Source organism: Kineosporia sp. R_H_3, assembly GCF_002198675.1.
Lineage (GTDB): Bacteria > Actinomycetota > Actinomycetes > Actinomycetales > Kineosporiaceae > R-H-3.
On the sequence record NZ_MWLL01000189.1, the window covers coordinates 114,556 to 168,560 of the forward strand.

The window sequence follows — 54,005 nt, forward strand, 5'->3', positions numbered from 1 at the left end:
CGACGAACCACGACCTCTCGGCGGTCACCGTGACGGCCGAGGAGGGCTCCGACCCGAGCCTGGAGGTGCCCTCGCCGTTCGCCGTCGACAAGACCGAGACGCGCGTCGTCGAGGAGGGCGACGGGGACACCGTCGGCCTCGGCCAGCAGGTGACGATCCGGTACACCGCCGTCAACGGGACCGACGGGCAGCCGCTCCTCGACAAGACGTGGGCGAGCGACCCGACGACGTTCGTCGTCGGCACCCAGAGCACGCTGCCCGGCTTCGACGACGGTCTGCGCGGCCTGCGCGTCGGGGCCAAGGCGCTCATCGCCATCCCGCCGGACGCCGGGTACGGCGTCCAGGGCAACACCTCGCTCGGCGTCGGCCCGACGGACACGATCGTCTGCCTCGTCGAGGTGCTCGACACCCAGACCCTGCTCACGAAGGCCGAGGGCAAGTCGGTCGCCGCGAAGAAGGGCCTGCCGACCGTCAAGCGCGACGCGAAGGGCGTGCCGACGGTCACCCTGCCCAAGGGGAAGGTGCCGACGTCGCTCGTCGTCCAGACCCTCATCGCCGGTGACGGCGCCAAGGTCGCCAAGGGCGACGACGTCACGGTCCAGTACGTCGGCGTGATCTGGCCCGGCGGGCGGGTGTTCGACTCCTCGTGGCGCAAGCCCGCGCCGGCCCGCTTCCAGATCGGCAACGCGAAGACGATCACCGGCTGGGACGGGATCATCGGCCAGAAGGTCGGCAGCCAGGTGCTCCTCGTCGTCCCGCCGGACAAGGCCTACGGCGCCGAGGGCCGCGACCAGTTCGGCATCAAGGGCACGGACACGCTCGTGTTCGTCGTCGACATCCTCGGCGCCCAGAAGACCGCCGCTGCCTGACCCGCCCCTGACCCGCCCCTGGTCGCGCCCGCGCGGCAGTGGTGGAGACTGGTCGGCGGCACCGGCCGGACGACCCGGCCGGCTCGACGAGCGCAAGGGAGAACAACGTGGCGGCATTCGACCGCGACCGGCCCGAGATCGACTTCCCGGAGGGCCAGCCGCCGGCGGACCTCGTCATCGTCGACGAGATCGAGGGCGACGGCACCGAGGCCGCCCCCGGCATGACGGTGCGCGCGCACTACGTCGGCGTCGCGTTCTCGACGGGCGAGGAGTTCGACGCGTCCTGGAACCGCGGCCAGCCGCTGGACTTCCGGCTCGGCGTCGGCCAGGTCATCTCCGGCTGGGACCAGGGCATCAGCGGCATGAAGGTCGGCGGCCGCCGCAAGCTGACGATCCCGCCGCACCTGGGCTACGGCGCCCGCGGCGCCGGCGGCGCCATCAAGCCGAACGAGACGCTGATCTTCGTCGTCGACCTCGTCGACGCGCGCTGACCCCGGCTCCTCCGCACCTCCCGCTCCACCGCTCAGAGGCGGCTCACCGTGCGATGCGCACGGTGACCCGCCTCTGAGCGCTTCGCGGGCGTCTCAGGGGACGTCGAGCAGGGTGGCCGCGTGCCGGCCCGCGGCGGCCGCGGCGAGGAACGCGGCCGGGTCGGCGTCGAGGCCGCGGCCCATCGTCGACAGCCCGACCGGGGAGGTCGCGAGCGCCTCGCGCAGGCCCTCGACGCCGACCTCGACGAGCCGGTGCCGGCCGTGCGGCGCGCCGAGCGCCGCGGCCTGCTCGCGGATCGTCGCCCCGAGGACCGCGAGGTCACCGGTGAGGACCGGGACGACGACGTCCGCGGGGGCGAGTGCGACCCGGCCGTAGGCCGTCAGGCTGTGGTGGGAGACCCCGAGGTGCCGCGCGCGGGCGTCGGCGCCGGAGACCCGCAGCGTCGCGACCGGCCGGCCGCGCAGCACCGCGGCCGCGTTGAGCGCCTCCCCGGCGGCGACGCCGGAGAAACCCCAGCGGGTGCCGGTGCCGAGGTTGCCCGGGCCCTGGACGACGACCGCGACGTCCGCGCGGACGACGTGCCGGGCGGCGAGCAGGGCCGTGTGGACCGTGACCGCCTCGTGGTCGCCGCCGAACGACTGCCCGGCGGTGACGACGCTCTCGAGCCAGCCCGCGGTCCGCAGCCCGTCGACGGCGCGGGAGAACCAGACCGGCAGCGCACCGCCGTCCGTCATGACGTACGCGACCCGGGCGTCCGGACGGCGCTCGCGCAGCCCGGCGAGGATCGCGGGGAGGGAGGAGTGCAGGTCCGCGACGACGACGGGCATCCCGTGCAGGTCGTCGGCGTCCCGGAGCACCTCGTGGTGCGGCGACTCCTGCTCGTCGACGCCGAGCACCATCGCCTGGAGCGGGGTGTAGCGGCCCTTGACCATGTGCCCTGGGCCCGCGGGCGGGGGTGCGGGCAGACGCTCGGGCACCGCGACGACGAGGGCGTAGCCGCCGGTGCCGAGACCGCGCTCGAGAGCGGTCGTGTTGAGCAGGACGAGGTCGCCGGCCGCCGGCGCGCCGACGAGCGCGGGGTAGGCCAGGGCCCGGCAGGTGCGCCACGGCGTGCCGTCCGCCTCGTGGACGTCGACCTCGACCTCGAGCGCGCCGTCCCACGACCTGACCTGCGCCGTCACCCGGCCCTCGCGCCAGCGGATCACCCGGGCACTCCCTCGTTCGCACGCATCTGTTCGCACACACTTTCGAAGCCACGTCCGTGACCTGCCGGTCAGCAGACGCTACCTCGGGTAGCGTGACCGCCGATGTCCTCGCTGCGCACCGAACGCCTGCTCAACCTCGTCATCGCGCTCCTCGCGACGCGCCGCTGGCTGACGAAGGAGCAGATCCGTCACGCCGTCCCGCAGTACGCGGAGTGCGAGTCGACCGAGGCGTTCGACCGGATGTTCGAGCGCGACAAGGAGGACCTGCGCGAGCTCGGCGTCCCCCTGGAGACCGGCACCGACAGCGCGTGGTTCGACGACGAGCAGGGCTACCGGATCGACCGCAACGCGTACGCGCTGCCCGAGGTCGAGCTCACCGCCGAGGAGCTCGCCGTCCTCGGGCTCGCGAGCCGGGTGTGGCAGCAGGCGAGCCTCGCCGGCCCCGCCGCCCGCGCCCTCGTCAAGCTCCGCGCCCTCGGCGTCGAGACCGACGAGGACTCCCTCGTCGGCGTCGAGCCGAGGATCCGCGCCGCCGAGCCGAGCTTCGACCCGCTCTACGCCGCGACCCGGGACCGGGTGCCGGTGTCGTTCAGGTACCGGCGCCCGGACGGCGCGACCGCCGAGCGGCACGTCCAGCCGTGGGCGGTGACGAGCCGGTCGGGGTGGTGGTACGTCGTCGGGTTCGACCGCGACCGCGGCGAGACCCGCGCGTTCAAGCTGTCCCGGATCGAGGGCGGCGTGAAGCGCATCGGCAAGCCCGGGTCCTACGAGGTGCCCGACGACATCGACGCCACCCAGCACGTCACGGGTGCGCCGTCGTCCGCGCGCGACGTCCGGGAGGCCTGGCTCGGGCTGCGGCCGGGGCGTGGTGCCGCGCTGCGGCTACGGGCCGTGCCGGAGCCGGCCGCGGCCGGGCCGGCGGACGGCGACCGGGCGGCCCCGCCCGAGGGCTGGGACGTCGTCCGGGTCACGGTGCAGGACCCGGAGTCCTTCGCCGAGGAGGTCGCGAGCAACGGCGCGGACGTCGTCGTGCTCGGCCCGCCGGACGTCCGGGAGGCCGTGGTCCGGCGGCTGCGCGGCGCCCTGGCGCGGCAGCAGGGCCACCTCGACCTGCCCGGCGGTGCCGCGGCGGCGGCCCGCGCAGGGCGTGCCCGGCGGCGGGAGGGCGTCCGATGAGCGTCGGCGCGACGACCCGGCTCTCCCGGCTGCTCGCCATGGTGCCGTGGCTGCTCCAGCGGCAGGGCGTGCCGCTCGAGGAGGCCGCCAAGCACTTCGGCATCACGGCCGACCAGCTCGTCAAGGACCTCGAGCTGCTCTTCGTCTGCGGCACCCCCGGCCACATGCCCGACGACCTCATCGAGGCCGACTGGGAGTCCGGGCGGGTCTACCTCGACAACGCCGAGGCGATCAGCCGGCCGCTGCGGCTCGGCGTCGACGAGGCCGTCGCGCTGCTCGTCGGGCTGCGCACGCTCGCCCAGGTGCCGGGCCTGCACGACCGGGACGCCGTCGAGTCCGCGCTCGCCAAGCTCTCCGCCGCGGCGGGGGAGGCGGCCGGGGTCGCCGACTCGCTCACCGTCGACCTGGCCCGCGGCACCCAGGAGGTCACCCTCGCGACCGTCCGCGACGGGCTCCGCCTGCACCGCAGGCTGCACCTCACCTACCTCGTGCCGAGCCGGGACGAGACGACCGAGCGCGACGTCGACCCGATGCGGATCGTCTCGGTCGCCGGCCGCTGGTACCTCGAGGCGTGGTGCCACCGCGCCGAGGGGGTCCGGCTGTTCCGGCTCGACCGGGTCGTCACGGTCGCCCTGCTCGACGTCGACGGGACGCCGCCGCCCGAGGCCGTCTCCCGGGACGCCGGCGAGAGCCTCTTCACGCCGTCCCCGGACGACCTCGTCGTCACCCTCGACCTCGCGCCCGGCTCCCGCTGGGTCGCCGAGTACTACCCGGTCGAGGACGTCGAGGAGCAGCCCGGGGGAGGTCTGCGGGTGAGGCTGCGGACGGCGAACCCGGACTGGGTGCCCCGGCTGTGCCTGCGCCTTGGGGGCGGGGCCCGGATCGTCACGCCGGACGACGTCGCGGACCGGCTCGTGGCCACGGCGACCGCCGCGCTGGCGCTCTACGACGCCGCGCCGGCGTGACGCTGTTCACGTTCCGGGCGGTCTGAGCCCGCACGGGCCGCTCGTGCCGTCGTCCGGACGCCCTCCGGGCGCGCTCCGCGCCGGAACGCTGCGTCGACCGCTGCGCCCGATGGCTGACAACGCTCTCACCCGTTCGTCCGATCCCCGCCGTGTCGCGTCGGGCAGAGCGTGTCCGGCGATGCCAGGATGGCCGCTGAGATAACCAAGGGTGCTCAAGTGACCACAGGGCGCTACCGAAGTTTTTCGTACAGGCACCCGGGGATCGACGGGGGCGGTAGACGCGCGTCCAGCGCGGACGGGAGGTGCTCGACGATGACGACCATCAAGGCGTCCTGCCCCGGTTGTGGTGATGTCGAGCTGACGCCCCAGCAGGTCCGGCTCGTGGTCTGCTCGGTGAAGAGCTGGTCGTACTACGCCTTCACGTGCCCGCAGTGCCTCGAGGAGGTGCGCAAGCCCGCCGGTCGCGACGTCGTCGCACTGCTCATCTCCGGCGGCGTCGTCGCCGAGCCGTGGGCCGTGCCGGCGGAGGCGCTCGAGGAGCACGAGGGCCCCGTGCTCTCGTACGACGACGTCCTCGACTTCGCGCTCTGGCTCGAGCAGGCCGACCTCGTCGCCGCCGCGGCCGCGGGCCCCGGCCCCGCCGGACCGCGCCGGACGGCGTCCGAACCGGCCGCCTGACCCACGACACCACGAGATCCCCGGTTCTCGACCGGATCCGGGGCGCGTGCCCCGGATCCGGTCGAGAACCGGGGATCTCCGGCTTTGGGTAGGGTCACCGCGTGAGCTGGTGGGGTTGGGTGCTGCTGTGGACGGCGATCCTCGCCGGCACGGGCTGGCTGTTCTTCGTGCTCGGCCGCCGGCTCTGGCGGCAGGCGTCGGCGCTGTTCGGGGAGCTGGGGACGGCGAGCGAGCGCCTCGGGGCCGTCATGGAGCAGGTCGACGCGCTCGGCGAGCAGGCCGCCGCCCGCAAGGACCTCGCCGTGTTCTCCGACCCGGTCGCGCTGCGCCGCGAACGCGAGGCGGCCGCCCGCCGCAAGACCCGCGCGAAGGAGAAGCGGCGGCGCGAGCTGCTCGCCGCCCGCCAGCGCGGCTGACCACCCGTCACCGGTCGTCACGCAGCGCTGAGCGAACAGCGCCGCACGAAGGACCGGCTGCGGCGAACGCAACCGGACGCGCGATCGTTGGGCCGACGGGCGTCCGTCGCTCTCGGCGCTGCACGTAGCATGTGTCCCAGCGCACGACCTTTCAGGAAGGACCACCATGGGCCGGATCCTCGACCACCCCGCGCAGCTGCTCATCATCGTGCTGCTCGTCGTCATCCTGTTCGGGGCCAAGCGGCTTCCGGACGCCGCACGCGGTCTCGGCAAGTCGCTGCGCATCTTCAAGACCGAGGTCGAGGAGATGAAGAAGGACGACGTCAAGAAGCCCGACACCCACACGTCGGAGGCCGCGCCGGCCGCCCCGCTCGAGGGCCGCGTCGTCGACGAGACCCGACCGCAGGGCACCGAGCAGCACCGCGACGCCTGACCGCGCGCACACCTCGAACCGATGGCGATCACCACCCCCAGGCGGCGCTCCCGGGATCCCGAGGGGCGCATGCCCCTGCGCGCCCACCTGTCCGAGCTGCGCAACCGGCTCGTCAAGGCCGGGATCGCCATCATCCTCGGCGCGATCCTCGGCTGGTTCCTCTACAAGTTCCTGTACGACGCGCTCCAGCACCCGCTCAAGGTCGCGTCGGCCGAGACCGGCACCGAGGTCAAGCTCAACTTCACCGACCCGACCGGTGCCTTCAACCTCCAGCTCAAGCTCGCGATGTACACGGGCATCGTCGTCGCGAGCCCGGTGTGGCTCTACCAGCTCTGGGCGTTCATCCTTCCCGGGCTGACGAAGAAGGAGCGCAACTACGCGCTCGGGTTCTCGTTCGCCGCTGTCGTCCTCTTCCTCGGCGGACTCGGCCTGGCGTGGATGGTCCTGCCGAACGCGATGGTGTTCTTCGCGGGCTTCGTCCCTGACGGCTCGGTCTCCTTCAACACCGTCGACGCCTACTTCTCGTTCGTGACGCGGCTGCTGCTCAGCTTCGGCATCTCCTTCGTCGTCCCGCTCGTGCTCGTCGGGATGAACATGATGGGGATGGTCAGCGCCGGGGCCCTCGCCAAGGGCTGGCGGGTCGCCGTCTTCACGTGCTTCCTCTTCGCGGCCATGGCGTCCCCCACGGCCGAGGTCTCGATGATGTTCCTCCTCGCGCTGCCGATGATCGGCCTCTACCTCGTCGCGCTGGGCGTCGCGTGGTTCGTCGACCGGCGCCGGGCCCGCCGCGCCGACGCCCTCGGCGAGGACGAGGCGAGCGAGATCGACGCCCCCGAGGCGATCGACGGTCCGGAGCGGCTGTGACCCGCACCGGGTCCTCGGCGAGGTGACCCGGCTCGGGGTCGCCGTCAACCCCACGTCCGGCCGGGGCCGCGGCGCCGCCCACGGTGCCGCCGTCGAGCGCGCCCTCACCGCGGCCGGGGCGGACGTCGTCCACCTCGTCGGCTCGGACGCCCTCGACCTCACCGCCCGGGTCGCCGCGGCGCTGCCCGACCTCGACGCCCTGGTCGTCGTCGGCGGGGACGGCATGGTCCACCTCGGGGCGAACGCGGTCGCCGGGACGACGACCCCGCTCGGCATCGTCGCCGCCGGCACCGGCAACGACACCGCGATCGGTCTCGGTCTGCCGGTGCACGCGCCGGACGACGCGGCCCGGGTGGTCCTCGACGCGCTCGACGCCGGGGCCTACCGCGACATCGACGCGGCCCGGGTCACCGGCGGCGGCAACGGCGGAGGAGCGGACGACGTCCGCTGGTTCGCCGGCGTGCTCGGCCTCGGCTTCGACGCGGTCGTCAACGAACGCGCCAACCGGATGCGCTGGCCGAAGGGGCGCCGCCGGTACGACGTCGCGATCGCCCTCGAGCTGCCGGTGTTCCGGCCGCGGGAGTACACGCTCCGCCTCGACGGCACCGACCACGACACCCGCGCCATGCTCGTCGCCGTCGCGAACGGCCGGTCCTACGGCGGCGGCATGAACGTCTGCCCGGACGCCCTCTTCGACGACGGGCTTCTCGACGTCCTCGTCGTCGAGCCGGTGTCCCGGCTGGAGTTCGTCCGGATCTTCCCGAAGGTGTTCTCCGGCACGCACGTCACGCACCCGAAGGTCCGGATCGAGCGTGCCGCCCGGGTCGAGATCGCCGCCGCGGGCATCGTCGGCTACGGCGACGGGGAGCGGATGCAGCCGCTGCCGGTGACCGTCGAGTGCGTCCGGTCGGCGCTGCGGCTGCTGGCCCCTGCCCCGCCTGGGTAGCGTGGGGGCATGAGCACGCCGGCGCACGACCCTTCGCACGACTCGCCGGCCGCTCGGTACGCGGCCTCGACGGAGCGCACCGAGCAGGGCAGCACGCCGCTCGCGGTCTTCCGCGGGGAGTACGAGTTCGACCTCGACCCCTTCCAGGTCGCCGCCTGCGAGGCGCTCCAGGACGGCCGCGGCGTGCTCGTCGCCGCACCGACCGGCTCGGGCAAGACCGTCGTCGGCGAGTTCGCCGTCCACCTCGCGCTCGCGACCGGCCGCAAGGCGTTCTACACGACGCCCATCAAGGCGCTGTCCAACCAGAAGTACGCCGACCTCGTGCACCGGCACGGCTCCGCGGCCGTCGGTCTGCTCACCGGGGACAACACGATCAACGGGGACGCCCCGATCGTCGTCATGACGACCGAGGTCCTGCGGAACATGCTCTACGCGGCGTCCTCGACGCTCGACGGCCTCGGCTACGTCGTCATGGACGAGGTGCACTACCTCGCCGACCGGTTCCGCGGCGCGGTCTGGGAGGAGGTCATCATCCACCTCCCGGACGACGTCCTCATCGTCAGCCTCTCCGCGACCGTGAGCAACGCCGAGGAGTTCGGCGCGTGGCTCGACACCGTCCGCGGGGACACCGAGATCGTCGTCTCCGAGCACCGACCGGTGCCGCTCTGGCAGCACGTCATGGTCGGGCAGCGGATGTTCGACCTCTTCGCCGACGACACCCCGGTCGTCACCGCACCGGACGGGACGCCGCTCACGACGTCCGGCCCGGCGAAGGTCAACCCGGAGCTGCGCCGGCTGGCCCGGGACGACGTCCGGTTCGAGCGCGGCCGGGCCAAGGGCCGCGGCGGGCACGGCGGCGGCCGCGGGCGCGGCCAGAGCAAGCTCACCCCGAGCCGGGCGGACGTCGTCCAGACCCTCGACCGGCAGGGCCTGCTGCCGGCGATCTCCTTCATCTTCAGCCGGGCCGGCTGCGACGCCGCCGTCGCGCAGTGCCTCGCGTGGGGCCTGCGCCTGACGACGTCGGACGAGAAGGAGGAGATCCGCCGCGTCGTCGACGCGCGCTGCGCGGACATCCCCGACGAGGACCTCGTCGTCCTCGGCTACTGGGAGTGGTCCGAGGCGCTCGAGCGCGGTATCGCCTCGCACCACGCCGGGCTGCTGCCGACCTTCAAGGAGGTCGTCGAGGAGCTGTTCACCCGGGGCCTCGTCAAGGTCGTCTTCGCGACAGAGACGCTCGCGCTCGGCATCAACATGCCCGCGCGCAGCGTCGTCCTCGACAAGCTCGTGAAGTGGAACGGCGAGACCCACGCCGACGTGACGCCGGGGGAGTACACCCAGCTCACCGGCCGGGCCGGGCGCCGCGGCATCGACGTCGAGGGGCACGCGGTCGTCCTGTGGCAGAACGGCCTCGACCCGGACGCCGTCGCCGGCCTGGCGTCGACCCGCACCTACCCGCTGCGCTCGAGCTTCCGCCCGACGTACAACATGGCCGTCAACCTCGTCGGCCAGGTCGGCCGGTCGCGGGCCCGGGAGATCCTCGAGACGTCGTTCGCGCAGTTCCAGGCCGACCGCGCGGTCGTCGGGCTCGCCCGCCAGGCCCGCCGCCAGGAGGAGGCGCTCGCCGGCTACGCCGAGGCGATGAAGTGCCACCTCGGCGACTTCACCGAGTACGCCCGGCTGCGCCGCCGGATCGCCGACCGCGAGACCGACCTGTCCCGCTCGGCGAGCCGCGACCGCCGCGCCGACGCGCTCGCGTCGCTCGAGCGGCTGCGCCGCGGCGACGTCATCCGGGTGCTCGCGGGCCGCCGCGCCGGCTGGGCCGTCGTCGTCGACCCGGGGACGGCGACCGGGGCCGACGGCCCGCGGCCGACGGTGCTCACCGCGGACCGGCAGGTCGTGCGCCTCTCGCTGGCCGACGTCCACTCGGCGATCGAGCCGCTGACCCGGGTGCCGGTGCCGAAGACGTTCAACTCCCGCAACCCGACGTCCCGGCGCGACCTCGCCTCGACGCTGCGCAACGCCCTCGGCAGCGCCGGCGACGACCAGCCGCTGCGCCCGAAGAAGGACCGCTCGCCCGCCGCCGACGACACAGAGCTCAACCGGCTCCGCGCCGCGATGCGCGCGCACCCGTGCCACGGCTGCAACGAGCGCGAGGACCACGCCCGCTGGGCCGAGCGCTGGCACCGGCTCTCAAGGGAGACCGACCAGCTGACCCGGCGGATCGAGGGCCGGACGAACACCATCGCCCGCGTCTTCGACCGGGTCTGCGACCTGCTCTCGGAGAAGGGCTACCTCGCCGGCGACACGGTGACGGCGGACGGCGAGCGGCTGCGCCGGATCTACGCCGAGTCCGACCTGCTCGTCTCGGAGTGCATCCGGGAGGGGGTCTGGACCGGGCTCGACGCCCCCGGGCTGGCCGCCTGCGTGAGCGCGGTCGTCTACGAGGCCCGCCGGGACGACGGCGTCGCGCCGAGGATGCCCTCGCCGGCCGTCCGGGAAGCGCTCACCGAGACGATCCGGATCTGGTCCGCGCTCGACGACCACGAGCGTGCGCACAAGCTCGACCCGACGCCGGAGCCCGACCTCGGCATCGTCTGGGCCGTGCACCGGTGGGCGAGCGGGCACCGGCTCGAGGCGGTCCTCAAGGACGCCGACCTCACGGCAGGCGACTTCGTCCGGTGGTGCAAGCAGGTCGTCGACCTGCTCGGCCAGGTCGAGCAGGGCGCGGCGGCGGCCGTCGCGCTCGGCGACTTCACCGCCGAGAAGCTGCGGAGCACGGCGCGGGACGCCGTCGAGGGCGTCCGGCGCGGGGTCGTCGCGTACTCGTCGGTGGTCTGACCCGGCCCGCGGCGACCGGGCTCAGAGCGACAGCGCGGTGACCAGCCGGGTGATGCTCGACCCGATGCCCCAGCGGTCGGCGAGCGCGACGACGGCCTCGTGGTCGACGGGGGTGCGCGGGACGGTGTCGTCGACGACCGGCAGGTCGGCGTCCCGGACGACCTGGACGACGCGCGGCGCGGCGGCCACGTAGTCCTTCGCCGCGAGCAGCTTCTTCGTCGCGCCGGGGGCGAGCTTCGGGTCACCGGCCTCCGCGGCGGCCATGAGCGCGTCGAGCGAGCCGTAGCGGGCGAGCATCGCGGCGGCGGTCTTCTCGCCGATGCCCGCGACGCCGGGCAGGCCGTCGCTCGGGTCGCCGCGCAGGACCGCGAGGTCGGCGTACCCGTCGCCGCCGGAGACGCCGTACTTCGCCTCGAGCCACTTCTCGTCGACGACCTCGAGGTTGCGGACACCGCGGCCGACGTAGAGCACCCGGACCTCCCGGGCGTCGTCCACGAGCTGGAAGAGGTCCCGGTCGCCGGTGACGACCTCGACCGGGCCGGCCCCGGCGTCCGCCGCACGGGTCGCGAGGGTGCCGATGACGTCGTCCGCCTCGAGCCCGGCGCCGCCGACGCGGGGGATGCCGAAGGCGGCGAGGACGTCGACGATGACGGGCACCTGGGGGAGCAGCCCCGGCGGGGTCTCCTCGATGTTCTTCGCGGGGTTGGCCACCCGGTGCGCCTTGTACGACGGGATCGCCTCGACCCGGAACGCCGGGCGCCAGTCGTCGTCCCAGCAGGCGACGAGCCGGTCCGGGCGGCGCTGGGTCACGAGCGTCGAGACCATGTCGAGGAACCCGCGGACGGCGTTGACCGGCGTCCCGTCCGGGGCCTTCATGCTGTCGGGCACGCCGAAGAAGGCACGGAAGTACAGGGACGCGGAGTCGACGAGCATGAGACCGGGCACGGGGCGATCCTGCCACCCGGCACCGACGACCCGCGGGCACCGCGCGGTCCGGCGGCCGGGTGCCGGTTCTGCCGACGGCCGGTGAAACGACAAGGACCCCGGTGACGCGCCGTCGGGACCTGTAGCCTTCGCCGGATGGAGGAGACAGACCTGCAGATCCTGCATCTGCTCGCGCGTGACGGGCGGATGAGCTTCACCGACCTGGGCAAGGCGACCGGCTTGTCGACCTCCGCCGTCCACCAGCGGGTGCGCCGGCTCGAGCAGCGCGGCGTCATCACCGGGTACGCGGCGGTCATCGACGCCGAGCTGCTCGGCCTGCCGCTCACGGCGTTCGTCTCGGTGACCCCGCTCGACCCGGCCGCGCCGGACGACGTCCCCGAGCACCTCGCGCCCCTGCCCGAGATCGAGGCCTGCCACTCGGTCGCCGGGGAGGAGAACTACATCCTCAAGGTCCGCGTCGCCACCCCCGGCGAGCTCGAGTCGCTGCTCGCCCGGATCCGCGCCGCGGCCAACGTCTCGACGCGCACGACCGTCGTCCTGTCGACGCCGTACGAGGCCCGGCCCTTCCCGGCCTGAGGCCGCCGCCGGACGTCACAGCGTCACGACGTCACGACGGCACCCCGGTCCGGCCCGCCAGCGCAGAGCGCAGCCGGTCGGCGACCTCCTCGTCGGTGACGGGCCGCAGCGGCAGGGCCAGCGTCGCCACCCGGTCGCCGGCCCGGGCGACCGCCCACCGCGCCGGGGCGTCGCCGTCCACGTACGCGTCCGCGCCGGCTCCGCCGAGCGGACGCCGCAGGGGCCTCGAGACGAGCAGCCGCCACGCGACCTCGCCGAGCGGTCCCTCCACGACCACCGTCCGGACGTCGTCCGCACCCGGCCGCGACGGGGCCGCCGTGTCGGGAGACGCGAGCACCTCGACGGCGAGCACCCGCCGGCTCCAGCGCCGGACCGTCAGGCGCACCCGGTCAGCGGGCGCCACACCGGCCCGGGCCCCTGGCAGCAGCGCCCATGCCCGCGTCCGGTCGGTCGTGCCGTCGTCGACGGCGAGGTGGTACATCTGCGGCGGCCCCTCGCGGCCCCGGTCGGCGGACTGCCGTCGGGCCACCGAGATCCAGAGCACCTCACCGACGACCACTCGCGGGCCGGCGAGGTCGAGGACAGCGGTGCCCAGCAGCCAGATGCTGCTCCCGACGAGTCCGAGGGCCCCCAGGGCAGCGACGTCGGAGAGCGCGAGGTAGCGCACCCGGTCGGCGGGGCCGGCGAACGCGGGCAGCTCGGCGGCCGCCGACAGCAGCACCGCGGCCCCGGGCACCTGGAAGAGCGCGCGGACGACGCGGGTCGGCGTCCCGGTCCCGAACAAGGACCCGCGCGGGTAGCGGACGCGGACGACGCGCCAGGTGCCGCCGTAGGCCGACCAGACGCGACGTCGGTCCGCGAGCCCGAAGTCGAGCACCGACCGCACCACGGTCGTCACCCCCAGGGCGTCGCCGTACGCGAGGTACCGGTCCCAGACGGCGACCGCTGCCGGCGGCTGCGCGGCGAAGGCGGAGTCCCCGCGGAGGAACGCCGCCAGCCCGAGCCAGGCACCCGCCTGCGCCCGGCCCGCCTCGGTCAACGTCTCGCCGCGCAGCAGCCGGCCTGCGGCGCCCGCCGCAGCCCCCCAGGCCAGGACGGTGACGACCGCCGCGGCGCCCAGCGCGTCGCCGACGGTGCCGGACTGCGCGCCGGCGGCCGCACCGAGCGAGAGCGCCGCCGGGCCGGCCGCGGCGACGACTCCGACCTGCCGCGAGACCGGCACCCGGGGCCGGGTCAGACCGGCGGACCGGGCTGCCGCGCGCACGTGCGCGGCGAAGGCCCGCCACCAGCCGGCGACGTCCTCCCCGCCGCGGGCCCGCAGCGCCGCGACGGGCGCGACACCACCGCGGACCACGGCACCGACCCGGCCGAGCACCTGCTCCTCGAAGGGGAGCAGGTGGTCGCCGGCCGCCACCCGGTGCCCGGTCAGGTGCACCGTCGTGCTGCGCGGGTCGCGGTCCGCCTGTCGCAGGTCGACATGCCCCCGGGCGGCGAGGTCGACGAGCGTCGACTCCACGGCGTCCTCACCGACGACGAGGTCCTGCGTGAGGTAGGCGACCACGCCGGGCGGCAGGCCGGCCGGCGGCAGGTCGGCCGTGGGCGGACCCGCGACCGGCGCACGGTGCCGGGTGCCCAGCGCGAGCGCCACGACGCCGACCGCCCACAGGGCCGACAGTGCGAGGGCCGCGGCCCAGACGGCGGTGCCGACGAAGCCCGGGACCACAGGGTTCAGAACCGGACCGCGACGGCGCCGCGGTCGTCGTCCCCGGCGCGGAAGTACTCGGCGGCGGCGAACCCGGTGACCCCGGCGACGAGCGAGGTCGGGAACGACTGCACCGCCGTGTTGAGCCCCTGCACGGAGCCGTTGAGGAACTGCCGGGCGTAGGCGATCTTGTCCTCGGTCTCGGCGAGCTCGCTCTGCAGTGCGAGGAAGGTGGCGCTGGCCCGCAGCTCGGGGTACGCCTCACCGATCGCGAGCAACCGGGACAGCGCCCCGCCGAGAGCGGCCTCCGCCTGCGCCTGCTGCTCGCGCGGGCCGCCGAGCGCCGCGACCGCGGAGCCGCGGGCAGCGGTCACGGCCTCGAACGTGCCGCGCTCGTGGACGGCGTAGCCCTTGACGGTCTCCACGAGGTTCGGGACGAGGTCGTGCCGGCGCTTGAGCTGGACGTCGACCTGCGCGCCGGACGCCTCCACCTGCTGGCGCCGGGCGACGAGCCGGTTGAAGGTGACGACGCCCCAGAGCAGGACGCCGACGACGAGCAGGACGAGTGCGGTCGGCACGAGGACGAGCAGGGTGGTCGACATGTCAGCTCCCGGGACGCGGTGGTCGGCGCCAGTCGACCGCAGCACGGTCACCGGGCGGTCACCGCGCGGTCACCGCGCCGGCTGTCGCGGCAGACTGTCGGGATGGACGCCTACCGCACCCCCGACGCGCGTTTCGCCGACCTGCCCGGCTTCGGCCACGAGCCGCGGTACGCGGAGGTCGCCGCGCCGGGGGGCGGGTCGTTGCGGATGGCCTGGTACGAGACCGGTCCGGCCGACGGGCCGGTCGCGCTGCTGCTCCACGGCGAACCCACCTGGTCGTTCCTCTACCGCGACGTCATGGCGGTGCTCGCGGTGCGCGGGGTCCGGGCGGTCGCCGTCGACCTCGTCGGGTTCGGCCGGTCCGACAAGCCGCTCGCGGCGGCCGACCACAGCTTCGCCCGGCACGTCGAGTGGGTCCGCGAGCTGTGCTTCGACCGGATCGGCCTGGACGACGTGACGCTCGTCGGGCAGGACTGGGGCGGGCTCATCGGGCTGCGGCTCGTCGCCGAGCACCCGGAGCGGTTCGCCCGGGTCGTCGCCGCGAACACCGGGCTGCCGACGGGGGACCACGACATGCCGCCGGTCTGGTGGCGCTTCCGGCAGGCGGTCGAGGCGGCGCCGGTCCTCGACGTCGGCCGGCTCGTCGCGGCCGGGTGCGTCCGCGGCCTCGCCGACGCCGCCCGGGCCGCGTACGACGCCCCGTTCCCGGACGAGGCCTCGAAGGTCGGCCCGCGCGTCATGCCGACGCTCGTGCCGACCCGCCCGGACGACCCGGCGACCGAGGCGAACCGGGCCGCGTGGCAGGTGCTGCGCCGCTGGGACAAGCCGTTCCTCGTCGCGTTCAGCGACGGCGACCCGATCACCGGGGCGATGGCCCCGGTGCTGCGCGCCGCGGTGCCCGGCACCGCCGGGCTCCAGCACCCGACGATCGCCGGTGCCGGGCACTTCCTCCAGGAGGACGCCGGCGAGGAGCTGGGCCTCGTCGTCGCCGAGCTCATGGGGCGCTGACCGCGGGGGCAGGGAACCAGTCGGCGCCGCCCGTCGTCGGCCCCCGTATGAGTCCCGACGCGCTCGAGGCAGCCGTCGTCCCGGTCCTGGACCGGCACGCCGGTCGGCACACCGCGCTGGTGGCGGCCGTCGGTGCCGGCGGGGCGACGTGCGTGCTCGGCCGCGGCCGCGACGAGCGTGCCGGGGTGCCGGACGGCGCGACGGTCCTCGAGATCGGCTCGGTGACGAAGGTGTTCACCGCGACGCTGCTCATGCTCATGGCGGACGCCGGCGAGGTGGCGCTCGACGAACCCGTCCAGGACCTGCTGCCGGACGGCGTCCGGATGCCGGTCCGCGGACGGCCGATCACCCTGCTGGACCTCGTGACGCACCGCAGCGGCCTGCCCCGGCTGCCCGCGCGGTGGCTGCTGCGCGCCCGCGGGCACGGCGACAACCCGTACGCCGTGCTCGGGCTCGACGACGTGTGGCACGCGGCCGTGACGACACGGCGCAGGGCACCGGGCGGCGCACCCCGCTACTCCAACCTCGGCGTCGGCCTGCTCGGGCACGCGCTCGCGCACCGGGCAGGCACGCCCTGGGAGACCCCTGTGGTGCAACGGGTCTGCCTGCCGCTCGGGCTCGCCGACACCTACCCCGGAGAGCGGCCCGAGGACACCTCCCGCACCGCCGCCGGGCACGACGCCCGGGGACGTGCCGTCCCGCACTGGGACTTCCCGGTGCTCGCCGCGGCGGGAGCGCTGCGCTCGACCGCGGTCGACCTGCTCGCCTTCCTGCGGGCCCAGGACGGCGACGGCGGCACGGCGCTGCAGCGCGCCGTCCGGGCGACGCACGAGCCGTACGCGAGCCGGCTGGCGCTCGAGCAGTGCGCCGGGTGGATGGCGCTGCGCCGCGGTCCCGGGACGACCGAGCGGGTGCTGTGGCACAACGGCGGCACCGGGGGCTTCCGCTCCTTCGTGGCGTGCGTGCCCGGACGTGACGTGCAGGTCGTCGTGCTCGCCGCCGACGCGCGCGACGTCGACCGGCTGGGCCAGGACCTGCTCGCCGCGGTCATGTCGTGACGGCCGCGGCCGGACCGGTCGGGACGCTCGGCCGGCCCTCGGCGTAGTCCCACACCGCGCCGTCGAGCAGCTCGCGGACGGCGTCGAGGTGCCCTGCGTGGGTGCTCGTCTCGACGAGCACGTGGACGAGCACCTCCGCGAGGGTCGTCAGCCGCCACCCGCCCCAGGCGCCCTCCGGCCACCAGGCGGGCGGCGTCACGGCGGGCAGCCCCTCGACCGAGGCGGTCGCCGCCGCGACGTCCCTGCGGTAGGTCGTGAGGACGTCGTCGGCAGGGCGGTGGTCGGGGACGGCGAACTCGTCGTGGTCGTCGTCGGCCGTGGCGTCGCCGTGGGTGCCGTGCACGACCTCGGAGAACCAGAACGTCGTCATCGACGTGAGGTGCTGCAGCATCCCGAGGCAGCTCCACCCCGACGGCAGCACCGGCCGGCGCAGCGCCTCGTCGTCCAGGCCGTCGAGGATCCCCGCGACGCGGGCCTGCTGCGCGCGCAGCGTCGAGAGCAGGGCAGCGGTGTCGGTCTCGGTGTGGATGTCGGTGCCAGTGTCGGTCGCGGTGCTGGTGGACATGTCGGCTCCTCGGACGGTCGCTCCGGCGGGCCGGCCGGCCCACCGAGCACGTGTCGGAGCCGCCCGGCCCGGATCGACGTCGGCTACGCCGCGGCGACCGGGATCCGTTCCACCGCCCGCACGGTGCGGCTCCACGGCCGGACCGTCATCCGGATGTGGTCACCGCTGTGGCACCGGTCCCGCAGGTCGGCGGGCAGCGACCAGGCCGTCGTCCGGTCGCTCGACCCGTCGTCGACGGCCAGGTGGTAGGTCTCGACCCACGCCGAGTCCTCGCCGCGCCCCACGTGGTGCTCCTCGAGCCACAGCACCTCGCCGACGACCTCACGCTCGGCACCGATCTCGAGCACCGTCGCGGCGATGCGCAGCAGCACCCGGACACCGACCGCGAGCAGGACGACGACCCCGGCCAGGCGCAGGGCCGGGAGCAGGGCGCCGTCCGGGGACCAGCCCGCCGCGGCGGGGACCCAGAAGAGGGTGAAGGTGCAGGCGGCCACCACGCCGACGAGCCACAGCCCGTAGAGCGTCGTCCCGCCGGCGGACCGCCCGGCGAGGAAGCCCCGCGGGTAGCGGACCTCCACCTGCCGCCACGTGCCGCCGAACGACGACCAGACGACGCCCCGGTCCCCGCGGCCGAACCGGACGAGACGGTCGAGTCCGCGGGTCAGGCCGAGCGCCCGGGCGTGGGCGAGCCGCCGCCCCTGCACGGCGACGTCGGCCGGCGCCGCGGCCCGCAGGAGCTCGTCCCGGCCGAGGTGGGTCCCGTGCCCGAGCCAGGCGGACGCCGCCCGCCGTCCGGAGCGCGTGAGCCGCTCCCCGTCGAAGCGTCCCCAGACCGGGCCGAGCAGCACCACCAGGGTCACCGCCGCGACGGCGAACAGGATGTTCCCCGGCTCCGTCGTGTCCTCCGCCCTGGCGACGGCCAGGGCACCGACCGCCAGCGCAGGCACGAGGGCCGCCGCGACGAGGACGCACCGCAGCACCCACCCGGCGCGCGCGCAGGTGAGCCGGCGGGCGCGGGTCGCCTCGACGACGGCCTCGCGCACGTCGTCCTCCTCGGGCGCCCCGGCCCGGGCGGCGAGCGCGGGCAGCGGGACGGGACCGCCACGACCCAGGCTCCGGACCCGGGCCAGGACGAGCGACTCCAGACGGTCGAGCCCGTCGACGGGTCTGCCCGGCCGGACCGTCGCCGGACCGCCGGCCGGGGCGTCGACGACGAGGACCCCGCGCCCGGCGAGGTCCACGAGCGTGGCCGCGGCCGCCGCCTCCGTGCCCGGCCCGCCGACGAGGAACGCGACCACGCCGGGCGGGAGGTCGTCGGGCGGTTCGGGCGAGGCCGGTCCGGGGGCCGGGCGGCCGAACCGGGTGAGGACGTGGGCGGCGGCGGTGACGACGCCCCAGCCGAGGAGGGCGGCGACAACCAGGACGAGATCGTGCGACACGGGCGAACTCCACAGGGCGGTGCGGATCGGTCACCGCTGCGATGATCACACGGGCGCGTCGGTTCCCTCCACGTCTTCGGTGATTCCGCGGCCGCGGCGCTGCGCCCCCCTGGACTCGTCGGCGGATCCGGTTCGGGGACCATGTCGAGGACGGCGCGACCGCTCCGACGAGTCACCGACAGCAGCCGACGCCCAGGGAGAGCCCGTGAAGTACGTCATCCTCATCCACTCCAACCCCGAGCCGTGGGGGCACCCGACCGAGCACTACACCGCCGAGGGCCGGGCCCAGTCGCCCGAGGACCGCGAGAAGGCCGACCGCGCGTTCGACGCGCTCATGGAGGGCCTCGTCGCCTCCGGCGAGTTCGTCACCGCCGAGGCGCTCGCCGACCCGGCGTCGGCGACCCTCTACCGGTGGGCGCCCGACGGGCACGTCGCGACCGACGGGCCGTACGCGGAGACCAAGGAGCACCTCGCCGGCTTCTTCCTCGTCGACGTCGCGAGCCCGGAGCGCGCGCAGGAGATCGCGGCGCAGTTCGTCGGCCCGGGCAGCGCCGTCGAGCTGCGGCCGGCGATGTGGGGCGGTGGCCCGGACGAGTGAGCGGACCCCGCCGGTGACCGGGCCCGGCCTCCCGCGGCGCCCGCTCGAGGACGTGCTGCGGGAGGCGGCACCCGACGTCCTCGCGGTGCTCGTGCGCCGGTGCGGCGACCTCGACACCGCGGAGGACGCCGTCCAGGAGGCGATGCTCGCGGCGACGACGCAGTGGCCGCGGGACGGGCTGCCCGACAACCCGACCGGCTGGCTCGTCCGGGTGGCGGACCGCCGGCTCGTCGACCGGTACCGCAGCGAGAGCGCCCGGGCCCGGCGCGAGCGGGCCGCCGTCCTGCGGGAGCCCGCGGACCGGCTGCACGCGCCGGCCGCGGACGCCGGCGTGGACACCGACCCGGCCACCGCCGGCGAGGCGCCCGTCGACGACCAGGTGCACCTGTTCGCGCTCTGCTGCCACCCGGCCCTGAGCCGGCCCTCGCAGGTGGCGCTCACGCTGCGCTCGCTCGCCGGCCTCACGACCCAGCAGATCGCACGCGGCTTCCTGGTGCCGGAACCGACCATGGCGCAACGGATCAGCCGGGCGAAGGCGCGGCTGCGCGAGTCCGGCGCCCGGTTCGGCACGCTCACCGCGGCCGAGCTCGCCGAGCGGATGTCGGCGGTGCTCCAGGTGCTGTACCTGGTCTTCACCGAGGGCCACACGGCCACGTCCGGGGCAGGGCTGTACGACGTGTCGCTGACGGCCGAGGCGATCCGGCTCACCCGGCGGCTCGCGACGCTGCTGCCCGGGGACGACGAGTGCGCGGGGCTGCTCGCGCTCATGCTGCTCACCGACGCCCGCCGGGCGGCGCGGACGGCGCCCGACGGTGCGCTCGTGCCCCTCGCCGAGCAGGACCGCTCGCTGTGGGACCGGGCCGCGGTGGCCGAGGCGGTCGCCGTCCTCGAGCGGGTGCTGCCGCGCGGCCACGTCGGGCCGTACCAGCTCCAGGCCGCCATCGCCGCGGTGCACGCGGAGGCAGAGCGGTGGGAGGACACCGACTGGCCGCAGATCAGCGTGCTCTACCGGATGCTCGACAGGATCGCGCCCGGGCCGGCCGTCACCCTCAACCTCGCCGTGTCGGTGGCGATGGAGCACGGTCCGGACGCCGCCCTGCGGCTGCTCGACCCGCTCCTCGACGACCCGGCGCTGCGCCGCCAGCACCGGCTGCACGCCGTCCGCGCGCACCTGCTCGACCGCCTCGGGCGCACCGACGAGGCGCGGGAGGCGTACGCGACGGCGGCGCGGCTCACGACGAGCATCACCGAGCAGCGCTACCTCAACGCGAAGGCCGGGCGACTGCCGCGGGATCGAGGGGAGGAACCCGGTACGGCACCTCGTCGTCACAGCGGCGTGCAGGACGACCAGGAGTCGAGGACGTGGGGCTGAGCGGGTCCCAGGAGCGGGAGCTGCGCGGCCTTCGAGCAGCGGGCAGCCGACCGCAGCCCGGCCAGGAGTAGCCCGTCAGGCCTGCGCGCGCGCCGCCGCCCGGCTCGACGCGGCGTGCTCGGTCGCCGCGAGGTGCGCGAGCTCGACGTCCGAGTTCTCCCGCCACCACGCCTGGCCCTCCTCGGGGAGGGTGTCGATCGGGTCGTAGTACGGGTAGGTCCGGGTCAGCGCCTCGGGGTCGGACGACTCGATGGACGTCCGGTAGTTCTTCGTCCAGCGGCTGATCCCGCGGACCGCGTCGTACTCGGCGTTCTGGTGCACCCAGCGCTTGCCGACGAAGGGGACGTCGCACACGATGCGCGGCGTCGCGAAGCCCGGCAGGTAGCCCATGATCCCGTGCTGGAGCTCCTGGGCGGCCGGCAGGCTGACCCGCCAGTGCTCGCTGAACGGGATCATGTCGCACATGTAGAAGTAGTACGGCGTGATCATCGCGCCGTCCTGCAGCCGGAAGCACAGGTCGAGCAGGTCGTCGACCTCCGCGTTGACGCCCCGCATGAGGACGCCCTGGTTGCGCACGTCGCGGACGCCGGCCTCGAGCATCGCCATCGTCGCCTCGGCGACGAGCGGGGTCACCGACTGGGCGGCGTTGACGTGGGTGTGGATCGCGAGGCTCACGCCGCGCTCGCGCGCCGTGCGGGCGACACGGGCGACGCCCTCGACGACGTCCGGCTGCAGCCAGTGCTGCGGCAGGCCCATGAGCGCCTTCGTCGCGAGCCGGATGTCCCGGATGTTCTCGATCTCGAGCAGCCGCACGATGAACGCCTCGAGGTTCTTCCACGGCATGTTCGCGACGTCGCCGCCGGAGACGACGACGTCACGGACCTCGGGGGAGCGGCGCAGGTACTCGACCATCCGGTCGGTGCGGTCGACCGGCTTGAGGTCGAACTTCAGCTTCTGGACGACGGGCGTCGAGTTCCCGACGAGGTCCATCCGGGTGCAGTGACCGCAGTACTGCGGGCACGTCGGGAGCAGCTCCGCGAGCACCTTCGTCGGGTACCGGTGCGTGAGCCCTTCGGCGACCCACATGTCGTGCTCGTGGAGGCTGTCGCGGGTCGCGAACGGGTGGCTCGGCCACTCGGTGAGGCGGTCGGAGAAGACCGGCAGCATGTAGCGGCGCACCGGGTCGGCGTAGAACGCCGCGGTGAACGCCGGGCCGCCGGCCGGCGCGACGCCGTCCGTCGCCGGGACCATCGTGTTGAGCATCTGCGGCGGGACGAGCATCGACATCGTCGCCCGCTCGGCCTGGTCGCGCTCGAGGTCGGCGTAGAAGGACTCGTCGAGCAGGTCACCCATGAGCGCCTTGAGCTGGGCCGTCGTCTTGACGCAGTGCGCGCGCTGCCACTGGGCGCTGCGCCACTGCTCCTCGGTGACGTCCTTCCAACCGGGCAGGCGCGTCCAGTCCGGTTCGACGAGCTCGACCCGGCGGTAGCGGTACGGCTGGCCGTGGGACGGCAGGAGGCCGGCGTCCGGCGAGGCGGCGGGCACCGGCGGGCTCGTCACGATGTCGGTCATTGGAGCAATGTACGGGAGATCCTGCGGTGATGTCAGCCTCCGACGGGACGATTTTCTGCACTACCCTGGGCTCATGACAGAGGTTGTCGAGACCCGCACCACCGTTCCGACCTCGCCCGTGGGCCTGCACCGGGTGCTCGAGCCGCACGGCGTCCTGCCGCAGGCGGCCTGGCGGCTCGACGCCGACCCGCAGATCCGCGCGGACGAGGTCCGGGTCCGCGTCGAGCGGCTCAACCTCGACGCCGCGAGCTTCCGGCAGCTGTCCGACAAGAACAACGGGGACGGCGACGCCGTCCGGGCCGAGGTGCTCGCCATCGTCGGCAGCCGCGGCAAGATGCACAACCCGGTGACCGGCTCGGGCGGGATGCTCGTCGGCACCGTCGAGGAGGCCGGCCCGGACAGCACCCTCGGTCTGTCCCCGGGGGACCGGATCGCGACCCTCGTCTCGCTCACCCTGACCCCGCTGCGGATCACCGACGGCCTCGCCCGCTGGGACGGCCGCAGCGAGCAGGTCCCGTGCGACGGGCACGCCGTGCTCTTCGGCCGCTCGATCGCCGCGCACCTGCCCGACGACCTGCCCGCCGAGCTCGCCCTGGCCGTCATGGACGTCTGCGGCGCCCCCGCCCTGACCCACCGCGTCGTCGCGAAGTACGTCGCCCAGGGCCGTCCGCCCGTGGTCGCCGTCATCGGCGGCGCCGGCAAGAGCGGTTCGCTCGCCCTGGCCGCCGCGCGCCGGGCCGGCGCCTCCCGGCTCATCGGCGTCGTCCCCGTGACGCACGAGAAGACGGCCCTCGAGGCGACCGGCCTCGCCGACGTCGTCGTCCTCGCCGACGCCCGGGACCCGGTGGCGATCTCCGAGGCCGTCGCCGCCGCGGGCGGCCCCGCGGACGTCACCGTCGTCTGCGTGGACGTCCCCGGCTGCGAGCACGGCGCGATCCTGTCGACCGGGAACCTCGGCACCGTCGTGTTCTTCTCCATGGCGACGTCGTTCGCGACCGCGGCGCTCGGGGCCGAGGGCCTCGCCGCCGACGTCACCCTCATGATCGGCAACGGCTATGCCGCCGGGCACGCCGACTTCGCCCTCGACGTGCTCCGGAACTCACCCGGTGCACGGACGCTCTTCGAGAACAAGCTCTCCAGCCACACGGGCGCGGTGCACCCGCCGCGCTGACGGCGTCCGGCCGGGCGGGCGAATGCCGCCGCCCGGGCCGGACACGCACCTAGAGTGCCGCTGTGAGCGACCTCGGCGGCCGGAACTGGACACCCCTGCTCGTGCCGGTGGGCGCCGCGGTCCTCCTCACCGCCGCGTGGTTCGCCGTCACGAGCGGCCCCCGGCCGCAGGGACCGCCCGGGACCCCCGAGGGCGCCGTGCAGAGCTGCCAGGAGGCCGTGCGGCAGCGGCTCGCGAACCCGGGGACCGCGACGTTCTCGACCGTCAGGTGGGACCGGGGGGCGACGGTCTGGCTCGTCAGCGGCGGCCTCTCGGCGGAGGCTGCCGACGGCTCGCTGGTCGAGGGCCGGTTCGACTGCGAGGCCATCGAGACGAGCGGCGAGGTCGTCACGCTCGTCCTGCCCTCGGGGCTGTAGCGCCGTCGTTCCCGAGCGTTCCGTCCCGACCGTGGTCCGCCGTTCGGTCTAGCCCGCCGTCACCGGCTCCGGCGGTGTCCACACCGCGTGCCGGGCGGCGATCCGCAGCAGGTCCCGCGCCGGGCCGGTCGGGCGCTGGCCGCGCGGCCAGACCGCGCGCAGCCGGCGGGAGAGGTCGAGCCCCGGCACCGGCACGTGGACGAGGCGGCCGGCCGCGACGTCGTCCTCGACCGCGAAGGTGCTGAGCACGGCGGGCCCGGCGCCGGCCTCGACGGCCGAGCGGACCGCGCTGGCGGTCGACAGCTCGAGCAGCGGGGTCGCCGCCCCCGGCCCGGCGGGCAGCAGGGCGGCGAGCGCGGCCTCGAGGGCGAGCCGGGTCCCGGACCCGGGTTCGCGGGTGACGAGCCGGGTCGCGGCGAGCTCCTCGGGGTCGAGCGGACGGCGCCGGCGGGCCCACGGGTGGGCCGGGTTGACCACGACGGCGAGCTCGTCGCGGGCCACCACCTCGCCGTCGAGGTCGGCCGACACCGCCGGCCCCTCGACGAACCCGAGGTCGACGCCGTGGTCGAGCAGGGCCCGCCCGACCTCGGTGGAGTTCATCGCCGACAGGCTCACGGCGACGTCGGGCCGGTCGGTCGCGAGCCGCACGAGCCAGCGGGGGAGCAGGTGCTCGGCGACCGTGAGGCTCGCCGCGACCCGCAGCCGCGCGTCCGCGTCGGCCCGCAGGGACGCGATCCCGGCCTCGAGCACCTCGGCCGCCGCGAGCACGCCCCGCGCCCAGTCCGCGAGCAGCGCACCGGCCGGCGTCAGGGTGGACCCGCGCGCCCCGCGGTCGACGACCGCGAACCCGACGAGCCGCTCGATCGAGCGGATCCGGGCACTGACCGCCGGCTGGCTGATCCCGTGCTCGGCCGCGGCCCGGCCGAGACTGCCGGTGCCGGCGACCCGCAGGAGCAGCTGGAGGGCGTCGAGGTCAGGGACCCGGTTCAGAGTCATGCATCCAGTCTATGGCTAGCCATAAGCCCAGCTGATGTCTCCATCACAACGAGCCGTCTACCGTGTCGTCGCAGGTCAGCCGCACCGTGAGGGCATGCTGCAGGCCGCTCCCGCACCGGTGCACCGCCGGGCCGCGCCGCTCGTACCGGGGCTCGCGGTCCTCGTCGGCCTCGCCGCGATCGCCCTGGCCGCCTCGGCGCTGCTGCCCGGCGTCGTCGCCGCGAGCGTGGCCGTCGCGCTCGGCGCGCTGCTCGGGTCGTCCGGACTGCACCACGCCGCGCTCCGCCCCGGCACCCGGGCCGCCGGTCACCACCTGCTGCGCGGCGCCGTCGTGCTGCTGGGGCTCGAGGTGGCGGTCCCGGACGTCGTGCGGCTGGGCGGGCCCGGGCTGGCCGCGGTGGCGGTCACCGTGGCCGTCACCTTCACGGGCACGCGCCTGCTCGGCCGGATCCTCGGCGTCCCCGCGTCACGGGCGCTCCTCGTCGCGACGGGCTTCTCGATCTGCGGCGCGTCGGCGGTCGCCGGTGTGCGGGACGCCGCGGGTGCCGACGACGAGGACGCCGCGGTCGCGATCGGCCTGGTGACGCTCTGCGGGACCGCTGCGATCGTCGTCCTGCCCCTGCTCCGCGGCCCGCTCGGCCTCGACCCGGCTGCTTTCGGTGCCTGGGTCGGCGCGAGCGTGCAGGACGTCGGCCAGACCGTGGCCGCCGCGCAGCAGGTCCCCGGGGCGCTCCAGGCAGCGGTCGTCGTCAAGCTGAGCCGCGTGGTCCTGCTCGCGCCGCTCGTCGCGGCGGTCGCGGTCGCCCGCCGGCGCGCGGAGGCCGCGCACGGAGGCGGCCGGCCGGGGACGGCCCGGGTGACGGGCGTCCCCCGCATGCCGCCGCTCGTCCCCGGCTTCGTCGTCGGCTTCCTCGTCGCGGTGGCCGTCGGCAGCAGCGGCGTGCTCCCGGGCCCGGTGGTCGCGGCGGTCGGCGACGTCCGGCACCTCGTGACGGTCGCCGCGCTCGTCGGGCTGGGCGCCGGCATCGACGTCCGGGCACTGCGCCGGACGGCGGGCCGCGCGGCGGCGCTCGGCCTGCTCAGCTGGGCCCTCGTCGCGACGACGGCGTTGGCGGCGCTCACCGTCGCGGGCCGCGTCCTGCCGGCCTAGGCGGAACGCCACGGGGCGCCCGGCTGCCTAGACTCCCCGCCCGTGAGGACCCTTCTGCGCGGCGGCGTCGTCCGCTCGCCCCACGACCCGGCCGCGACGGCGCTGCTCGTCGACGACGGCACCGTCGCGTTCGTCGGGTCGGACGACGCAGCGCTCGCGCACGCCGGCGGCGCCGACGCGTTCGTCGCGGGCGTCGACGAGGTCGTCGACCTCGAGGGCGCGCTCGTCGCCCCGGCGTTCGTCGACAGCCACGTCCACACCACAGAGACGGGCCTGCTCCTCGACGGGGTCGACCTGCACGACGCGCGCTCGGTGACCGAGATCCTGGCCCGCGTCGAGGCGGCGAGCCGGCGCGGCGGCGGCCGGCCGATCCTCGGGCAGGGCTGGGACGAGCGCAGCCTCGCCGAGGGCAGGCCCCCGACGCGCGCCGAGCTCGACCGGGCCTCGGCCGGGGGAGTGGTCTACCTCGCGCGGGTCGACGTCCACTCCGCCGTCATCTCCAGTGCGCTCGTCGCGGCGTCCGGGGCGGACGCCCACGACGGCTGGTCCGCCGACGGCCGGGTCGAGCGGGACGCCCACCACGCCGCGCGGGACACGACCCGGGCCCTGCCCGCCGGACGCCGCCGCGACCTCCAGCTGCTCGCGCTGCGCTCCGCGGCCGCGCGCGGGATCGCCACGGTCCACGAGGCCGCCGCGCCGCACATCGGGCCCGAGGACGACCTGCGCGCCCTCGTCGCGCTCACCGCCGACCCGGAGCAGCGGCTGCCCGAGGTCGTCGCCTACTGGGGCGAGCTCGTCGCGGACGCCGAGGCTGCGACCGCCCTGCGCGACCGGTTCGGCCCGTGGCTCGCCGGCCTCGCCGGTGACCTCTGCGCCGACGGCTCGGTCGGCTCCCGGACGGCGGCCTACCGGGCCGACTACGCCGACTGCGCGGGGCACCGCGGTCACGGGTACCTGTCGGGCGCCCAGGTCCGCGACCACGTCGTCGCCTGCACCCGGGTCGGGCTGCAGGCGGGCTTCCACGTCATCGGCGACGCGGGCACGGACGCCGTCGTCGAGGGGCTGACCCTCGCCGCCGAGGTGGTCGGCACCCCGGCGCTGCAGGCCGCCCGGCACCGGCTCGAGCACGTGGAGACCGTGGACGCCGCGGCGATCGCCGTGCTCGCCGACCTCGGGGTGACCGCAAGCGTGCAGCCCGCGTTCGACGCCCTCTGGGGCGGCACCGACGGGCTCTACGCCGCCCGGCTCGGCGCCGCCCGGGCCCTGACGATGAACCCGTTCGCCGCGCTCGCCGCCGCCGGCGTCCCGCTCGCCCTCGGCTCGGACTCGCCGGTCACGCCGTTCGACCCGTGGGGCGCCGTCCGGGCCTGCGTGCACCACCACGTCGAGGCGCAGCGGCTGCCCGCCGACGTCGCGTTCGCCGCGCACACGGAGGGGGCGCACCGGGCCGCGCGGCGCGACGGCGAGGGCGTGCTCGTGCCCGGGGCCCCGGCGACCCTGGCGGTGTGGACGGCGTCCGGAGCCGGCGCGGGCGACATGGCCGATCTCGTCGCCGGCGCGCCGTCCCCGGCCTGCGTCCTGACGATGCGAGCCGGCCGCGTCATCCACGACGCCCGCTGAGTGCGGGCCGCCGTCACGCGACGGGGTCGTCGTCCTCGGCGGGGCGCTCGTTGTAGACCCCGGCCTGCTCCTGCGGCGACATCGCGCAGATCGCGTCCATGACGGCGTCGGTGATCTCGCGCCGGGCCTTGCCGGCGCCGCCGGACGCGGCGACCTTCTCGACCCACGGCGTCGGGTCGACGACGGGGGCGAACTGGACCCGGACGGGGCGGATCCGCAGCCGCTTCGAGCCGATCGGCTGGACGTCGTTCGTGCCGGTCACGCAGACGGGCACGATCGGCGCACCCGACTCCAGCGCGAGCCAGCCGACGCCGGTTTTCCCGCGGTAGAGCCGCCCGTCGCGGGAGCGGGTGCCCTCGGGGTAGATCCCGAACGCGTGGCCCTCGCGCAGCACGCCGAGCGCGGTCTCCAGGGAGGCCATCGAGTCCCGTGCGGCGTCCCGGCGCACGGGGACGGCGTCCACGGCGCGGAAGAAGACGGCGTTGAGGCGGCCGAGGAGGGTGCGCCCCTCGAAGTACTCGGCCTTCGCGAGGAAGCGCACGCGGCGCGGCACGCAGAGGGGGATGACGACGCTGTCGACGAACGACAGGTGGTTGCTCGCGACGATCACGGGGCCTTCGCGGGGGATGTTCTCCAGACCGCTGACCTTCGGACGCCAGAACACCCGGAACACGAAGAGGACGACCCAGCGTGCGAGCCGGTACGTCATCGCGCCCCTTCCGTCCGTCGGGCGCGCAGCCGTCGGCCCGCCCGGGATGACGCGTGCGGACGGCGCCATCGCGCCGTCGCCCGCGACGCACCGACCCTATCGGGCGCGTCCGCACGGACCCGTCCGCGCACGCGTGCCGCCGGACATACGGCACAGCCTCCCCGCAGCATCTTTCGCCGGGAGGCATGTTTCGGCGAGAATGTTCACGCCCCGAGGCTCGCAGCCTGAGAACTTACGCAGGAAGGTCCGTCCATGCCGCGCTCGAGCGCCCCGACGACGCTACGGCTCGACCCCGTCGTCGTCCGCAAGGCCCGCTCGCTGGCGCGTCGCGCCGGCGCCCCCGTCGTCAAGCTCGCCCGCACCCACACGACCGTCTCCGTCGAGCGGGCGACACTGCGCCTCGCCGGCCTCGCGGGCGCGGACGTCGAGCGCGTGCCGTGGGTGAACCACCTCGTCGACGCGGTCCGCGCCGGAGCCGGTCTCGAGCACGGCGTCGCGCTGCCGGTCTGGGACGCCCTCCTGCGCGGCGAGGCCGACGACCTGCTCACGCTCGCCCAGAAGGCGGCCGCCGGCTCGGTGTCGTTCCGGGTGCCCGAGGGCCGGGACGCCGTCCGCGCCAGCAAGGCCGCCCGGGCCTCGGTCTCCACCGGCATCCGCCGCGTCGACGCCTCCCGCACGACCCGCGAGCGGCTCGTCAAGCGGCTCGGCGACCCGGCGCAGCGGCCGTGGATCTACCTCATCGTCGCGACCGGCGACATCTACGAGGACATCCCGCAGGCGCAGAACGCGGCCCGCGAGGGCGCCGACGTCATCGCCGTCATCCGCTCGACCGGGCAGAGCCTGCTCGACTACGTCCCCGAGGGCGCGACCCGCGAGGGCTACGCCGGCACCTACGCGACGCAGGAGAACTTCCGGCTCATGCGGGCCGCCCTCGACGACGTCTCGAAGGAGCTCGGGCGGTACGTCCGCCTGACGAACTACGCGTCGGGGCTCTGCATGCCGGAGATCGCGGCCCTCGCCGGCCTCGAGCGGCTCGACATGATGCTCAACGACTCGATGTACGGGATCCTCTTCCGCGACATCAACCCGGTGCGCACCTTCGTCGACCAGCGCTTCAGCCGCCAGGTCCACGCCCGCGCCGGGATCATCATCAACACCGGCGAGGACAACTACCTGACGACCGCGGACGCCGTCGACGCCGCGCACACGGTCACGGTGAGCCAGCTCCTCAACGAGTACTTCGCCAAGGAGGCGGGGCTGCAGGACTGGCAGCTCGGTCTCGGCCACGCCTTCGAGATCAACCCCGACCTCCCCGACTCGTTCCGGCTCGAGCTCGCGCACGCCCTGCTCGCCCGGACCCTCTTCCCGGACGCGCCGCTCAAGTGGATGCCGCCGACGAAGCACATGACGGGCGACGTCTTCCGCGGCTACCTGCTCGACGGCTTCTTCAACCTCGCGGGCGCGATGACCGGCCAGGGCATCCTCCTCGTCGGGATGATGACGGAGGCCGTCGTCACGCCGTGGCTGTCCGACCGCGACCTCGCGCTGCAGAACGTCCGCTACGTGCTCAACGCCGCGAGCGGGCTCACCGAGGACTTCCGGCCGCCGCCCGACGGGTTCATCCAGACCCGGGCCCGGCAGGTGCTCTCCGAGGCCGTCGACCTGCTCGAACGGGTCGTCGACGACACGCTGCTCGAGGCGATCGCCGACGGCACCTTCGGTCTCATGAAGCGCCCGGCGGACGCCGGCAAGGGCCTGGACGGCGTCGTCAGGCGGGCCGGGGGATACCTCAACCCGGCCGTGGACCTCCTCGAGGAAGGGGCGACCCGATGACCGCGAAGAAGGCGGACGTCGTCCGGCCCTACGGCGACACCACCGGCGACGGCATGGTCCAGGTCTCCTTCACCCTGCCCGTGCCGCACTCCAAGCGCGCCGAGGGCGCCGCGGCCCAGCTCGCGGAGAAGATGGGGATCTCGCCCGCGCTCGTCGTCCACAGCAAGCCGATGGGCCCGGACTTCACGTTCTTCGTCGTCTACGGCCCGGTGCACCACCTCGTCGACCTCTCCGCCGTCCACGTCGTCGAGCGGGAGTACCCCCTGCTGTCGGCGAAGGAGGTCAACGCCGCGGTGAAGTCCCGCCTGCGCCGCAAGCTCGTCGTCGTCGGCGCCTGCATCGGCACGGACGCGCACACGGTGGGCATCGACGCGATCCTCAACATCAAGGGGTTCGCGGGGGAGAAGGGCCTGGAGTACTACCGGGAGATCCGGGTCGTGAACCTCGGAGCGCAGGTGCTCGTGCCCGACCTCGTCGAGCGGGCGCGGGCGGAGAAGGCGGACGCCGTCCTCGTCTCGCAGGTCGTCACGCAGAAGGACGCCCACCTGCACAACAGCCGCGAGATGTCCGCGGCGTTCCGCGAGGCCTACCCGGCGGGCAGACGCCCGCTGCTCGTCGTCGGCGGCCCGCGGTTCGCCGAGGGCGCCGCGGCCGACCTCGGCGTCGACCGGGTCTTCGGCAAGGGGACGACGCCCGGCGAGGTCGCGTCGTACCTCGTCCACGCCCTGCTGCCGGCCCCGGCCCCCGCCGCGGCCGCACGCCCGACCGGAAGGAAGTCCGCATGACCACCCCGCCGGACCCGCGCCTCGGGCTCACCGTCGTGCACCGTCGGTACGTGCCGTACGCGCACGCCCACTACGCCGGCAACCTCGTCGACGGCGCCTACTCGCTCGCCGCCTTCGGGGACGTCGCGACCGAGGTCTGCATCCGCACCGACGGCGACGAGGGGCTGTTCGCGTCGTACTCCGACGTCCAGTTCCTCGCCCCGGTCCGGGCCGGGGACGTCCTCGAGATCGAGGCCCGGGTGACCCGGGTCGGACGGCGCAGCCGGGAGATCGCGTTCGAGGCGCGGGTCGTCTGCCGGGGCCGCCCGGACCGCTCGGCCTCGGCCGCCGACGTCCTCGCTCCGCCGCTCGTCGCGACGACGGCGACGGGCACGGTCGTCGTCCCGCCGCCGGACTGAGCACACTCCGGACGTCGACCGGCGGACGATCTGCGGACGGCGGGACCTCGGTCCGCGGTCCCGGCCCGGCCGACGGCGACACGCCGTCCACGGATCGGAACATCATGATCCACGAGGCCGCCGACACAACCCCGGTGACCTGCGACGTTGCGCATCCGTGCAGGTCAGGGGCCGGTTGACAGCCCGGCGCCGGGGACTAGGTTTCTAGGGCAGGCCGTCCCACGACCGACGGCCGTGCACGCCGGTGACGACGAAGGACACGGGCCAGGGGCCAGCCGAGGGGCTCCACGGCCAGGTCCCGCATCCTTCGCGACGGCGGCGCGGCCGCGAGCGGTGGGCAACGGACCGGGCCCGCACCACCCCGTAGACAACGTGGGCACCCTCGCAACCGACGAGGTCGTCCTCGGCCCGAAGGGTGGCGCGGGCCCGGTCCACACTCCGGCCCCCGGGCGTCTAGGCTTCCGGGGTGAGCGAATCCGCCGTCGCCGACCCCGAGGGTCCCGCCCTGGAGTCCGACGGTGCCGCGCCCCGGGTGAGCGTCACGCCACCCGGCGGCGCCGCGGACGAGACCGCCACCAGCGACGCGCCGCCCCTGCTCCTGGCCCGCCTCGCGCTCGCCGTGACCTCCGGCGTCTGCCTGACGCTCGCCTTCCCGCGCTTCGACCTGTGGGCGCTGGCCCCTGTCGGCGTGGCCCTCCTGGCGCTCGCGGCCCGCGGCGTCCGGGCACGGCGCGGCGCCCTCCTCGGCCTCGTCGCCGGCCTGTCGTTCTTCCTGCCGCACCTGCACTGGTCCGGCATCTACGTCGGCGCCCTGCCCTGGACCGCCCTCGCGACCCTCGAGGCGCTCTTCGTCATGCTCATGGGCGCCCTGCTGCCGCTGGCCTGGCGGGCCCCCGGCGGCCGCGCCGGCACCGTCGCCGCGATCGCGGGGCTCTGGGTCGGCCAGGAGGCGCTGCGCGGCCGGGTGCCGTTCGGCGGCTTCCCGTGGGGGCGTCTGGCGTTCTCCCAGGCCGACTCGCCCGCGCTCGGCTGGGCCGCCCTCGGCGGCGCCGTCCTGCTCACCGCCGTCGTCGCCGCGTCCGGCGGTGCGCTCGCCGTCGCGGCCGTCGACCTGGCGGACCGCCGGGCGGCGACCACCGGCGTCGCCCGCCGCGTGCTCCGCGCCGTCCCGGCCCTCGCGGTCGCCCTCGCGCTGCCGCTGCTCGGCCTCGCGGTCCCGACGCCGACGGCGGGGGAGCGCAGCATCGACGTCGCGGCCGTCCAGGGGAACACCCCGACCGAGGGTCTCGACTTCAACGCCGAGCGCCGCGCGGTCCTCGACAACCACGCCGCAGCGACGATCGGCATGGCCGCACGCGCCGGTGCGGGCCGGGTGCCGCGGCCCGACCTCGTGCTGTGGCCGGAGAACGCGAGCGACATCGACCCGCTGCGCAACCCGGACGCCGCCCAGGTCATCCAGCGCGCGGTCGACGCCGTCGGTGTGCCGGTGCTCGTCGGGGCGGTCCTCGAGGAGCCGGTCGACCACCTGTCGAACGTCGGGATCCTGTGGGGCCCGACGGGGACGGCGCAGGCCGGCCCTGGCCAGACGTACGTCAAGCAGCACCCGGCGCCGTTCGGCGAGTACATCCCGTTCCGCTCGTTCTTCCGGAACTTCAGCGACAAGGTCGACCTCGTGCGTCGGGACTTCGTCGCGGGCACCCGGGTCGGCCTCATCCGCACGCCGGCCGCGACGCTCGGGGACGTCATCTGCTTCGAGGTGCTGTACGACGGGCTCGTCCGCGAGCCGGTCCTGCGCGGCGCCGACCTGCTCGTCGTCCAGACGAACAACGCGACGTTCGGCGAGACCGACGAGTCGGTCCAGCAGCTCGCGATGTCCCGGGTGCGGGCCGTCGAGAACGGCCGGTCCGTCGTCCACATCTCGACGGTCGGGGTGAGCGCCCTCATCACCCCGGACGGCCGGATGCTCGTGACGTCCGGGCACTTCACGCAGGAGGTCCTCCACGCCAACCTGCCGTTGCGGACCGACCTCACCCCCGCGACGCGGGCGGGTGTCTGGCCCGAGGTCGCGCTGAGCGCCCTGGGGCTCCTGCTCGTCGCCGGCGCCGCACTCCGTTCCCGGGGCCGTCGGTCCCGGCCCGTCGCCGCCCCCGAGGAGACCCCATGAGCGCGGCCGGCACCGGCAGGGTGCTCGTCGTCGTCCCGACGTACAACGAGAAGGAGAACCTCCCGAGGATCGTCGCCCGGGTCAGGGCGGCGGTCCCCGACGCGCACGTCCTGGTCGCCGACGACTCCAGCCCGGACGGCACCGGCCGGATCGCCGACGACCTCGCCGCCGCGGACGACCACGTCCACGTCCTGCACCGCCCCGGCAAGGCCGGCCTCGGCGCCGCGTACCTCGACGGGTTCGGCTGGGGCGTGCGCAACGGTTTCGACGTCCTCGTCGAGATGGACGCCGACGGCTCGCACCTGCCCGAGCAGCTGCCCGACCTGCTGGCGCGCATCGACGCCGGTGCCGACCTCGTGCTCGGCTCGCGCTACGTGCCCGGCGGCAGCGTCGTCAACTGGCCGCGGCACCGCGAGGTGCTCAGCCGCGGCGGCAACACGTACGTCCGGCTCGCCCTGGGGATCCCGCTGCGGGACGCCACCGGCGGGTACCGCGCGTTCCGGCGCACGGCCCTCGAGGCCCTCGGCCTCGCGGACGTCGCCTCCCAGGGCTACTGCTTCCAGGTCGACCTCGCCTGGCGCGCCGTGCGCGCCGGCCTGCGGGTCGAGGAGGTGCCGATCACGTTCGTCGAGCGGGAGACCGGCACGAGCAAGATGAGCCGCTCGATCGTCGCCGAGGCGCTCTGGCGGACGACGCAGTGGGGCGCCCGGCACCGGCTCGAGCAGCTCGCGGCGGTCGTCCGCCGGCACCCCGCGCGGTCCGACGCCGGGCACCAGGGGAGCGCAGGATGACCGCGGGCCCGGTCCGCGGGGAGCGGCCGGGCGGCCCTGCCCGGCGTCGTCCCGGCGCAGGGCGCTGGCTCCTCGCAGGGGCGCTGCTCCTGCCGGTCGTCGAGATCGCGGCCGCCGTCGCGGTGGCCGGCCGGATCGGTGCGGGCTGGACGGTCGTCGCGCTCGTCGCGCTGAGCGGCCTCGGCGTCGTCGTCCTGGGCCGCGCCGCCCGGGGCGCCGTCGCGGCGCTCGGGCCGGTCCCCGGGGCGCCCCCGGGCGCCGCTGCGACCGGCGCCGTCCCCGGCGCGTCCTCGGCCCGAGGCACGGACCTCGCGCTGGAAGCGACCGGCGGCGTCCTGCTCGCGCTGCCGGGCTTCGTCACCGCCGCGCTCGGTGCGCTCCTCCTGCTGCCCCCGGTGCGGCGGCTGCTGCGGCCGGCGCTCGGGGCCGGCGCGGCGCGCATCGTCCGGTCGGTCGTGCGCCGCGGCCAGGTGCGGGTCGTCAGCGGCGAGACGGTCGACGTGCGCGTCGTCGAGGTCCGGGACATCGAGGTCCGGGACGTCGACCCGGCCGCCCCGTCGACCGGCCCCGTCACCGATGCCGGGCCCGGGCGCCGGCCCGCGCTGCCCGGTGAGGTCGTCGAGCCCGACGAGCGCTGACGGCCGCGCCCGCCGTCCCCGCCCCGGATGCCGAAGACCCCGACACCGTTGAGGTGTCGGGGCCTTCGTGGTGCTGCGTCTGCCCGGTGCGGCTCGTCGGGCCTTCCGCCGGCCGGTGGCGTCAGGCGCTGCGGCGCTGGGTCAGCCGGCCGCTGCGCAGCAGCTCCAGCCGCTCGGCGAGGAGCTCCTCGAGCTCGGCGGTCGTCCGCCGCTCCATGAGCATGTCCCAGTGCGTGCGGGCCGGCTTCACGGGCTTGGCCTGCGGGATCTCGGCGTCCTCGCGGAGCGCCGTCGAACCGCAGCGGCACTCCCACAGGGCCGGGACGTCGGCCTCGACGGACATGGGCACGACCACGGTGTGGCCGTTGGGGCAGGTGTAGCGGATGTCCTGCCGCGCTGCGGGCTGGACTCCGTTGTCGCTCTCGAGGCTCTGGGCTCCCAGTCGGGTGCCGCGCATGCTCCGGTCGCTCATGGTCATCCTCCGGCGCGTCGGGATGGCGGTGCGAACCGCTCACTCAGTGTGGACAACGCGACGCAGGGGCGCGATGTTCCGTCGCCTACCTGGGAGAACCCTGTGAGTTGCGGCGCAGCCGGCCCGCCCGGCGGACGCGGTCGGTGATCGTCGCCCGGACCGGCGGCCCGGGTCAGACGACGGCCGGCACCGTGTTGCCGGCGTCCGTGATGCCCTGCCGGACATCGACCCGGGACAGCAGGACGCCACCGACCACGAAGAACACGACGAGGGCGACGATCGCGAGCCGGTACGAGTCGGTGACCTGCTGGACGACCCCGAAGAGCAGCGTGCCGAACCAGCTCGTCCCGCGCTCGGCCGCCTGGTAGAGGCTGAAGTACTCCGCCTCCCGGCCCCGCGGCACGAGCATCGAGTACAGCGACCGGGACAGCGCCTGGCTGCCGCCGAGGACCAGGCCGATGAGCACGGCGAGCGCGAGGAACAGGCCGAACCGGCGCTCGGGGAGGAAGTAGCCGATCCCGACGACGACGCACCACAGCACGAGGCTGGCGAGGATCGTCCGCCACGAACCGATCCGGGCCGCGACCTTGCCGAACCCGAGCGCGCCGAAGAAGCCGACGAACTGCACGAGCAGGATCGTGATGACGAGCTGCGAGGAGTCGAAGCCGAGCTCCTCCTGGCCGAAGATGCTCGACGCGGTGATGACGGTCTGGATGCCGTCGTTGAAGAACAGGTACGCGACGAGGAACAGCAGCGTGTTCGGGTAGCCGCGCAGGTGCCGCAGCGTCGCCCCGAGCTGCTTGAACGACTGGCCGACGAGGTTGCCCTCGCCGACCGGTTCGAGCGAGGCCGGCGGCCGGTCGCGCAGGCCCCGGTAGGGGATGAACGTGAACGCCGCCCACCAGATGCCGGCCGAGAGCAGGCTGATCCGGACGGCGGTCGTCGTCGACAGCCCGATGCCCTCGGCGAACGTCAGCAGGCCGAGGTTGACGGCGAGGAGCAGACCGCCGCCGAGGTAGCCGAGCGCCCAGCCCCGGCTGGAGACGCCGTCCCGCTCGTCGGGGGTCGCGATCTCGCAGAGGATCGCGTCGTAGACGACGAGGGAGCAGCCCAGGCACAGGCTCGCGACGAGCTGGAGCAGGACGCCGAGCTGCCAGTTGTCGCCCGCGACGAGGAACATCAGCCCGGCGGCGAGCGCCCCGCCCCAGGCGAACCGCGCCATGATCGTGCGCTTGCGGCCCGAGCGGTCCACGACGGCGCCGACGACCGGCAGCACGAGCGCGGAGACGAGGGTCGCGAACGTGACCGTGTAGAGCGCGAGCGACCCGGGGCTCACCGGGATGCCGAGGACGGACAGGTCGGTCGCGCAGCGCGCGTCGCTCGGCAGGTCGGGGCAGGCCGCCTTCTTCGCGACGACGGTGAGGTACGGGCCGAAGAGCACGGTCGCCGTCGTCGTGACGTAGGCGCTGTTCGCCCAGTCGTAGAAGTACCAGGCGCGCTGCTCGCGGCGCCGTTCGTCGGCCGGGACGAGCTCCGGAGCGCTGGGCTGGGTGGACACGGCCTGGGGGTCCCCTCTCGGCGGGGCGGCGGGCGCCGCGGTGCGAATCATGCCGCCTGGCGGGCCGCCGGGGGAGGCAGACGCGGCCGTCGGGACGGTGCGTCGCCGTCATCCTGCAGCGCACCGGGCGTGGCCGGGCTGAGCAGCGCTGCTCACCCCGCACCGGGACCCGGCGGCGCGCCGCCGTCCGGGCTCAGCCCGCGAACTCCCAGTGCCAGGGCTCGGGGCGGGAGCCGCTCGGCTCGGCCCACGCGGGGTGGAACCAGCCGAACTCGGGGGCGTGCCGGAGCATCCACCGGTGGGTCGGCGTCCCGAAGTCCTGGATGCCGCCGCACAGGTCGGTGGCCGTGCCCCAGCCGTGGTTGCTCGTGCCGGGGACGGCGGCCAGGTTCGGCTTGGTCGCGTAGAGCCGGACCTGGGTGGCGTAGTCGCGGTAGGAGTCGGTGACGCAGACCGGCTCGCCGAACTCCTGCGCGTAGGCCTGGCTGAGCCGGTTGAACGCGTAGGCGGCGTCGGCGCGCAGCCGGTGGCCGGACGTCCCCCAGACCGGGCAGAGCGCGGCGGCCGGGATCTCGCCGTTCGCGTAGAGCGAGGTGTCGCCGCCGCGGCAGTCGCCGACCTCGCCGGTCACGGCGTTCGAGCCGCTGCCGCCGCGGCCGCTGCGGGCCCGGGCCAGCGCCCGCGCCGCGGCGAGGTTGTTCGCCCGGGTCTCGGCGTCCGCCGCGGCGTCCTGCACCTGGGCCAGCTCGGTCTCGAGCGCGGTGAGGGTGTCGCGCTGGGCGGTGACGGCGGCGTCGGCGGCGTCCTTCGCGGCCTTCGCCGCGAGCGCGGCGTCCTGGGCCGCGGCCTGGGCCGTCGCGGCGGCCGACGCGACCTCGGCCTGGTGCGCGAGGGCGGCGGTGTAGTCGACGACGGCACGGCCCTTGCTGTTGCCGACCCGCTGCAGGTAGGTCTCGGCCCGGCCGAGGTCGTCCGTCGACCCGCCCTGCAGGATCGTCGCGAGGGCCGGGTTCGAGGCGAGGTCGCCGTCCCCGTACGCCGCCCGCGCCCAGCGCCCGAGGATCGCCTTCTGGGCCGCGAGCTCGAGCTGGGCCTGCAGGAGGAGCTGGTCCTGGCGGTCCGCCTCGAGCTGGGCGGTCCGGGCGGCGACGACCGCACCGCTGTACTGCTCGAGCGCGAGCGACGCCGTGGCGGTCGCGGCGTCGAGCTTCGCCTGCGCGTCGGTCACCGCGCCCTGGCGCCGGTTCACCTCGTCGAGGAGGGCCTGCGCCCGTTCACGCTCGGCCGCGACCTCCTCGGGGGAGGGCTCCGACTCGTCGCCGGCCTCGCCGGCGCTCGCGGTCGGGGACGCCGAGGGCGACCCGGCGGCCGCCGCGCGGTCGAGCCCGGGGGCCGCGGTGGCCGGGGGCACCAGCAGGAGCGCGGCGACGAGCGCCGCCGCCGGGGCCACCGCGAGCGCGGCCCCGAGCACCCGCCGTCCCGCCATGTCCTGCGCCCGCTCCCTGACCCGTCCCGATGCGCGGGTCCGCCCGCGCCGGAGCCGTACCGGTCTCCTACCCAGAAGAACGGCAGCCACCGGCGGATCGCGACCGGTCCGGGGTCACCTCACGCGCCTGAGGGGGTAGTTCCACCCGTTCGGAGCAGCGTCACGGGGCCTCCGCGGGCAGCCGGCGCGGGTCAGGGGTGCGGTGCGCCGGCCGGGACGTGCGTGCCGACCGGCACGGAGTGGCTCTCGGCACGGTGCATGCCGGCGGGCTCGACGTGGACGCTCACCGCGTCGAGGTTCGGCATCGCCGCGTGGACGGCGGCCGCGGCGCGGGTCGCGATGTCGTGCGCCGCGACGACGTCGAGCGTCGGGGCGACGCCGATGACGGCCTCGCCGCGCAGCCGGTGCCCGATCCAGCGCAGCCGGACCTCGTCGACGGACTCGACGCCCTCGACGTCCGCGAGCACCTGCTCCGCCTGCTCGGGCAGCGCCGGGTCGACGCCGTCGAGGAGGCGGCGGCCGACGTCCCGCACGGCACCGACGAGGACGCCGACGATCGCGACCGTGATGAGGAGCCCGACGATCGGGTCGGCGAGCGGGAAGCCGAGCCAGACCCCGAGGCCGCCCGCGACGACACCGAGCGACGTCCAGCCGTCGGTGCGCGCGTGCTGCCCGTCGGCGACGAGCGCCGCGGACCCGATCCGGCGGCCGACCCGGGTGCGGTAGATCGCGACGGCCTCGTTGCCGAGGAAGCCGATGACGCCCGCGCCGAGGACGGCGCCCAGGTGGGTCACGTCCTGCGGGTCGGCGAGCCGGCGGATGCTCTCCCACGCCGCGACGACGGCGGACAGCGCGATCATCACGACGATGAGCAGGCCGGCGAGATCCTCGACCCGGCCGAGACCGAAGGTGTAGCGCCGCGACGGCGGCCGGCGGACGAGGACGAACGCGACCCACAGCGGCAGCGCCGTGAGCGCGTCCGAGAGGTTGTGCACGGTGTCGGCGAGCAGCGCCACCGACCCGGACAGGACGACGACGACCCCCTGCGCCAGCGCGGTCACGAGGAGCACGACGAGGCTGATCTTCACGGCCCGGATGCCGTCCTCGCTCGACTCGAGCGCGGTGTCCGTCGACTGCGCGTGGTCGTGCGAGTGCGGGACGAGCAGGTGCCGCAGGCGCGCGACGACCCCGGTGCCCTCGGCGTGCGAGTGGTCGCCGTCGGGTCCGTGGTCGTGACCGTGGCCGCCGTGCTCGTGACCCTGCTCGCCGTGGTCGTGACCGTCGTGCTCGGCGTCCGCGTGGACGTGGTCCGTGTGCTCGTGCTCCGCGGGGGCGTGCTCGGCGTGGGCGTGCTCGGTCACCGCTCCTCCTCGAGGTGCTGGGCGTGGGCGACGACGTCCTCGACGAGCTCGCGGACGTGGTCGGTGGCGAGGCGGTAGTAGATCGACGTGCCCTCGCGCCGGGTGCGGACGAGGCCGCCGAGCCGCAGCTTGGCGAGGTGCTGGCTCACCGCGGGGGAGGGCCGCTCGACGAGCCGGCCGAGGTCGTTGACGGAGCGCTCGGCGTCCCGCAGGTGCCACAGCAGGTGCAGCCGGGTCTCGTCGGCGAGCAGCCGGAGGGTGCGGACGGCGTCCGCGCGGTGCGTCTCGTCGAGCCGGGTCAGGTCGTGACCGGGGCGCCGCGGCTCGCCGTCCCGGGGACGGACCACCTGCATATCTGCGGACATACGCAGATATTGAGATACGCGGGCGCATCCGTCAAGCCGGGGGAGCGGCCACGCACGGCGGCGTGGTCATCGCCCCCCGCTGCAGCGCTCAGAACCGGTAGCCCGCCAGCACCGTGCGCATCCGCTCGGCGGTCTGGGCGAGGCCGGACGCCGCGCCGGCCGTGCGCTCGGCGGTGTTCGAGGTCTGCTCGGCGGCCGAGGCGATGACCATGACGGAGCCGACGATGCCGCTCGCGTCCCGGGCGGCGACGTCGATGACCGACGCGACGTCCGTGCTGCTGCGGGCCTGCGCCTCGACGGCGGTCGCGATGTCGTGCTGGTGGGCGTTGATCTCACCGATGACCCGGGAGACCGTGCCGATGTCGGCGACGGCCTCCTCGACCTCGGACTGGATCGAGGCGATCCGGCTCGAGATGTCCTCGGTGGCGCGGCCGACCTCCTGCGCGAGGTCCTTGACCTCGTTGGCGACGACGGCGAAGCCCCGACCCGCCTCACCGGCGCGCGCGGCCTCGATCGTCGCGTTGAGCGCGAGCAGGCGGGTCTGGTCGGCGATCGAGCGGATCATCGCGGCGACCCCGGAGATCTGGCTGCTCGAGTCGCCGAGCCGGGTGATGGTGCGCGACGCGGCGTCCGCACCGTCGACCGCCCGCCGTCCGACGTCCGCCGCCGTCCCGGCGCTGCCGGCGATGTCCCGGGTCTGCGCCGAGACCTGCTCGATCCCCGAGGCGACCTCCTGCGCGCCGTCGGAGACGTGCGTCGCGAGGTCGACCGCCTCGCCGGCCTTGGCGCTGGTCTGCGCGGCGGAGCCGGACAGGTCGGTGCTCGACCGGCGCAGGTCCTCCACCGAGCCGGTGATGTCGGCGATGCAGGCCTGGACGACGTGGAACGCCTCCTGCACGGACTCCAGCGTCGCGTCGAGGGAGCGCCCGAGGTCGCCGAGCTCGTCGGCCGACTCCGAACGCACCCGCTCGAGGAAGTTGCCGCCCGAGACCTCCCCGAGGACCGCCCGCATCCGGCGCATCGGCCGCAGCACGGCCTGGGCCGTCACCCAGCACAGGCCGACGAACAGCGCGCTCGCGAGGACCCAGGCGACGGTGATCGTCAGGAGGGTGCGTCGGCCGGCGGCGGTGGCCCCGTCGCGCTCGGCGACGACGGCCTGTTCCATCGCCTCGTCGATCGCGCCGAGGGACTCCTCGAGCTCCCCGGCGAGCTCGAGGAACTCGGGCACCCGGGTCTGCGCGGCGGAGCGGTCCGTCGCCGCGGCGTCGATGATCTCGCCGGCGAGCGCGACGTAGGCCTCGATCCGCGGGCGCACCGCGGTGAAGCGGGGCACCAGGCCGGCGGGGGCGAGCGCCGCGGCGCGGTCGAACCTGTCGATCATCGTCGGGCCGTGGTCGGCGATCTCGACCGCTCCCAGCTCCTCGCGCTCGGCCTGCGTGCGTGCGACGAGCGCGGACATCACGTCGCCGCGGATGGCGTCGTGCATCATGTCCGCGTTCCACTGCTCGCTCATGCCCTGGCTGACCCGGGCCATCCGGTCGCTCGCAGAGCGCTGGGAGGTCGTCGCCTCCGCGGCGGCCACCGCCACGACGCCGACCGCGAGCGCGCCGACGGCGCCGATCAGGACGAACCGCTTGGCGATGCTGAGACGCACTGGCCGACACCTCCGTGACGCACGTGGCTCCGGGGGGACGTCGGCCGGGCTCACCCCTCGGCCGATCCGGAGGACGTCCCACGGGACGACGTTCTGGACATCGGCCCCTCCGCGGCACGGCTGTAGGCCGAACGCGTGGCCGAACGACCTGCGGGACCGTTCCCACGCGGCGACCGCCGCACCGGGCGGCTCAGCCCGGCGGGCTCTGCCGCACGGCCTGCGCAGGCCGGACGACGATCCGCACCGACGGGGGGAGGTCGTAGTAGAGCTTGTAGCGCGTCTCCCAGACCGAACCGACCGGGTCGCCGGAGTGGACGTAGGCGCGGAACGGCAGCGGGTCGACGGTGACGACGGACGCCCCGGCCCGGACCTGCACCCGGACGAGGTCGACACGCCGGTCGGCCGCGTCGTGGACGACGGTGTAGATCCCCAGCAGCCCGGTGAACAGGGCCGCGGCGATCGCCCCGATCGCCCACGCCCCCCACGTCGCGACGTCCCCGGCACGGCGACCGCCCGGCCGCCCGGGCACCCCGGCCGCGGAACGCTCCTCGGCCACCGTCTCCGCGAGCAGCGTCGCCGCGACGAGGACCATGAGCAGGTACGTCGGGTAGAAGCAGCGCGGCCCGATCGGGCGGACGACGGCCAGCGGCGCCGCGACGACGGCCACGGACAGCACGGCCACGACGAGCACCGCCCGCCGGGCGGGGTCCGCGACGAGCAGGACGCCGGCGAGCAGGAGGCTGCCGAGCAGCAGGACGGCCACCAGGCCCGAGAGGTTGCGGACCGGCGCCGGGAGCGTCGCGGCCGCGGCCGCCTGGCGCAGCGTCGTCGCGAGGACGAGCGCACCGACCGCGGGCAGGACGACGGTCAGCGTCACCGCACGCCCCCGTCCGCGCCGCCGCGCGGCCGCGGCCACGAGAACGACGAGGACGACGAGAGCCGCGTCGAGCCACACGTTCACCCCGACGAGCCAGCCGCAGACCACACCGAGGACGACGTCGACGAGTGATGCACCCGTGTCGCCGGCCGTCGCGACGCCCTGGTACGCGTCCGCACCGGACGCCACCCCGCGGTAGGCCTGGTTGGAGAACATCAGGACCGCGCCGGCGACGATGCCGACCGCCCAGGCGGCCCCCTCGCCGCTCAGACCCCGGCCGCGGAGCGCGTGGACGACGAGGAAGGAGATGCTCGCGAGCACGAGGTACGTCGTCACGTGCTCCATGAAGAGCGCCGCCGCGAAACCGCCGAGGACGACGAACGGGAACCGCACCGCACGCGGCAGCGGTCGTGGGCGTCCGTCCCAGAGCGCCCGGGCCGCGTGCAGGTAGACGAGCATCCCCAGCCCGGCGAGCGCGTAGTTCGAGAAGCCCGACAGCCATGCGACCGACTGCCGGAAGACCTCGACCGGCATGGCCACGAGCAGCAGGGTGACGAGGGCGTAGCGCAGCGGTGTCCGCCGACCGGCGAGGTCGACGAGCAGCCAGACGGTGAGGACGACGACCCCGCCGACGACGAGCGGTGTCAGCGGGCCGGCACGGGTGAGCGCCAGGACGGCGAGGTTGCCGGCCCAGCGGCCGTTGTACCCGTCGAACAGGGTGTCGAGCCGGTCGGTGCCGATCGACGAGCCCCAGGCCCAGTCGTCACCGCTCACGGGGAACCGTGACGCGAGCACGCTCCAGGCGACCAGGAGCACCGCGAGCAGGAGCCGCTCGCCCGGGAACGCCCCGCCCAGGAGCCGGCCGCTGATGCCTGGCCGCGTCCCCGGGACCTCAGGCGCGACGACGTCCAGCGTGTCCGTTCTCGTCACCGTCAACCCCCGGTGCGCCCCGGCCGGACCCGACCGCATCTGTGCGGAGGAACGTCACGGTGGGAACGCACATCGGGAATGTACTCTTATGGGCCGTGATGCCCGTAGAAACCGACACAAAAGGTGTGGCGCTGCCGGTCGCCCTGTCCGCAGTCGTGCCCTGCTACAACGAGGAGGGAAACCTCGAGCGGCTGCTCGAGGCGCTGTCCGCCGCCCTCACGCAGGTCCAGCCGGACCACGAGATCGTTCTCGTCGACGACGGCAGCCGCGACGCGACGCTGCGCCTCATGCGCGAGGCCGCCGAACGGGACCCACGCGTCCGCTACGTCGCACTGAGCCGCAACTTCGGCAAGGAGTCGGCGATGCTCGCCGGGCTGTCGCGCGCCCGTGGCCGGGCCGTGGCCATCCTCGACGCGGACCTGCAGCACCCGCCCGAGCTCCTCTCGCGGATGATCCCGCTGCTCGCCCAGGGGTTCGACCAGGTCGTCGCCCGCCGGACGCGCACCGGGGACGCCGCGGTGCGTTCGGTGCTGTCGCGCCTGTACTACCGGGTGGTCAACCGGCTCGTGGACGTCGAGCTGGAGAACGGCGTGGGCGACTTCCGGCTCCTCAGCCGGACGGCCGTCGACGGGCTGCTGAGCCTGGGGGAGTCCAACCGCTTCTCCAAGGGCCTCTTCGCCTGGATCGGCTACGACGTCGCCGTCGTCGACTACGAGAACGTCGCGCGGACGGCCGGCGAGAGCCACTGGCGTCTGCGCGACCTCGTCAACTACGCCATCGACTCGGTGCTCTCCTTCAACACCAAGCCGCTGCGCCTCGCGATCCACGTCGGGCTCGCGACCACCGCCGTCGCCGTGCTCTACGGGTTCTGGGTGCTCGCAGCGGCGCTGCTCAACGGCAACCCCGTCCCCGGCTACGTGACGACGATCGCCGCGGTCGTCGGGCTGGGCGGCATCCAGATGATGCTCCTCGGGGTCACCGGCGAGTACCTCGGCCGGATCTACGTCGAGACCAAGCAGCGGCCGCACTTCCTCGTCAAGGAGACGAACTGCCCCGGCAGGCCCGACCGGGTCGCCGTCCGCCCCGCGATCGACCTCCGGAGCGGCCCGGGGGACCGGGTGACCGGCTCGCTGGTCGTGGACCTCGACGCCGGCCGCCGGCGCGAGCAGGTCGCGGCGCCGGGCGACCGCCGGGCATGACGGCTCCCGCCCAGGGCGACCCGACGCTGGGCGCCGCCCCGGCCGTGCCGACGGGCTCCCGCCGCGCCGGGCTCGCGCGGTTCGTGCGCTTCGGTGGGGTCGGTGTCGTCAACACGGCGACCTACTACGGCACCTATCTCGCGGTGCACCTCGTCGCCCCGTACCTCGTGGCCCACGCCGCCGGTGTCGTCGTGTCGGTCGTCGGCTCGTACTTCCTGAACTGCCGCTTCACGTTCCACGTCCGGCCGAGCCTGCGCACGTTCCTGCTCTTCCCGCTGTCGAGCGTGACGAACGTCGTCGTCACCACGCTGGGGCTGCCGTTCGCCGTCGAGGTCCTCGGCATCGACGACCGGGTCGCCCCGGTCCTCGTGCAGCTCACGGCCCTCCCGGTGACGTACGTCGTCGCGCACACAGTGATGCGCGGCCGGTCCGGCATGGCAGCATCACCGTCGTGACGACCGGGGCGGACGCCGAGCAGCAGCACCTGCGCGACCTCGCGCGGCTGCGGCGCGTCCGGGACCGGATGGACCGGGAGTACACCCAGCCGCTCGACGTCGAGGCCCTGGCCCGCGGGGTGAGCATGTCGGCGGGCCACCTGAGCCGGGAGTTCAAGCGCGCCTACGGCGAGTCGCCGTACGCCTATCTCATGACCCGCCGGATCGAGCGTGCGATGGCGCTGCTGCGGCGGGGCGACCTGTCGGTCACGGAGGTCTGCTTCGCCGTCGGCTGCTCGTCGCTGGGCACGTTCAGCACCCGCTTCACCGAGCTGGTCGGGGTCCCGCCGAGCACCTACCGCGCGCAGCACGCGGAGGCGACGCAGGGCATGCCGTCGTGCGTCGCCAAGCAGGTCACGAGACCGGTCAGGAATCGAGAAGCGCCCGTCTCCCGCACCCCCCTAGCCTGACCGCATGGACATCAGCATCCACTCGAGCTTCCTCCCGCACACCGACCCGGAGGCCTCGCTCGCGTTCTACCGCGACACCCTCGGGTTCGAGGTCCGTCAGGACGTCGGCTACGCCGGCATGCGCTGGATCACGGTCGGCCCGGCCGGGCAGCCCGGCACGCCGTCCGTCGTCCTCTTCCCGCCGGGGGCCGACCCGGGGGTCACCGACGACGAGCGCCGCACGATCACCGAGATGATGGCCAAGGGCACCTACGCCTCGATCCTGCTCTCGACGCCCGACCTCGACGCGACGTTCGAGAAGCTGCAGGCCGGCGACGTCGAGATCGTCCAGGAGCCGACCGACCAGCCGTACGGCGTCCGCGACTGCGCCCTGCGGGACCCGGCCGGCAACATGGTCCGCATCCAGGAACGGCGCTGACCCCGCAGGCGGCGGCCGCGCACGTCGCGGACCGCCACGACATGATCCGGGTGCACGGCGCGCGGGAGAACAACCTCAAGGACGTCAGCGTCGAGATCCCCAAGCGGCGCCTCACGGTGTTCACCGGAGTGTCGGGCTCCGGAAAGAGTTCCCTGGTCTTCAGCACGATCGCCGCCGAGTCGCAGCGGATGATCAACGAGACCTACAGCACCTTCGTCCAGGGTTTCATGCCGACGCTGGCCCGCCCCGACGTCGACGTCCTCGACGGGCTGACGACGGCGATCATCGTCGACCAGGAGCGGATGGGTGCCGACCCCCGGTCCACCGTCGGCACCGCGACCGACGCGAACGCGTTGCTGCGCATCCTGTTCAGCCGGCTCGGGCAGCCGCACATCGGCTCGCAGCAGGCGTTCTCCTTCAACGTCGCGTCCGTGAGCGGCGCGGGGGCGGTGACCTTCGAGCGGGCCGGGCGGACGACGAAGGAGCGGCGCAGCTTCAGCATCCTCGGCGGGATGTGCTCGCGGTGCGAGGGCCGCGGCTCCGTCAACGACTTCGACCTCACCGCGCTCTACGACGACACCAAGTCGCTCAACGAAGGCGCGCTGACGATCCCCGGCTACAGCATGGAGGGCTGGTACGGCCGCATCTACCGCGGCTGCGGCTACTTCGACCCGGACAAGCCGATCCGCAAGTACACGAAGAAGGAGCTCGACGACCTGCTCTACCGGGAACCGACGAAGATCAAGGTCGAGGGGATCAACCTCACCTACTCGGGACTGGTCCCGGCGATCCAGAAGTCGTTCCTGTCCAAGGACGTCGACGCGATGCAGCCGCACATCCGCGCCTTCGTCGAGCGGGCGATCACGTTCACGACGTGCCCGGACTGCGCCGGCACCCGGCTCAACGAGACGGCCCGGTCGTCGCGGATCGCCGGCACGAACATCGCCGAGGCGTGCGCGATGCAGATCAGCGACCTCGCCGAATGGGTCGGCGGCCTCGACGAGCCGTCGGTCGCACCCCTGCTCGCCGGTCTGCGGCACACGCTCGACTCGTTCGTCGCGATCGGGCTGGGCTACCTCTCGCTGGACCGGCCGTCGGGCACGCTCTCGGGCGGCGAGGCGCAGCGCACGAAGATGATCCGGCACCTCGGGTCGTCGCTCACCGACGTCACGTACGTCTTCGACGAGCCGACGATCGGGCTGCACCCGCACGACGTCCAGCGGATGAACGCCCTGCTCCTGCAGCTGCGCGACAAGGGCAACACGGTCCTCATGGTCGAGCACAAGCCGGAGGCCATCGCGATCGCCGACCACGTCGTCGACCTCGGCCCCGGAGCCGGGTCCGCCGGTGGTCAGGTGATGTTCGAGGGCACCGTCGAGGGCCTGCGGCACAGCGCCACGGTGACCGGCAAGCACCTCGACGACCGGGCGAGGCTCAAGGCCGCCGTGCGGACGGCGTCCGGCGTGCTCGAGGTCCGCGGCGCCGCCACGCACAACCTCAGGGACGTCGACGTCGACCTCCCGCTCGGGGTGCTCGTCGTCCTCACCGGGGTCGCCGGATCGGGCAAGAGCTCGCTGGTGCGCGGGTCGGTGTCCGGGCGGGACGGCGTCGTCACGGTGGACCAGGGCGCGATCCGCGGCTCGCGGCGGAGCAACCCCGCCACGTACACCGGTCTGCTCGAGCCGATCCGCAAGGCGTTCGCCAAGGAGAACGGTGTGAAGCCCGCGCTGTTCAGCGCGAACTCGGAGGGGGCGTGCCCGGGCTGCAACGGGGCCGGCGTCGTCTACACCGATCTCGGGGTCATGGCCGGGGTCGCCATCACGTGCGAGGCCTGCGAGGGCAGGCGTTTCGACGGATCGGTGCTGGAGTACACCTTCGGCGGCAAGGACATCAGCGAGGTGCTCGCGATGCCCGTCGACGAGGCGCTCGCGTTCTTCGGCGCCGGCCCGGCCCGGCTGCCGGCCGCGCAGGCGATCCTCGCGCGGCTGGCCGACGTCGGCCTGGGCTACCTCACCCTCGGCCAGCCGCTCACGACGCTGTCCGGTGGCGAACGGCAACGGATCAAGCTCGCGACGCACCTGGGGGAGAAGGGCGGCGTCTACGTGCTCGACGAGCCGACGAGCGGCCTGCACCTCGCCGACGTCGAGCAGCTCCTCGCCCTGCTCGACCGGCTCGTCGACTCCGGGAAGTCGGTCATCGTCATCGAGCACCACCAGGCGGTCATGGCGCACGCGGACTGGATCGTCGACCTCGGGCCGGGGGCCGGCCACGACGGCGGCCGCGTCGTCTTCGAGGGCACCCCGGCCGACCTCGTCGCCGCCCGGTCGACGCTCACCGGGCAGCACCTCGCGGCGTACGTCGGCGGCTGACCACCCCGCTCATGCTCGCGCCGGGTACCGTTCCGGCCGCTGTCCCGGGTCGTTCCCGGTACCTGGCGCGAGCACGGGTCACGCTCGTGCGGCGAGGGCCTCCCGGAGCTGGCGGACGTCGTCCGGGGACGCAGGCAGCAAGGGCAGCCGGACCGACGCCTGCGGGAGGACGCCGAGCCCGACGAGCGCGGCCTTGGCCGTGACGGCGCCGGGGGAGGAGCCCATGACGGCACGGACGAGAGGGGTCAGCCCCGCCTGGACGGCGCGGGCGGTGTCGAGGTCGCCGCGGCGGACGGCGTCCACGAGGGCCGCGACGCGGTCGGGGACGACGTTCGCGACGACGCTGAGCACCCCGGTGGCACCGCACGCGAGGTACGGCAGGTTCAGCTCGTCGATGCCGCAGTAGTACGCGAGCGACGTGCGGTCCATGACGGACATCGCCTCGAACAGGTCGCCCTTGGCGTCCTTGACCGCGAGGATCCGCGGGTGCCGCGCGAGGTCGACGAGGGTCGCCTCGGCCATCGCGAGCCCGGTGCGGGCCGGGACGTCGTAGAGCATGACGGGCAGGTCGGTCGCGTCGGCCACCGCGAGGCAGTGCGCGACGACACCGGCCTGGGTGGGCCGGGAGTAGTAGGGGCAGACGAGGAGCAGGGCGTCCGCCCCGGCCGCCTCCGCCGCGCGGGCCCGGCGGACGCTCGCCGCGGTGTCGTACGTGCCGACGCCGGCGACGACCCGGGCCCGGCCGGCGACCCGGGCGAGCACGGCCTCGATGAGGGCCACGGTCTCGTCGTCGGTGAGGGTCGGCGCCTCGCCCGTGGTCCCGGCGACGACGATGCCGTCGCAGCCGCCGGCGAGCAGGTGCTCGACGAGGGCGAGGACGGCGGGCTCGTCGACGGAGCCGTCGGGGCGCATTGGGGTCACCATGGCGACGAGCGCGGTGCCGAAGATCGACCCGGCCGGGTGCCGGACGTCGGGGGAGCGGTGGTCGGTCATGGCTGGATCGTGGGCGGCCCGACCCGTGCGGTCCAGCGATGGTTTCTGGCCGGTACCGCGTAGCGTGGCTTCATGATGGACGTCGGCGCCCTGCGCGCCCTCCAGACGGTCGCCGCCCTCGGCACGCTGGCCCGCGCGGCCGACGAGCTCGGGTTCACCCCGTCGGCGGTGTCCCAGCAGATCAAGCGGTTGGAGCGCCAGGTCGGCGCCCCGGTGCTCGCACCGGCGGGGCGCGGCGTCGTGCTCACCCCGGCCGGCCGGGCCGTCGTCGACGCGGCGCCCGCGGTGTTCCAGGCCCTCGAACGCTGCACCGAGGCCGGCCGGTCGGTGGCTCGGGGCGCACCGCGCGGCACCCTGCGCGTCGTCGCCTTCTCGACCGCGATCCGCGGCCTCGTCGCACCCGTCGTCCCGCAGCTGTCGCGACAGTGCCCGGACCTGCGCCTGGAGGTCACCGAGCAGGACCCGGACCCGGCGCTGCGCAGCGTCGAGGCCGGCGCGGCCGACCTGGCCGTCGTCCACGACGCCGACGGGCTGCCGGCGTCGCTGCCCGAGTCCCTCACCGGACGCCACCTGATGACCGACGTCGGCGACGTCGTCGTGCACCGCGGCCACCGGCTGGCCGCCCTGGACCGGCCGGTCACCGCCGCCGACCTCACCGGCGACGCGTGGGTGACGAGCCCGCCGGGCAGCGTGTGCCACCAGTGGTTCCGGCGGCTCGTCGCCGACGTGCCCGGCGAGCCCGACGTCCGGCACCGGGTCGACGACTTCGCCACGCAGCTGGCGCTCGTCGCGTCCGGCGAGGTCGTCGCACTGGTCCCGCGGCTGGCGCGGCCGCCGCTGGCCGACGACCTCGTCGCCGTCCCGCTGGCCCGTCCGCCGCGTCGTGAGGTGCACGCCGCGTGGCGGCGCAGCGCCGACACGAGCCCGGCGATCAGAGCAGCTCTCGCGGAGCTGACGCCCGACCCCGCTCATGCTCACGCCCAGTACCGTTCCGGGCAGCATCCAGCCTGACTTCCGGTACCCACCGCGAGCATGAGCGGGCTTGATGTTGGACGCCGATAATGCACATTATGTCAATCCAGCGTTCGGAGACCCTCTCCCCGGCGGCTGTTCAGTGCCAGTCGCTGATCTGGACGTCGCGGGGCGCAGGCGCACCCGCACCGTTCTCCACCAACGACTTCAGGCTCATGAGGAACGAGCCCCACTTCGTGCTGCAGTGGTGCATGAAGTCGCCGGGCTCGGCCCAGCCGCGGTGCGCGAACCGGACGATCGTCCAGTCGCCGTCCTGATGCAGGTCCCAGTCGACCGTCGTCCCGACCCACTCCGGCGGGCCGTCGACGACGCGCCACCGGAGCCGCTCGGGCGGCGTGGCCTCGACGACCTCCATGTCGAAGCCGCCCACCGGCGGGAACCGGAACTCGACCACGCCGCCCGCGCTCGCGGCGTCGCCACGGGCGGCCGTGTCCTCGGTCCACCAGCCGGCGAGGCCGTCCACCGTCGTCAGCGCGTCGTACACGGCAGCCGGGGCCGCCGCGTGGACGCCGACCCTGTGCAGGATGTCCACCATCTCGTCCACTCCCCTGGTTCCTTGATCATGTGGCTTCTTGATCGTTCCGGGCGACCTGGATCGCCTCCGCGATGCGCTTGATCCGCCGGAGGCGGGCGTCCCACGCCGACCCCACGGACGCCAGCTGCGCGACCGCGCGCGCGAGCTGGGCGTCGTCCACCCGGTAGCGCCTCTCCCGGCCGGCCGGCGTCCCGTGGACGAGGCCGACCCGGTCGAGGACGCCGAGGTGCTTGGCGACCGCCTGCCGGGTGACCGGCAGCTGCTGGCTGAGACTGGTCGCCGTCCCGGCACCCTCGAGGAGCAGCAGGTCGAGCAGCCGGCGCCGGGTCGGGTCGCCGATCGCCGACCACAGGTCGTCGTCGACGGCCTCGGCGACCGCCGTCGTCACGGCCGCACGACCAGCGTCGCGACGTAGGGCACGATCCGCGGCAGGAAGTAGGACCAGCCCTCGACGTGCTCGGCGTACTGCTGCTCCAGGACCGCGACCTCCCAGCCCATCTCGCGGAAGCCGGTCTCGGTCATCCGCAGCCGCGTCCCGGTGCCGGACGGCGTCAGGTCGAACGTGACGAGCAGGGAGTTGCCCTCCGCGGCGGTCTCGCCGGCCGGGTGCGTCCAGCGGAAGACGAAGGTGGACGGCGGTCGCGCGTCGACGACGGTGAGCTCCACCACCGCTCCCCCGCCGTCGCGCTCGAAGACGATCTGACCGCTCGAGCCCGGCGTCGGGTCGTAGCGCGCGTCGTCCGGCCACCAGTGCTTGAGGTGGTCGGGACTGCTCACCACCTCGTAGACGACCTCGGGCGACGCCTCGACGTAGATCTCCTGCTCGATGGTCCCGAGCTCCATGACCGCCTCCTGCAACGTTTGGTTGCATGTGAGGCTAGACCGGGGCGCGGCGATACGCAACCACTAGTTGCATGAAAGTCGCGGCGACGAGCGCTTGACCTTGACGCTGGGTCAGGGTTGCAGCCTGACGTCATGTCCACTGCACACGTCATCGAGACCGTCGGTCTCACGAAGTCCTACGGCGACCACCGCGTCCTGCGCGGCGTCGACCTCAGCGTCCCCCGGGGTTCGGTCCTCGCCCTGCTCGGCTCCAACGGTGCCGGCAAGACCACGGCGGTGAAGATCCTCGCGACGCTGCTGAAGGCCGACGGCGGGACCGCGACCGTCAACGGCCACGACGTCGCCACCCGGGCGGCCGACGTCCGGGCGTCGATCAGCCTCACGGGCCAGTTCGCGGCCGTCGACGAGGTCCTCACCGGGCGCGAGAACCTCGTGCTCGTCGCCCGGCTGCGCCGCGTCCCGGACGCCGGTGCGGTCGCCGACGGTCTGCTCGACCGGTTCGGGCTGACCGACGCGGCCGGGCGCAGGGTCGCGACGTACTCCGGCGGCATGCGCCGTCGGCTCGACATCGCGATGAGCCTCGTCGGCAGCCCGCCGGTGCTGTTCCTCGACGAGCCGACGACCGGGCTCGACCCGCAGTCGCGGCTCGAGGTCTGGCGGACCGTCCGCGACCTCGCCGGTCAGGGCATCACCGTGCTGCTCACGACGCAGTACCTCGACGAGGCCGAGCAGCTCGCCGACCGGATCGCGATCCTCCACGAGGGCCGCATCATCGCCGACGGCACGCTCGCCGAGCTCAAGCGGCTGCTCCCCGCTGCCACGGTCGAGTACGTCGAGAAGCAGCCGACCCTCGAAGACGTCTACCTCGCGATCGTCGGTCACGACGGTCCCCGCCCGTAGGAGCCACCGATGCCCACCGCCTTCGTCCACGACAGCACCGTCCTGCTCGGTCGGTCCCTCCGGCACATCCTGCGCAGCCCGGACACCATCATCACCACGGCGATCACGCCGATCACGATGCTCCTGCTCTTCGTCTACGTCTTCGGCGGCGCGATCGACGTCGGGCGTGCGGCCTACGTCGACTACCTGCTCCCCGGGATCCTCCTCGTCACCGTCGCCTCCGGGATCGCCTACACCGCGTTCAGGCTCTTCACCGACGTCTCGAGCGGCATCTTCGAGCGGTTCCAGTCGATGCCGATCGCGCGCTCGGCCCTGCTGTGGGGGCACGTCCTCACGTCCGTCGTGGCGAACCTCGTGTCGCTCGTCCTCGTCGTCCTCGTCGCCCTGGCGATGGGCTTCCGGTCCGGCGCCGGGGTGCTCGCCTGGCTCGCGGTCCTCGGGATCATGCTGCTCTTCACGACGGCCCTGACCTGGCTGGCCGTCATCCCGGGGCTCACCGCGACGTCGGTCGACGGGGTGAGCGGGTTCTCCTACCCGCTCGTCTTCCTGCCGTTCGTCAGCTCGGCGTTCGTCCCCACCGCCGGCATGCCGGGACCGGTGCGCTGGTTCGCCGAGCACCAGCCGGTCACCCCGATCGTCGACACCCTCCGCGCCCTGCTCGCCGAGCAGCCGGTCGGCGACGGCCTCTGGACGGCGCTCGCCTGGTGCGTCGGGCTGCTCGTCGTGGCGTACGCGCTCGCGATGCGGATCCACCGCAGCAGGACGTCGTGACCCCGCCGCGACGACTGACACGCACGGTGGCCGGACGGACAATGGGGCCATGCTGACGATCGGCCAGCTCGCGTCGTACGCCGGTGTGACGGTGCGGACGGTCCGGCACTACCACGCCAAGGGGCTGCTGCCCGAGCCCGAGCGCGACCACTCCGGCTACCGGCGCTACGGCGCGGCCGCGGTCGTCGAGCTCGTGCGGATCCGCACCCTCGCCGACGCGGGCGTCCCGCTCTCCCGGGTGCGCGAGCTGCTGGCCGCGGACGACGAGGAGTTCGTGGCGGCGGTCGACGACATCGACCGCCGGCTGCGGGCCGAGATCCGCGAGCGGCAGTCGCACCGCGAGCGCAT

54 protein-coding genes (2 of these 54 only partly in view) are annotated in these 54,005 nt (G+C 74.7%); 34 read left to right on the forward strand and 20 right to left on the reverse strand.

The genetic code is table 11. The annotated features are described in order from the left end of the window. Both ECOMGDLI_RS22220 and ECOMGDLI_RS22225 read left to right on the forward strand, forming a co-directional pair. Positions 1-869 carry the 3' portion of an FKBP-type peptidyl-prolyl cis-trans isomerase gene (locus ECOMGDLI_RS22220; protein WP_158221103.1) on the forward strand. It extends 127 nt beyond the left edge of the window, so only the last 869 of its 996 coding nucleotides appear in the window; the start codon falls outside the window, past its left edge; the stop codon is at positions 867-869. Positions 870-976: 107 nt separating this feature from the next. Then, a complete protein-coding gene (locus ECOMGDLI_RS22225) occupies positions 977-1,360 on the forward strand; it encodes an FKBP-type peptidyl-prolyl cis-trans isomerase (protein WP_088319031.1) in 384 nt (127 codons plus the stop codon). Between the two features lie 93 nt (positions 1,361-1,453). Here ECOMGDLI_RS22225 and ECOMGDLI_RS22230 read toward each other — a convergent pair whose 3' ends face one another. Continuing rightward, positions 1,454-2,566, reverse strand: a complete 1,113-nt coding sequence (locus ECOMGDLI_RS22230) for a DUF3866 family protein (protein ID WP_088319032.1) — start codon at positions 2,564-2,566, stop codon at positions 1,454-1,456. 102 nt (positions 2,567-2,668) lie between these two features. On the opposite strand from ECOMGDLI_RS22230, the gene ECOMGDLI_RS22235 reads away from it, so the two are divergent. From ECOMGDLI_RS22235 to ECOMGDLI_RS22270, 8 genes are all read left to right on the forward strand, one after another. Next, positions 2,669-3,742, forward strand: coding sequence for a YafY family protein (locus ECOMGDLI_RS22235; RefSeq protein ID WP_088319033.1), 1,074 nt, complete (start codon positions 2,669-2,671; stop codon positions 3,740-3,742). Continuing rightward, positions 3,739-4,707: a YafY family protein gene (locus ECOMGDLI_RS22240; RefSeq protein WP_088319034.1), complete on the forward strand. Its 969-nt coding sequence runs from the start codon at positions 3,739-3,741 to the stop codon at positions 4,705-4,707. The genes ECOMGDLI_RS22235 and ECOMGDLI_RS22240 overlap by 4 nt, the downstream gene beginning before the upstream one ends. Positions 4,708-5,019: 312 nt before the next feature. Further along, positions 5,020-5,385: a hypothetical protein gene (locus ECOMGDLI_RS22245; protein ID WP_088283010.1), complete on the forward strand. Its 366-nt coding sequence runs from the start codon at positions 5,020-5,022 to the stop codon at positions 5,383-5,385. 101 nt (positions 5,386-5,486) lie between these two features. After that, a complete protein-coding gene (locus ECOMGDLI_RS22250; protein ID WP_143447842.1) occupies positions 5,487-5,801 on the forward strand; it encodes a hypothetical protein in 315 nt (104 codons plus the stop codon). A gap of 166 nt (positions 5,802-5,967) precedes the next feature. Beyond that, positions 5,968-6,234, forward strand: a complete 267-nt coding sequence (tatA, locus tag ECOMGDLI_RS22255) for a Sec-independent protein translocase subunit TatA (RefSeq protein ID WP_088319036.1) — start codon at positions 5,968-5,970, stop codon at positions 6,232-6,234. A gap of 69 nt (positions 6,235-6,303) precedes the next feature. Then, entirely contained in the window at positions 6,304-7,098 is a 795-nt protein-coding gene (gene tatC, locus ECOMGDLI_RS22260; RefSeq protein ID WP_158221104.1) for a twin-arginine translocase subunit TatC, read from the forward strand. Between the two features lie 22 nt (positions 7,099-7,120). Then, a complete protein-coding gene (locus tag ECOMGDLI_RS22265) occupies positions 7,121-8,044 on the forward strand; it encodes a diacylglycerol kinase family protein (protein WP_088319038.1) in 924 nt (307 codons plus the stop codon). 9 nt (positions 8,045-8,053) lie between these two features. After that, the gene (locus ECOMGDLI_RS22270) at positions 8,054-10,882 is read left to right on the forward strand and encodes an RNA helicase (RefSeq protein ID WP_088319039.1); all 2,829 of its coding nucleotides are present in this window, start codon (positions 8,054-8,056) and stop codon (positions 10,880-10,882) included. Between the two features lie 21 nt (positions 10,883-10,903). Here the strand turns inward: ECOMGDLI_RS22270 and ECOMGDLI_RS22275 are convergent, their stop codons facing one another. Further along, on the reverse strand, positions 10,904-11,815 hold the full coding sequence (locus ECOMGDLI_RS22275; RefSeq protein WP_088319113.1) for a 5'-3' exonuclease: 912 nt from the start codon (positions 11,813-11,815) through the stop codon (positions 10,904-10,906). Positions 11,816-11,962: 147 nt separating this feature from the next. Here ECOMGDLI_RS22275 and ECOMGDLI_RS22280 point away from each other — a divergent pair, with 147 nt between their 5' ends. Next, positions 11,963-12,403, forward strand: coding sequence for an Lrp/AsnC family transcriptional regulator (locus ECOMGDLI_RS22280; RefSeq protein ID WP_088283022.1), 441 nt, complete (start codon positions 11,963-11,965; stop codon positions 12,401-12,403). A gap of 31 nt (positions 12,404-12,434) precedes the next feature. On the opposite strand, the gene ECOMGDLI_RS22285 is transcribed toward ECOMGDLI_RS22280, so the two are convergent. Further along, the gene (locus ECOMGDLI_RS22285) at positions 12,435-14,126 is read right to left on the reverse strand and encodes a DUF2207 domain-containing protein (RefSeq protein ID WP_143447843.1); all 1,692 of its coding nucleotides are present in this window, start codon (positions 14,124-14,126) and stop codon (positions 12,435-12,437) included. A gap of 5 nt (positions 14,127-14,131) precedes the next feature. Then, the gene (locus tag ECOMGDLI_RS22290; RefSeq protein ID WP_088319041.1) at positions 14,132-14,707 is read right to left on the reverse strand and encodes a LemA family protein; all 576 of its coding nucleotides are present in this window, start codon (positions 14,705-14,707) and stop codon (positions 14,132-14,134) included. A 102-nt stretch (positions 14,708-14,809) separates the two neighbouring features. Here ECOMGDLI_RS22290 and ECOMGDLI_RS22295 point away from each other — a divergent pair, with 102 nt between their 5' ends. Both ECOMGDLI_RS22295 and ECOMGDLI_RS22300 read left to right on the forward strand, forming a co-directional pair. Beyond that, positions 14,810-15,715 (forward strand): haloalkane dehalogenase, encoded by a 906-nt coding sequence (locus tag ECOMGDLI_RS22295; RefSeq protein ID WP_088319042.1) that lies wholly within the window; start codon positions 14,810-14,812, stop codon positions 15,713-15,715. Positions 15,716-15,762: 47 nt separating this feature from the next. Further along, positions 15,763-16,773: a serine hydrolase gene (locus ECOMGDLI_RS22300; protein WP_088319043.1), complete on the forward strand. Its 1,011-nt coding sequence runs from the start codon at positions 15,763-15,765 to the stop codon at positions 16,771-16,773. Here the strand turns inward: ECOMGDLI_RS22300 and ECOMGDLI_RS22305 are convergent. Further along, positions 16,763-17,338: a DUF664 domain-containing protein gene (locus tag ECOMGDLI_RS22305; RefSeq protein ID WP_088319044.1), complete on the reverse strand. Its 576-nt coding sequence runs from the start codon at positions 17,336-17,338 to the stop codon at positions 16,763-16,765. The two genes, ECOMGDLI_RS22300 and ECOMGDLI_RS22305, sit on opposite strands and share 11 nt — an antisense overlap. An 83-nt stretch (positions 17,339-17,421) precedes the next feature. After that, complete coding sequence (locus tag ECOMGDLI_RS22310) at positions 17,422-18,777, reverse strand: DUF2207 domain-containing protein (protein WP_088319045.1); 1,356 nt, start codon at positions 18,775-18,777, stop codon at positions 17,422-17,424. Positions 18,778-18,982: 205 nt separating this feature from the next. Here ECOMGDLI_RS22310 and ECOMGDLI_RS22315 point away from each other — a divergent pair, with 205 nt between their 5' ends. Beyond that, positions 18,983-19,375, forward strand: coding sequence for a YciI family protein (locus ECOMGDLI_RS22315; protein ID WP_088319046.1), 393 nt, complete (start codon positions 18,983-18,985; stop codon positions 19,373-19,375). A 13-nt stretch (positions 19,376-19,388) separates the two neighbouring features. Further along, a complete protein-coding gene (locus tag ECOMGDLI_RS22320; protein WP_088319114.1) occupies positions 19,389-20,747 on the forward strand; it encodes an RNA polymerase sigma factor in 1,359 nt (452 codons plus the stop codon). 75 nt (positions 20,748-20,822) lie between these two features. Here the strand turns inward: ECOMGDLI_RS22320 and ECOMGDLI_RS22325 are convergent, their stop codons facing one another. Further along, on the reverse strand, positions 20,823-22,319 hold the full coding sequence (locus tag ECOMGDLI_RS22325) for a KamA family radical SAM protein (RefSeq protein ID WP_088319047.1): 1,497 nt from the start codon (positions 22,317-22,319) through the stop codon (positions 20,823-20,825). A gap of 73 nt (positions 22,320-22,392) precedes the next feature. Between ECOMGDLI_RS22325 and ECOMGDLI_RS22330 the strand changes: the two genes are divergently transcribed. Further along, positions 22,393-23,490 carry an L-erythro-3,5-diaminohexanoate dehydrogenase gene (locus tag ECOMGDLI_RS22330; protein WP_088319048.1) on the forward strand — a complete coding sequence of 366 codons (1,098 nt, stop codon included), beginning with the start codon at positions 22,393-22,395 and terminating at the stop codon, positions 23,488-23,490. A 62-nt stretch (positions 23,491-23,552) separates the two neighbouring features. Continuing rightward, positions 23,553-23,906, forward strand: a complete 354-nt coding sequence (locus ECOMGDLI_RS22335; RefSeq protein ID WP_088319049.1) for a hypothetical protein — start codon at positions 23,553-23,555, stop codon at positions 23,904-23,906. Positions 23,907-23,954: 48 nt separating this feature from the next. Here ECOMGDLI_RS22335 and ECOMGDLI_RS22340 read toward each other — a convergent pair whose 3' ends face one another. Further along, positions 23,955-24,902 (reverse strand): LysR family transcriptional regulator, encoded by a 948-nt coding sequence (locus ECOMGDLI_RS22340; protein ID WP_088319050.1) that lies wholly within the window; start codon positions 24,900-24,902, stop codon positions 23,955-23,957. 94 nt (positions 24,903-24,996) lie between these two features. On the opposite strand from ECOMGDLI_RS22340, the gene ECOMGDLI_RS22345 reads away from it, so the two are divergent. Together ECOMGDLI_RS22345 and ECOMGDLI_RS22350 are read left to right on the forward strand one after the other, a co-directional pair. After that, positions 24,997-26,052, forward strand: a complete 1,056-nt coding sequence (locus tag ECOMGDLI_RS22345) for a YeiH family protein (protein ID WP_088319051.1) — start codon at positions 24,997-24,999, stop codon at positions 26,050-26,052. Positions 26,053-26,094: 42 nt separating this feature from the next. Further along, positions 26,095-27,672: an amidohydrolase gene (locus ECOMGDLI_RS22350; protein ID WP_088319052.1), complete on the forward strand. Its 1,578-nt coding sequence runs from the start codon at positions 26,095-26,097 to the stop codon at positions 27,670-27,672. Between the two features lie 13 nt (positions 27,673-27,685). On the opposite strand, the gene ECOMGDLI_RS22355 is transcribed toward ECOMGDLI_RS22350, so the two are convergent. Continuing rightward, positions 27,686-28,381, reverse strand: a complete 696-nt coding sequence (locus ECOMGDLI_RS22355; protein ID WP_088319053.1) for a 1-acyl-sn-glycerol-3-phosphate acyltransferase — start codon at positions 28,379-28,381, stop codon at positions 27,686-27,688. 252 nt (positions 28,382-28,633) lie between these two features. On the opposite strand from ECOMGDLI_RS22355, the gene ECOMGDLI_RS22360 reads away from it, so the two are divergent. The 6 genes from ECOMGDLI_RS22360 (at position 28,634) to ECOMGDLI_RS22385 (ending at position 34,990) form a co-directional block, all read left to right on the forward strand. Further along, a complete protein-coding gene (locus ECOMGDLI_RS22360) occupies positions 28,634-30,214 on the forward strand; it encodes a lysine 5,6-aminomutase subunit alpha (RefSeq protein WP_088319054.1) in 1,581 nt (526 codons plus the stop codon). Further along, positions 30,211-30,999, forward strand: a complete 789-nt coding sequence (locus ECOMGDLI_RS22365; protein ID WP_088319055.1) for an OAM dimerization domain-containing protein — start codon at positions 30,211-30,213, stop codon at positions 30,997-30,999. The genes ECOMGDLI_RS22360 and ECOMGDLI_RS22365 overlap by 4 nt, the downstream gene beginning before the upstream one ends. Further along, a complete protein-coding gene (locus ECOMGDLI_RS22370) occupies positions 30,996-31,397 on the forward strand; it encodes a hotdog domain-containing protein (protein ID WP_088319056.1) in 402 nt (133 codons plus the stop codon). Before ECOMGDLI_RS22365 ends, ECOMGDLI_RS22370 begins: the two co-directional genes overlap by 4 nt. Positions 31,398-31,863: 466 nt before the next feature. Then, entirely contained in the window at positions 31,864-33,561 is a 1,698-nt protein-coding gene (gene lnt / locus ECOMGDLI_RS22375; RefSeq protein ID WP_088319057.1) for an apolipoprotein N-acyltransferase, read from the forward strand. Then, a complete protein-coding gene (locus tag ECOMGDLI_RS22380; protein WP_088319058.1) occupies positions 33,558-34,352 on the forward strand; it encodes a polyprenol monophosphomannose synthase in 795 nt (264 codons plus the stop codon). The genes lnt and ECOMGDLI_RS22380 overlap by 4 nt, the downstream gene beginning before the upstream one ends. Further along, entirely contained in the window at positions 34,349-34,990 is a 642-nt protein-coding gene (locus ECOMGDLI_RS22385; RefSeq protein WP_088319059.1) for an FxsA family protein, read from the forward strand. Before ECOMGDLI_RS22380 ends, ECOMGDLI_RS22385 begins: the two co-directional genes overlap by 4 nt. 121 nt (positions 34,991-35,111) lie before the next feature. On the opposite strand, the gene ECOMGDLI_RS22390 is transcribed toward ECOMGDLI_RS22385, so the two are convergent. From ECOMGDLI_RS22390 to ECOMGDLI_RS22420, 7 genes are all read right to left on the reverse strand, one after another. After that, a complete protein-coding gene (locus tag ECOMGDLI_RS22390) occupies positions 35,112-35,462 on the reverse strand; it encodes an RNA polymerase-binding protein RbpA (protein WP_088319060.1) in 351 nt (116 codons plus the stop codon). A 172-nt stretch (positions 35,463-35,634) separates the two neighbouring features. After that, positions 35,635-37,071 (reverse strand): MFS transporter, encoded by a 1,437-nt coding sequence (locus tag ECOMGDLI_RS22395; protein ID WP_088319061.1) that lies wholly within the window; start codon positions 37,069-37,071, stop codon positions 35,635-35,637. A 142-nt stretch (positions 37,072-37,213) separates the two neighbouring features. Beyond that, positions 37,214-38,506 (reverse strand): D-alanyl-D-alanine carboxypeptidase family protein, encoded by a 1,293-nt coding sequence (locus ECOMGDLI_RS35450; RefSeq protein WP_088319062.1) that lies wholly within the window; start codon positions 38,504-38,506, stop codon positions 37,214-37,216. Positions 38,507-38,697: 191 nt separating this feature from the next. Further along, on the reverse strand, positions 38,698-39,867 hold the full coding sequence (locus ECOMGDLI_RS22405) for a cation diffusion facilitator family transporter (RefSeq protein ID WP_088319063.1): 1,170 nt from the start codon (positions 39,865-39,867) through the stop codon (positions 38,698-38,700). Continuing rightward, the gene (locus ECOMGDLI_RS22410; protein ID WP_304441411.1) at positions 39,864-40,232 is read right to left on the reverse strand and encodes a metalloregulator ArsR/SmtB family transcription factor; all 369 of its coding nucleotides are present in this window, start codon (positions 40,230-40,232) and stop codon (positions 39,864-39,866) included. Before ECOMGDLI_RS22410 ends, ECOMGDLI_RS22405 begins: the two co-directional genes overlap by 4 nt. A gap of 88 nt (positions 40,233-40,320) precedes the next feature. Beyond that, a complete protein-coding gene (locus ECOMGDLI_RS22415) occupies positions 40,321-41,886 on the reverse strand; it encodes a methyl-accepting chemotaxis protein (protein WP_088319065.1) in 1,566 nt (521 codons plus the stop codon). 190 nt (positions 41,887-42,076) lie between these two features. Continuing rightward, entirely contained in the window at positions 42,077-43,693 is a 1,617-nt protein-coding gene (locus ECOMGDLI_RS22420) for a DUF6056 family protein (protein WP_088319066.1), read from the reverse strand. A gap of 98 nt (positions 43,694-43,791) precedes the next feature. Here ECOMGDLI_RS22420 and ECOMGDLI_RS22425 point away from each other — a divergent pair, with 98 nt between their 5' ends. The 5 genes from ECOMGDLI_RS22425 to ECOMGDLI_RS22445 are packed head-to-tail and all read left to right on the forward strand — an operon-like array spanning position 43,792 to position 48,583. Further along, a complete protein-coding gene (locus tag ECOMGDLI_RS22425; protein WP_088319115.1) occupies positions 43,792-44,892 on the forward strand; it encodes a glycosyltransferase family 2 protein in 1,101 nt (366 codons plus the stop codon). Next, a complete protein-coding gene (locus tag ECOMGDLI_RS22430; RefSeq protein ID WP_088319067.1) occupies positions 44,889-45,347 on the forward strand; it encodes a GtrA family protein in 459 nt (152 codons plus the stop codon). Before ECOMGDLI_RS22425 ends, ECOMGDLI_RS22430 begins: the two co-directional genes overlap by 4 nt. Beyond that, the gene (locus ECOMGDLI_RS22435; protein ID WP_088319068.1) at positions 45,344-45,796 is read left to right on the forward strand and encodes a helix-turn-helix transcriptional regulator; all 453 of its coding nucleotides are present in this window, start codon (positions 45,344-45,346) and stop codon (positions 45,794-45,796) included. The genes ECOMGDLI_RS22430 and ECOMGDLI_RS22435 overlap by 4 nt, the downstream gene beginning before the upstream one ends. Before the next feature lie 4 nt (positions 45,797-45,800). Further along, positions 45,801-46,214: a VOC family protein gene (locus ECOMGDLI_RS22440; protein WP_088319069.1), complete on the forward strand. Its 414-nt coding sequence runs from the start codon at positions 45,801-45,803 to the stop codon at positions 46,212-46,214. A 41-nt stretch (positions 46,215-46,255) separates the two neighbouring features. Continuing rightward, positions 46,256-48,583 (forward strand): excinuclease ABC subunit UvrA, encoded by a 2,328-nt coding sequence (locus tag ECOMGDLI_RS22445; protein ID WP_088319070.1) that lies wholly within the window; start codon positions 46,256-46,258, stop codon positions 48,581-48,583. 78 nt (positions 48,584-48,661) lie between these two features. Here the strand turns inward: ECOMGDLI_RS22445 and dapA are convergent, their stop codons facing one another. Continuing rightward, positions 48,662-49,576, reverse strand: a complete 915-nt coding sequence (gene dapA / locus ECOMGDLI_RS22450; RefSeq protein ID WP_088319071.1) for a 4-hydroxy-tetrahydrodipicolinate synthase — start codon at positions 49,574-49,576, stop codon at positions 48,662-48,664. Between the two features lie 72 nt (positions 49,577-49,648). Between dapA and ECOMGDLI_RS22455 the strand changes: the two genes are divergently transcribed. Further along, a complete protein-coding gene (locus tag ECOMGDLI_RS22455) occupies positions 49,649-50,587 on the forward strand; it encodes a LysR family transcriptional regulator (protein WP_088319072.1) in 939 nt (312 codons plus the stop codon). 100 nt (positions 50,588-50,687) lie between these two features. Here ECOMGDLI_RS22455 and ECOMGDLI_RS22460 read toward each other — a convergent pair whose 3' ends face one another. The 3 genes from ECOMGDLI_RS22460 to ECOMGDLI_RS22470 are packed head-to-tail and all read right to left on the reverse strand — an operon-like array spanning position 50,688 to position 51,986. Next, positions 50,688-51,143, reverse strand: a complete 456-nt coding sequence (locus ECOMGDLI_RS22460) for an SRPBCC domain-containing protein (protein ID WP_088319116.1) — start codon at positions 51,141-51,143, stop codon at positions 50,688-50,690. 25 nt (positions 51,144-51,168) lie between these two features. Then, entirely contained in the window at positions 51,169-51,531 is a 363-nt protein-coding gene (locus ECOMGDLI_RS22465; RefSeq protein WP_088319073.1) for a helix-turn-helix domain-containing protein, read from the reverse strand. Further along, positions 51,528-51,986: an SRPBCC family protein gene (locus ECOMGDLI_RS22470; protein ID WP_088319074.1), complete on the reverse strand. Its 459-nt coding sequence runs from the start codon at positions 51,984-51,986 to the stop codon at positions 51,528-51,530. Before ECOMGDLI_RS22470 ends, ECOMGDLI_RS22465 begins: the two co-directional genes overlap by 4 nt. A gap of 132 nt (positions 51,987-52,118) precedes the next feature. Here ECOMGDLI_RS22470 and ECOMGDLI_RS22475 point away from each other — a divergent pair, with 132 nt between their 5' ends. The 3 genes in view from ECOMGDLI_RS22475 to ECOMGDLI_RS22485 are tightly spaced (at most 49 nt apart) and all read left to right on the forward strand, a layout consistent with a single transcriptional unit that may run on beyond the window. Further along, positions 52,119-52,886 (forward strand): ABC transporter ATP-binding protein, encoded by a 768-nt coding sequence (locus ECOMGDLI_RS22475; RefSeq protein WP_088319075.1) that lies wholly within the window; start codon positions 52,119-52,121, stop codon positions 52,884-52,886. Between the two features lie 9 nt (positions 52,887-52,895). Continuing rightward, the gene (locus ECOMGDLI_RS22480; protein ID WP_088319076.1) at positions 52,896-53,657 is read left to right on the forward strand and encodes an ABC transporter permease; all 762 of its coding nucleotides are present in this window, start codon (positions 52,896-52,898) and stop codon (positions 53,655-53,657) included. Between the two features lie 49 nt (positions 53,658-53,706). Then, positions 53,707-54,005, forward strand: partial view of a MerR family transcriptional regulator gene (locus ECOMGDLI_RS22485; RefSeq protein WP_088319077.1) — the 5' end (the start) only. Its footprint extends 496 nt past the window's final position; the window shows 299 of its 795 coding nt (coding positions 1-299); it begins with the start codon at positions 53,707-53,709; the stop codon falls past the right edge of the window.

What these genes read in the sequence shown, in the direction of transcription:
- ECOMGDLI_RS22355 (WP_088319053.1), bottom strand. Translation starts at nt 28,381, where the DNA reads ATGACGTACCGGCTCGCACGCTGGGTCGTCCTCTTCGTGTTCCGGGTG.
- ECOMGDLI_RS22330 (WP_088319048.1), top strand. Translation starts at nt 22,393, where the DNA reads ATGACAGAGGTTGTCGAGACCCGCACCACCGTTCCGACCTCGCCCGTG.
- ECOMGDLI_RS22290 (WP_088319041.1), bottom strand. Translation starts at nt 14,707, where the DNA reads ATGTCGACCACCCTGCTCGTCCTCGTGCCGACCGCACTCGTCCTGCTC.
- ECOMGDLI_RS22470 (WP_088319074.1), bottom strand. Translation starts at nt 51,986, where the DNA reads ATGGAGCTCGGGACCATCGAGCAGGAGATCTACGTCGAGGCGTCGCCC.
- ECOMGDLI_RS35450 (WP_088319062.1), bottom strand. Translation starts at nt 38,506, where the DNA reads ATGGCGGGACGGCGGGTGCTCGGGGCCGCGCTCGCGGTGGCCCCGGCG.
- ECOMGDLI_RS22340 (WP_088319050.1), bottom strand. Translation starts at nt 24,902, where the DNA reads ATGACTCTGAACCGGGTCCCTGACCTCGACGCCCTCCAGCTGCTCCTG.
- tatC (WP_158221104.1), top strand. Translation starts at nt 6,304, where the DNA reads ATGCCCCTGCGCGCCCACCTGTCCGAGCTGCGCAACCGGCTCGTCAAG.
- ECOMGDLI_RS22295 (WP_088319042.1), top strand. Translation starts at nt 14,810, where the DNA reads ATGGACGCCTACCGCACCCCCGACGCGCGTTTCGCCGACCTGCCCGGC.
- ECOMGDLI_RS22280 (WP_088283022.1), top strand. Translation starts at nt 11,963, where the DNA reads ATGGAGGAGACAGACCTGCAGATCCTGCATCTGCTCGCGCGTGACGGG.
- ECOMGDLI_RS22365 (WP_088319055.1), top strand. Translation starts at nt 30,211, where the DNA reads ATGACCGCGAAGAAGGCGGACGTCGTCCGGCCCTACGGCGACACCACC.
- ECOMGDLI_RS22430 (WP_088319067.1), top strand. Translation starts at nt 44,889, where the DNA reads ATGACGGCTCCCGCCCAGGGCGACCCGACGCTGGGCGCCGCCCCGGCC.
- ECOMGDLI_RS22245 (WP_088283010.1), top strand. Translation starts at nt 5,020, where the DNA reads ATGACGACCATCAAGGCGTCCTGCCCCGGTTGTGGTGATGTCGAGCTG.
- ECOMGDLI_RS22380 (WP_088319058.1), top strand. Translation starts at nt 33,558, where the DNA reads ATGAGCGCGGCCGGCACCGGCAGGGTGCTCGTCGTCGTCCCGACGTAC.
- ECOMGDLI_RS22425 (WP_088319115.1), top strand. Translation starts at nt 43,792, where the DNA reads ATGCCCGTAGAAACCGACACAAAAGGTGTGGCGCTGCCGGTCGCCCTG.
- ECOMGDLI_RS22270 (WP_088319039.1), top strand. Translation starts at nt 8,054, where the DNA reads ATGAGCACGCCGGCGCACGACCCTTCGCACGACTCGCCGGCCGCTCGG.
- ECOMGDLI_RS22455 (WP_088319072.1), top strand. Translation starts at nt 49,649, where the DNA reads ATGATGGACGTCGGCGCCCTGCGCGCCCTCCAGACGGTCGCCGCCCTC.
- ECOMGDLI_RS22445 (WP_088319070.1), top strand. Translation starts at nt 46,256, where the DNA reads ATGATCCGGGTGCACGGCGCGCGGGAGAACAACCTCAAGGACGTCAGC.
- ECOMGDLI_RS22305 (WP_088319044.1), bottom strand. Translation starts at nt 17,338, where the DNA reads ATGTCCACCAGCACCGCGACCGACACTGGCACCGACATCCACACCGAG.
- ECOMGDLI_RS22275 (WP_088319113.1), bottom strand. Translation starts at nt 11,815, where the DNA reads ATGCTCGTCGACTCCGCGTCCCTGTACTTCCGTGCCTTCTTCGGCGTG.
- ECOMGDLI_RS22300 (WP_088319043.1), top strand. Translation starts at nt 15,763, where the DNA reads ATGAGTCCCGACGCGCTCGAGGCAGCCGTCGTCCCGGTCCTGGACCGG.
- ECOMGDLI_RS22370 (WP_088319056.1), top strand. Translation starts at nt 30,996, where the DNA reads ATGACCACCCCGCCGGACCCGCGCCTCGGGCTCACCGTCGTGCACCGT.
- ECOMGDLI_RS22325 (WP_088319047.1), bottom strand. Translation starts at nt 22,319, where the DNA reads ATGACCGACATCGTGACGAGCCCGCCGGTGCCCGCCGCCTCGCCGGAC.
- ECOMGDLI_RS22410 (WP_304441411.1), bottom strand. Translation starts at nt 40,232, where the DNA reads ATGTCCGCAGATATGCAGGTGGTCCGTCCCCGGGACGGCGAGCCGCGG.
- ECOMGDLI_RS22395 (WP_088319061.1), bottom strand. Translation starts at nt 37,071, where the DNA reads ATGATTCGCACCGCGGCGCCCGCCGCCCCGCCGAGAGGGGACCCCCAG.
- ECOMGDLI_RS22360 (WP_088319054.1), top strand. Translation starts at nt 28,634, where the DNA reads ATGCCGCGCTCGAGCGCCCCGACGACGCTACGGCTCGACCCCGTCGTC.
- ECOMGDLI_RS22390 (WP_088319060.1), bottom strand. Translation starts at nt 35,462, where the DNA reads ATGAGCGACCGGAGCATGCGCGGCACCCGACTGGGAGCCCAGAGCCTC.
- ECOMGDLI_RS22480 (WP_088319076.1), top strand. Translation starts at nt 52,896, where the DNA reads ATGCCCACCGCCTTCGTCCACGACAGCACCGTCCTGCTCGGTCGGTCC.
- dapA (WP_088319071.1), bottom strand. Translation starts at nt 49,576, where the DNA reads ATGACCGACCACCGCTCCCCCGACGTCCGGCACCCGGCCGGGTCGATC.
- ECOMGDLI_RS22475 (WP_088319075.1), top strand. Translation starts at nt 52,119, where the DNA reads ATGTCCACTGCACACGTCATCGAGACCGTCGGTCTCACGAAGTCCTAC.
- ECOMGDLI_RS22240 (WP_088319034.1), top strand. Translation starts at nt 3,739, where the DNA reads ATGAGCGTCGGCGCGACGACCCGGCTCTCCCGGCTGCTCGCCATGGTG.
- tatA (WP_088319036.1), top strand. Translation starts at nt 5,968, where the DNA reads ATGGGCCGGATCCTCGACCACCCCGCGCAGCTGCTCATCATCGTGCTG.
- ECOMGDLI_RS22385 (WP_088319059.1), top strand. Translation starts at nt 34,349, where the DNA reads ATGACCGCGGGCCCGGTCCGCGGGGAGCGGCCGGGCGGCCCTGCCCGG.
- ECOMGDLI_RS22460 (WP_088319116.1), bottom strand. Translation starts at nt 51,143, where the DNA reads ATGGTGGACATCCTGCACAGGGTCGGCGTCCACGCGGCGGCCCCGGCT.
- ECOMGDLI_RS22440 (WP_088319069.1), top strand. Translation starts at nt 45,801, where the DNA reads ATGGACATCAGCATCCACTCGAGCTTCCTCCCGCACACCGACCCGGAG.
- ECOMGDLI_RS22235 (WP_088319033.1), top strand. Translation starts at nt 2,669, where the DNA reads ATGTCCTCGCTGCGCACCGAACGCCTGCTCAACCTCGTCATCGCGCTC.
- ECOMGDLI_RS22345 (WP_088319051.1), top strand. Translation starts at nt 24,997, where the DNA reads ATGCTGCAGGCCGCTCCCGCACCGGTGCACCGCCGGGCCGCGCCGCTC.